This window comes from Bartonella sp. MR90HLJMH (assembly GCF_042194115.1).
Taxonomy (GTDB): domain Bacteria; phylum Pseudomonadota; class Alphaproteobacteria; order Rhizobiales; family Rhizobiaceae; genus Bartonella; species Bartonella grahamii.
This window is the reverse complement of the sequence record NZ_JBHIMM010000010.1, coordinates 1-57,671: the sequence shown is the minus strand read 5'-3', so window position 1 is coordinate 57,671 and position 57,671 is coordinate 1. Positions and strand designations below refer to the sequence as shown.

General features: G+C 38.0%; 32 protein-coding genes, 1 tRNA gene and 1 riboswitch. Of the genes, 18 read left to right on the top strand and 15 right to left on the bottom strand.

Annotation, left to right across the window (positions count from 1 at the left end):
* Positions 1 to 820: 820 nt before the first annotated feature.
* Positions 821 to 1,936, top strand: coding sequence for an alanine racemase (gene alr / locus ACFIJ9_RS07370; protein ID WP_375636461.1), 1,116 nt, complete (start codon positions 821 to 823; stop codon positions 1,934 to 1,936).
* Positions 1,937 to 3,564: 1,628 nt separating this feature from the next.
* On the opposite strand, the gene gcvP is transcribed toward alr, so the two are convergent.
* The 3 genes from gcvP to gcvT are packed head-to-tail and all read right to left on the bottom strand — an operon-like array spanning position 3,565 to position 7,853.
* Positions 3,565 to 6,360, bottom strand: coding sequence for an aminomethyl-transferring glycine dehydrogenase (gene gcvP / locus ACFIJ9_RS07365; protein ID WP_375636472.1), 2,796 nt, complete (start codon positions 6,358 to 6,360; stop codon positions 3,565 to 3,567).
* A gap of 5 nt (positions 6,361 to 6,365) precedes the next feature.
* Positions 6,366 to 6,734 (bottom strand): glycine cleavage system protein GcvH, encoded by a 369-nt coding sequence (gcvH, locus tag ACFIJ9_RS07360; RefSeq protein WP_273723568.1) that lies wholly within the window; start codon positions 6,732 to 6,734, stop codon positions 6,366 to 6,368.
* Positions 6,735 to 6,740: 6 nt separating this feature from the next.
* Positions 6,741 to 7,853 carry a glycine cleavage system aminomethyltransferase GcvT gene (gene gcvT / locus ACFIJ9_RS07355; RefSeq protein ID WP_375636460.1) on the bottom strand — a complete coding sequence of 371 codons (1,113 nt, stop codon included), beginning with the start codon at positions 7,851 to 7,853 and terminating at the stop codon, positions 6,741 to 6,743.
* A 137-nt stretch (positions 7,854 to 7,990) separates the two neighbouring features.
* Positions 7,991 to 8,088: riboswitch (glycine riboswitch) on the bottom strand.
* A gap of 446 nt (positions 8,089 to 8,534) precedes the next feature.
* On the opposite strand from gcvT, the gene ACFIJ9_RS07350 reads away from it, so the two are divergent.
* The 4 genes from ACFIJ9_RS07350 (at position 8,535) to ACFIJ9_RS07335 (ending at position 12,723) form a co-directional block, all read left to right on the top strand.
* On the top strand, positions 8,535 to 9,197 hold the full coding sequence (locus ACFIJ9_RS07350; protein WP_375636459.1) for an LON peptidase substrate-binding domain-containing protein: 663 nt from the start codon (positions 8,535 to 8,537) through the stop codon (positions 9,195 to 9,197).
* A gap of 13 nt (positions 9,198 to 9,210) precedes the next feature.
* On the top strand, positions 9,211 to 9,417 hold the full coding sequence (locus ACFIJ9_RS07345) for a Trm112 family protein (RefSeq protein ID WP_375636457.1): 207 nt from the start codon (positions 9,211 to 9,213) through the stop codon (positions 9,415 to 9,417).
* A gap of 637 nt (positions 9,418 to 10,054) precedes the next feature.
* Entirely contained in the window at positions 10,055 to 10,435 is a 381-nt protein-coding gene (locus tag ACFIJ9_RS07340) for a helix-turn-helix domain-containing protein (RefSeq protein ID WP_375629171.1), read from the top strand.
* A gap of 1,256 nt (positions 10,436 to 11,691) precedes the next feature.
* Complete coding sequence (locus ACFIJ9_RS07335) at positions 11,692 to 12,723, top strand: aspartate-semialdehyde dehydrogenase (protein WP_375636456.1); 1,032 nt, start codon at positions 11,692 to 11,694, stop codon at positions 12,721 to 12,723.
* 282 nt (positions 12,724 to 13,005) lie between these two features.
* Here the strand turns inward: ACFIJ9_RS07335 and ACFIJ9_RS07330 are convergent, their stop codons facing one another.
* Positions 13,006 to 13,653: an SH3 domain-containing protein gene (locus tag ACFIJ9_RS07330; RefSeq protein WP_375636454.1), complete on the bottom strand. Its 648-nt coding sequence runs from the start codon at positions 13,651 to 13,653 to the stop codon at positions 13,006 to 13,008.
* A 521-nt stretch (positions 13,654 to 14,174) separates the two neighbouring features.
* Here ACFIJ9_RS07330 and ACFIJ9_RS07325 point away from each other — a divergent pair.
* The 3 genes from ACFIJ9_RS07325 to ACFIJ9_RS07315 are packed head-to-tail and all read left to right on the top strand — an operon-like array spanning position 14,175 to position 16,707.
* A complete protein-coding gene (locus ACFIJ9_RS07325; RefSeq protein WP_015856778.1) occupies positions 14,175 to 14,993 on the top strand; it encodes a MetQ/NlpA family ABC transporter substrate-binding protein in 819 nt (272 codons plus the stop codon).
* Positions 14,994 to 15,020: 27 nt separating this feature from the next.
* Positions 15,021 to 16,055: a methionine ABC transporter ATP-binding protein gene (locus tag ACFIJ9_RS07320; RefSeq protein WP_015856779.1), complete on the top strand. Its 1,035-nt coding sequence runs from the start codon at positions 15,021 to 15,023 to the stop codon at positions 16,053 to 16,055.
* Positions 16,048 to 16,707 carry a methionine ABC transporter permease gene (locus tag ACFIJ9_RS07315; RefSeq protein WP_015856780.1) on the top strand — a complete coding sequence of 220 codons (660 nt, stop codon included), beginning with the start codon at positions 16,048 to 16,050 and terminating at the stop codon, positions 16,705 to 16,707. The genes ACFIJ9_RS07320 and ACFIJ9_RS07315 overlap by 8 nt, the downstream gene beginning before the upstream one ends.
* Positions 16,708 to 17,629: 922 nt before the next feature.
* Here the strand turns inward: ACFIJ9_RS07315 and ACFIJ9_RS07310 are convergent.
* Positions 17,630 to 18,109, bottom strand: a complete 480-nt coding sequence (locus tag ACFIJ9_RS07310) for a MaoC family dehydratase (RefSeq protein ID WP_375636453.1) — start codon at positions 18,107 to 18,109, stop codon at positions 17,630 to 17,632.
* Between the two features lie 163 nt (positions 18,110 to 18,272).
* Between ACFIJ9_RS07310 and ACFIJ9_RS07305 the strand changes: the two genes are divergently transcribed.
* Complete coding sequence (locus ACFIJ9_RS07305) at positions 18,273 to 19,607, top strand: NAD(P)H-dependent oxidoreductase (protein ID WP_375636451.1); 1,335 nt, start codon at positions 18,273 to 18,275, stop codon at positions 19,605 to 19,607.
* Positions 19,608 to 20,407: 800 nt separating this feature from the next.
* Here the strand turns inward: ACFIJ9_RS07305 and ACFIJ9_RS07300 are convergent.
* The gene (locus tag ACFIJ9_RS07300; protein ID WP_375636450.1) at positions 20,408 to 20,764 is read right to left on the bottom strand and encodes a hypothetical protein; all 357 of its coding nucleotides are present in this window, start codon (positions 20,762 to 20,764) and stop codon (positions 20,408 to 20,410) included.
* A gap of 1,337 nt (positions 20,765 to 22,101) precedes the next feature.
* Between ACFIJ9_RS07300 and ACFIJ9_RS07295 the strand changes: the two genes are divergently transcribed.
* The 4 genes from ACFIJ9_RS07295 (at position 22,102) to ACFIJ9_RS07280 (ending at position 25,650) form a co-directional block, all read left to right on the top strand.
* Positions 22,102 to 22,269, top strand: a complete 168-nt coding sequence (locus ACFIJ9_RS07295; RefSeq protein WP_375636449.1) for a hypothetical protein — start codon at positions 22,102 to 22,104, stop codon at positions 22,267 to 22,269.
* A 613-nt stretch (positions 22,270 to 22,882) separates the two neighbouring features.
* On the top strand, positions 22,883 to 23,626 hold the full coding sequence (locus tag ACFIJ9_RS07290; protein WP_375636448.1) for a creatininase family protein: 744 nt from the start codon (positions 22,883 to 22,885) through the stop codon (positions 23,624 to 23,626).
* Positions 23,627 to 23,639: 13 nt separating this feature from the next.
* Positions 23,640 to 24,668 (top strand): CobW family GTP-binding protein, encoded by a 1,029-nt coding sequence (locus ACFIJ9_RS07285; RefSeq protein ID WP_375636447.1) that lies wholly within the window; start codon positions 23,640 to 23,642, stop codon positions 24,666 to 24,668.
* A 10-nt stretch (positions 24,669 to 24,678) separates the two neighbouring features.
* Positions 24,679 to 25,650, top strand: coding sequence for a WD40 repeat domain-containing protein (locus ACFIJ9_RS07280; protein WP_375636446.1), 972 nt, complete (start codon positions 24,679 to 24,681; stop codon positions 25,648 to 25,650).
* 254 nt (positions 25,651 to 25,904) lie between these two features.
* Here the strand turns inward: ACFIJ9_RS07280 and ACFIJ9_RS07275 are convergent, their stop codons facing one another.
* From ACFIJ9_RS07275 to ACFIJ9_RS07235, 9 genes are all read right to left on the bottom strand, one after another.
* Positions 25,905 to 29,393: an autotransporter outer membrane beta-barrel domain-containing protein gene (locus ACFIJ9_RS07275; RefSeq protein ID WP_375636444.1), complete on the bottom strand. Its 3,489-nt coding sequence runs from the start codon at positions 29,391 to 29,393 to the stop codon at positions 25,905 to 25,907.
* 152 nt (positions 29,394 to 29,545) lie between these two features.
* Positions 29,546 to 32,950, bottom strand: coding sequence for an autotransporter outer membrane beta-barrel domain-containing protein (locus tag ACFIJ9_RS07270; RefSeq protein ID WP_375636443.1), 3,405 nt, complete (start codon positions 32,948 to 32,950; stop codon positions 29,546 to 29,548).
* A 332-nt stretch (positions 32,951 to 33,282) separates the two neighbouring features.
* Positions 33,283 to 33,420 (bottom strand): hypothetical protein, encoded by a 138-nt coding sequence (locus tag ACFIJ9_RS07265; protein ID WP_375636441.1) that lies wholly within the window; start codon positions 33,418 to 33,420, stop codon positions 33,283 to 33,285.
* Between the two features lie 598 nt (positions 33,421 to 34,018).
* Positions 34,019 to 34,309 carry a hypothetical protein gene (locus ACFIJ9_RS07260; RefSeq protein ID WP_375636439.1) on the bottom strand — a complete coding sequence of 97 codons (291 nt, stop codon included), beginning with the start codon at positions 34,307 to 34,309 and terminating at the stop codon, positions 34,019 to 34,021.
* A gap of 479 nt (positions 34,310 to 34,788) precedes the next feature.
* Entirely contained in the window at positions 34,789 to 35,331 is a 543-nt protein-coding gene (locus ACFIJ9_RS07255; RefSeq protein WP_375636437.1) for a hypothetical protein, read from the bottom strand.
* 772 nt (positions 35,332 to 36,103) lie between these two features.
* Positions 36,104 to 39,283 carry an autotransporter outer membrane beta-barrel domain-containing protein gene (locus tag ACFIJ9_RS07250; protein ID WP_375636435.1) on the bottom strand — a complete coding sequence of 1,060 codons (3,180 nt, stop codon included), beginning with the start codon at positions 39,281 to 39,283 and terminating at the stop codon, positions 36,104 to 36,106.
* 444 nt (positions 39,284 to 39,727) lie between these two features.
* Positions 39,728 to 42,505: an autotransporter outer membrane beta-barrel domain-containing protein gene (locus ACFIJ9_RS07245; protein WP_375636433.1), complete on the bottom strand. Its 2,778-nt coding sequence runs from the start codon at positions 42,503 to 42,505 to the stop codon at positions 39,728 to 39,730.
* Positions 42,506 to 43,674: 1,169 nt separating this feature from the next.
* Complete coding sequence (locus ACFIJ9_RS07240; protein WP_375636431.1) at positions 43,675 to 46,815, bottom strand: autotransporter outer membrane beta-barrel domain-containing protein; 3,141 nt, start codon at positions 46,813 to 46,815, stop codon at positions 43,675 to 43,677.
* A 674-nt stretch (positions 46,816 to 47,489) separates the two neighbouring features.
* Entirely contained in the window at positions 47,490 to 53,438 is a 5,949-nt protein-coding gene (locus ACFIJ9_RS07235) for an autotransporter outer membrane beta-barrel domain-containing protein (RefSeq protein ID WP_375636429.1), read from the bottom strand.
* Between the two features lie 197 nt (positions 53,439 to 53,635).
* Between ACFIJ9_RS07235 and ACFIJ9_RS07230 the strand changes: the two genes are divergently transcribed.
* The 5 genes from ACFIJ9_RS07230 to ACFIJ9_RS07210 all read left to right on the top strand — a co-directional run bounded on the left by ACFIJ9_RS07230 (position 53,636) and on the right by ACFIJ9_RS07210 (position 57,481).
* Positions 53,636 to 54,586, top strand: a complete 951-nt coding sequence (locus tag ACFIJ9_RS07230) for a siderophore ABC transporter substrate-binding protein (RefSeq protein ID WP_375636428.1) — start codon at positions 53,636 to 53,638, stop codon at positions 54,584 to 54,586.
* Positions 54,587 to 54,688: 102 nt separating this feature from the next.
* Positions 54,689 to 55,645 (top strand): ABC transporter permease, encoded by a 957-nt coding sequence (locus tag ACFIJ9_RS07225; RefSeq protein ID WP_375636427.1) that lies wholly within the window; start codon positions 54,689 to 54,691, stop codon positions 55,643 to 55,645.
* Entirely contained in the window at positions 55,638 to 56,588 is a 951-nt protein-coding gene (locus ACFIJ9_RS07220; RefSeq protein ID WP_375636425.1) for an iron chelate uptake ABC transporter family permease subunit, read from the top strand. The genes ACFIJ9_RS07225 and ACFIJ9_RS07220 overlap by 8 nt, the downstream gene beginning before the upstream one ends.
* Positions 56,585 to 57,343, top strand: coding sequence for an ABC transporter ATP-binding protein (locus ACFIJ9_RS07215; protein ID WP_375636423.1), 759 nt, complete (start codon positions 56,585 to 56,587; stop codon positions 57,341 to 57,343). The genes ACFIJ9_RS07220 and ACFIJ9_RS07215 overlap by 4 nt, the downstream gene beginning before the upstream one ends.
* A gap of 64 nt (positions 57,344 to 57,407) precedes the next feature.
* Positions 57,408 to 57,481 (top strand) — tRNA-Gln (locus ACFIJ9_RS07210).
* The last annotated feature ends 190 nt before the right edge of the window (positions 57,482 to 57,671 follow it).

Below are 57,671 nucleotides of genomic sequence, written 5' to 3'. Positions count from 1 at the left end.
CAAATAAGAGAGATAAAATTTTTGTTGATTGAACGATAACCGCACGAATCTTCAACAAGATTTCCGGCATTACATCTATTGTTTTCGTTACTGACCTTTTTACACTGCGCTTTCCATAAATATCCATAAATAAAAGAGTCTAACGCGCTCTATAAAGCGATAAAATTGATTTCACTAAAAACCAATCAAACAATAGAAAGTAAATATTGGATACCCAATCCATCTTGAAAATCGACAATATCCAAATCAACGGGCTTTCTAAATCAACAGTTTTTAATATATCAGAAAGTGTTTACACACTGTTTTCTATTTAACAAAAATAACTTTAAGTGCATGAGACGACATCCAAAATTGCACAGATAAGTGATCTTCCCCCCATGATAGAAAACTTGTAATGCATTGATTTAGAGTGGTTAATTTAATCATTTTACCTTCTCTGAATAAGCAGCCAATGCAATGTTTAATCAAAACAATCGCACCAGCAACAACAGCCTAATATTGCACTCTTCAAAATGATACAATACAATAAACTATGTTCTATTTTTATATGCCTCAACTAGGGAAAATAAGTAAAAAACAAAAGTCTATGTCTTACAAATTATTAGAAGATACCGTGTTTCTAACAACACAAATAAAACTAAAATATCTCTTATATCCAGAGTAGCATTTTACATAAAAAAACGACTTTAATGGTGCGTAATTCAGTATAAGCTCCTTATGATTTTAACCATAGAAAGTAGTGTCTTTCCCTATATCGTAAAGAACCTCAATGAAATAACCAAAAAACTCCGTATTTCACGAACACAGATAAGCTTTTAAAATGAAAAAATCCGTTAATGATGAAATCAATACATCACTCTATGTAGCTGTAGCAACCATCAATGTCAGTGCCATTGTTTCCAATTATATCACTTTAGCCAAACGTGTAGCTCCAACACAATGTTCAGCAGTTGTAAAGGCAAATGCCTATGGATTAGGAGCTCACAAAATTGCTCCTGCCCTTTATCAAGCTGGTTGTCGCACTTTTTTTGTCGCCCAAATCATAGAAGCCCTCCAATTAAAAAGCATCTTACCACCACATGTCACGATTGCCGTTCTGAATGGACTTCCACACTTAGCAGAAGAGTTTGTCGCACAATCTGGTATTGTTCCTGTTCTAAACTCTTGGAATGCCATTGAAAATTGGCAAAAAATTTGTCAAAAAAAAGATAAAAAATTTCCAGCAATTGTTCAAATCGATACCCATATGAACCGATTAGGACTGGATCAAAAAGAATTACAAAAACTCATCAAACACCCTACAATTTTCGAAAAAGCAGAAATAAAATATATTCTCAGTCATCTTTCTAACGGAGAAGATGATACCCACCCATCCAATTATGCCCAATTGGCTACTTTAAAAACCATCCTTGCGCAATTGCCTGCTTGCAAAGTTTCCTTTGCCAATTCTGGAGGTATCTTTCTAGGATCAGATTTTTATTTTGATCTTGTTCGCCCCGGCATTGCACTTTACGGAGTTGATCCGCGGGGGAAACACCCATCACCTCTGAAACCTGTTTTAAAACTTGAAGCCCAAGTCATTCAAAACCGCGTTGTTGATATAGGCACACCTGTTGGTTATGGAGAAAGCTTTATAACCAACAGACCAAGCACTCTTGCAACCATTTCTATAGGCTACGCAGACGGCTGGCTCCGTGCTCTTTCGAATAAAGGAACAGTTTATTTCAACGGGTATAAACTTCCCATGGTTGGGCGGGTTTCTATGGATTCCATTATTGTAGATACGACCGATCTTGATCAAAAACCTCAAACAGGTGACTGGGTAGAACTCATTGGACCCCATCAAACACTTGAAAGAGTATCTATAGATGCCGATACCCTTCCCAATGAAATTCTAACATCTCTTGGCTCCCGCTATAAATACATTTACACATAAAAACTCTTTAAAGAAATAAATTGATAAAAATCATCATTTTAGAAAATTGAGGGTTTTTTATGAAAGATTTTACAACAATCAATCACATAGAATGATCATAGACACCGCACATTCACAGAAATCTCAAAATAGACAAGTTGATGAACTGTTTTATGGAAGTAGCTTTCACCCAAAATACAAAAGCTTAGCCTTTTTCCCACAAATTGACAAAAAAGAATCTACTGCAAAGTTTTTAAAATTAAATGCCCAATTAAACTAAAGTATTAATTCTCTATATATCAAACAAAACATCCAGTCTCATAAGTTTCTCTTATTTTCAGTTTTGTTCATAGTGAAGCAATCAAAATCATTCGCTTGCATACCACAAACTGGACTATGTATAGATAAAAATGATTTAAAAAAGGAATAATACCTCTTATGAACCATCTCAAGTACCAAGAGCTATAACATTAAGCGGCTGGCAAAGTGTATGATAGTGCCAACTTCTTCCTTCATAGAGCGTAAAGATTGGGAGCTCTCTCAATAGATTTATCGTTGTACCATTCACGAGCGCCGTCGCGAAATGGGATTGGGAGCGAAATGTCTCTTTAAAACAAACACGTGAATTAACAACCAAAGTATATTCTTTTTGGAGTGTTCTGTTTTACATGAGGGTATCCCATTAAGAACACAATAAATAAAAGCATGGGACAATATGTAATCCCCATTATAAAAAAACATTGCTTTAGATGCTTCTGAAAGCCGTAAAGCTGAATTAAAAGGAGATGACAAACTGAGGATTGAGTTTCACCTTTACGGCTTTATATTTCTCTGAAATTAGATTGTCTTCCAGTTTCAAAGATTACGTCAACAGAAATACGCAATCCCCTCGCCATCATCTGGCATACAAAAGCTTGAACTACTCATAAAGCTCTTTTTTGTCTCAATCTCTGACTTAAAACATGTCGCTGCGTTAAGTTTGGATGTGGATTTACAGGCAACAGCTAAAACACACGGGCTCTTAGGAAAACAACGCCGTAAAGTCACAAACTGACCTACAATGGATTGGAAAGATGTGCCGGCTTTTTATAAGACACCCTGTAAAAAAACAACCATAATACATTTGGTTTTGCATTTACTCATTCTGACAGGTATTCTTACGTATTTTTGCGTCATATTTATAAAAAGCAGATTAAAGAGAAATATTTAGACAATGCTTGACTTAAGAATATGCAACAACAGAGTTTCGCGGGGCTTTATCATCAGATAACACTAAATTTGATTTTATTCTTTCTGCAACCGGTCGTAGTCACCTTAGTGAGAGTCGTATGTCACAACACATGCAACAGACTGGACCCTATCCCCCGTAGGTTTCACTCTCGTTTACGTGAATTAGCTGGCTAGACCGATGCGCCTAGTCACTAAAACCATGTCATACGGTAGAAGGCAAAGGAGAGCATGCCTATTGCCCACAAAACACAGTTTTTTGTCGACTTTTCCGATTTTTCTCATGTTATAAAAAACTATGCAAAATTCTAGAAAATAGACAAATAACTCCATAATAACATGATCAATAAGTAAAAAACCCACACAAAATGTGTGGGCTTTTTTGTTTATGTAAATAAACAAAGTAAATACATATTTGTTATTTAATAGGTATTTCCCAATGGCGGACACGAACAAATGAGCATTCTGTCTCCCGCAACATTATCAATACGCGATACAGGAGGCCAATATTTACTGGCTGGATCAAGAGAACTGTTGGGAAAAGCAGCTTCTTGTCGCGAATAGGGTCGTTCCCAAGCATCATCTAAAGCATCTGCCACTGTATGAGGGGCATTAACCAACGGATTATTGTCTTTTGGCCAAATCCCACGACCAACTTTCTTCGCTTCTTCAGCAATAGAGAGTAAAGCATCACAGAAACGATCAATTTCTGCTTTTGGTTCTGATTCCGTTGGCTCAATCATCAAAGTTCCCGGAACAGGGAACGACATCGTGGGCGCATGGAATCCATAATCAATGAGACGTTTTGCAATATCATCAACACTCACCCCATACTGCTCTTTCAACACACGTGTATCCACAATACATTCATGAGCAACACGTCCATGCTTGCCCCGATAAAGAATGGAATAAGCGGGTGAAAGACGTGCAGCAATATAATTGGCATTTAAAATGGCTATTTGTGTTGCATATTTTAAGCCATCAGCCCCCATCATTCGAATATACATCCATGTAATCGCAAGAATAGACGCACTTCCATAAGGAGCTGCCGAAACCGCATGTGTTGTCCCATCCTGTTCATGCCCTGGTAAGAATGGTTTGAGATGCGCTGCAACTCCAATTGGTCCCATACCAGGACCACCACCTCCGTGGGGAATGGCAAATGTTTTATGAAGATTCATATGACAAACATCAGCGCCAATATCTGCAGGACGAGCAAGCCCCACAAGCGCATTGAGATTAGCACCATCGAAATAAACTTGTCCGCCATTTTCATGAATAATAGAACAAATTTCCTTAATGCTTTCCTCATAAACACCATGTGTTGAAGGATAAGTAATCATGAGAGCAGCCAATTTATCCTTATGCAATTGCGCTTTCATTTTGAGATCGTCTACATCAACATCACCATCGCTTAAACATTTTACCACAACGACTTCCATACCTGCCATATGTGCCGAAGCTGGATTGGTACCATGCGCAGATGCAGGAATAAGACAAACTGTACGTTGATGTTCTCCCCGTGATTGGTAATATCGTCGGATAGCTAAAAGCCCCGCATATTCACCTTGAGCACCAGAATTTGGCTGAAAAGAAACTTGCGCAAATCCTGTAATTTCACACAACCATGCATTTAACTGATTAATCATCTCTAAATAACCCGCTGCATCCTCTTGTGAAACAAAGGGGTGTATATTGGCCATACTAGCCCAACTTACAGGCATCAATTCAGCCGCCGCATTAAGCTTCATTGTACAAGAGCCAAGAGGAATCATAGCACGATCCAGCGCCAAATCCTTATCCGCCAAACGACGCAAAAAGCGCATCATATCTGTCTCTGAATGAACCGCATGAAAAAAAGGCTGGGAAAGAAAAGCAGCATTCCGCTTTTTGCCAAAGAGTCGTGGAGAAACCTGATCGCCTAATTGTGCCCCAAAAAGCTGCGCTAAAGCACAAGCATCTTCTTCTGTCGATAATTCATCAAAATTGATTGCAATGGTGTCATCATCGAGAACACGAATAAGGCGTCCACTCATTTTGGCTTGATGTGCAATCTCTTTCGCTTTTCCCTTCACAACAATGCTTACACAATCAAAAAAAGATTCTCCTTCACAAAAAACACCTGCAGCCTCTAAACCAGCAACAAAACGACATGTTAAATGATGAATTCGCTGCGCAATTTCTTGTAAACCTTTCGGCCCATGCCAAACAGCATAAGCGGTTGCCATATTAGCCAACAAAGCCTGTGCTGTACAAATATTTGACGTCGCTTTATCGCGCCGAATATGTTGTTCACGTGTTTGCAAAGCTAAACGAAAACCAACACGCCCTCTCGTATCCACGGATTGACCAACAATACGCCCTGGAATAAGACGCGTTAACGCATCACTCACTGCAAGGTAACCAGCATGTGGACCACCAAAGCCCATTGGAACGCCATAACGCTGCATAGAGCCAACAACGATATCTGCCCCCCATTGAGCAGGTGGCTCCATAAGGGTAAGCGCTAAAGGATCAGCCACAACGATAACTAAAGCTCCTTTTTCCTTTGCCTCTTTTATGATCTCACTGTAATCATGAAAAGCACCTTTTGTATCTGGCCAAGACAAAACAATTGCCGCTGTATTAGAACAAATTTTCCTCTCTTGGCTGATACAAATACCTTGTGTTTCAGCACGCGTTTGCGCAACACTTAAAGTCTGAGGATGTAAAAGACTCTGAAGAGAAATCTTCGTCTTTTTCTCACGGGAAAAGCGAAAAGCGAGGGCATTGGCTTCAGCTAAAGCTGTTGCTTCATCAAGAAGGGAAGCAGCAGCAACAGGCAAACCTGTGAGTTCACTCACCAATGTCTGAAAATAAAATAAAAGTTCTAAACGACCTTGGCTAATTTCTGCTTGATAAGGCGTATAAGCAGTATACCAAGCAGGATTTTCAAACAGATTTCGTAAAATAACTGGGGGCACATGAGTTCCATGATATCCTTGCCCAATAAAACTTTTGTGCACACAATTACGCTCCATCATCTTGGAGAGTTCTTCCAAGGCTTGTCCTTCACTAGCAGCCTTTGGTAAATTAAGTGAACGTCCCAAATAGATAGAATGTGGAACAGCTTGAGAAATGAGTGTATCAACACAATCAAGCTCTAAAACATCAAGCATTTTTTGTGTTTCATCAGGACGCAGCCCAATATGTCGAGAAGAAAAAGAACGCTCGATCATGATACTCATCCAATCAAAGCCTTATAAGCATCTTTATCCAACAACCCTTCCAGTTGTGTCTCATCCTGCAATGTCATTTTCCATAACCAGCCTTCTGTTTCGGCTTTCTGATTTACCAATTCAGGATTATCAGCCAATGCTTCATTTATTTCGACCACTTCACCATCAAGAGGAGCATAAACATCTGAAGCGGCTTTCACCGATTCCACAACAGCAGCTGCCTCTCCTTTGGAAAGTTTTGTCCCACTTTGTGGTAAATCAACAAAAACCAAATCTCCTAATTGCTCTTGCGCATAATGCGTAACCCCAACAGTCACCACTTTTCCTTCAACGCTAAGCCATTCATGGTCTTGTGTAAAATAAGTTTTAGACATAAAAAATCATCCTTTAAAATAACGTTGTTCAACAAAGGGAAGTGAATGAACTGATAATACAATCTTTTTGCCTCGCAGTTCTGTAAAGACTTGTGTCCCTTCAACTTTACAATCAACAGAAACATAACCCATCGCGACAGGACCATCAAAAGAAGGACCAAAACCACCTGATGTTACAACTCCAATCTCATTACCTTGATCATCAAGAAGCACCGCACCAGCACGAATAGGTTGGCGCGTTTGCGGTTTTAATCCAACACGACAACGAGCAGGTCCTTTTTGCAGCGCTTCAAGAAAAGCCTTCGCGCCATAAAATTGTGCTTTTTCTCGAACACTTTTAGGAACAGCCCATGTTAGAGCCGCATCAATAGGTGTCGTATCAGGGGTAATGTCATTTCCATGCAAACACAGCCCTGCTTCCAACCGCAAGCTATCGCGTGCTGCAAGTCCAATCCACTCAACACGAGAATCACTCAGCAATTTTTCAGCCAACATATGCGCATGCCCTATAGGCAAAGCAATTTCAAAACCATCCTCTCCCGTATACCCAGAACGCGTTATAAACCAATCTTGTTGTGGTTCGAATCCTTGCATAAAGAACAATTCATTCCCTGGCAAATCGGCATCAGCAAGAACAGCGGCCGCTTCAGGACCTTGAAGAGCAAGCAATACCCTTTCAAGAGCAATCACTTGACATTCAAAATCAACCGCACGCTTTTCCAATTCTACAAAATCAGCCTGTGCATTCCCAGCATTGGCGACCAACATAAAACGGTCCTCTTCCAAACGGGTAATGATAAGATCATCAAGAATACCAGCCTGCTCATTAAGCAAGTAATTATACCGTGAGTGCCCAATCTTTAAAGCTGCTGCATCAATGGGAAAAGCATAGGACAAAAATTCCACGGCTTGTGCCCCTTCAACGGCAATCAATTTCATATGAGAAATATCAAAAAGTCCCGCATGTGCACGCGTATGAAGATGCTCTTTCAAAACGCCAAGAGGATACGTTAAAGGCATGTTCCACCCCGCAAAAGCACCAAATTTTGCTCCTGCTTTTTCATGCATATCATATAAAGGAAGTGTTTTTAAAAAAGATGTTTCTTGTGCTGTGCCCATAATAACTCCAAAGCTGCGCTAACGCCCACAGAATATGACCGTCTCTGCACCCCTCTGTCATCAACCTGAGAGACTCGCGAAAAGATTTTTCGCTTACACCTTCGGCGCGGGCTCTCCCGACTTTCCAGATCTGCCTTCTTCCTTTTACGGTCCTTAAAGCCTGAGAGATTATGGGCTATTTCCCCTTCGGCGGCAATGCGAAAATTCGCAATCTGCACTCTCCCGCAAAAGAATGAAAGAAACGATAACGCTCTTTCCAGCATGCCCTAACCTATAACCTATCTTTATCACACTGTCATTAGTAAAGTGATGAAAATGTTCTCATTTTAAAACTTGCGTAAGCTGCTTCAAAAGATTTATAATAGTATCCTTTTGAACCTTACAAAAATTGCAAGGAACACATTTTAGGAAATTTAAGACAAAATCAAAAGCTATAAACAAAAATACCTCTTGAAAATCATGCAAAACGTCACACACTAAAAAGATCGCAAAGCAATATTCTTTCTCGCGCAGTTCAACCTTAAAGATAGGGTTTCATATTCTTTTTTTAGAATAAGGACTTCAAGTATTTTATAAGTATGATTTTAATGTACAAGAAGTAGGTTTTCTGCTTTCTCAATAGTGTCATAAATTGCGACTATTTACAGACTAAAACTACCGAACAAAGGTGACAAAATACTCATGAAAGCTGGTAATATCTCTTACAATTGCGAAAATGATCTTCCAAAGCAAATTGCCCTTTTTCCTTTAGAAGGTGCACTCTTACTACCCGGCGGTTTTTTATCACTCAACATTTTTGAACCAGAATCACTTGAAATGATTGAAACCGTTATGGTAACTGATCGTCTATTGGGCATTATTCAACCACTTTCATCGAATACAGACCGCTTTTCTACACAACTTTATAAAACAGGCTGTATAGGACGCATTACAAACTACAGTGAAACAGGAAATGGACAACTGTTCATTATCTTACAAGGTGTTTGCCGCTTCACCTTAGAACAAGAATTGACAAACACAAAATCCTATCGAACAGCTCTCATCCAATCAAACATAAAAGATTTGCAAGAATTTGATGTTGAAGAAAGCATTAACCGAGAGAGCTTACTCGACGTTGTAGAAAAATATCTAACCATACATGAAATGGAATATAATTGGAGCAGTATCATAGAAGCCCCTACACCTATATTGGTTAATGCTTTTTCAGCTCTTATCCCCTTTACACCAGCAGAAAAACAAGCTCTCCTTGAAGCTCCAGATATCGAAAGCCGTGCCCAAACTCTTCTTGCATTAACAGAACGCTCACTCATGAAACAAACAGGTACAGATTACCGTTTAAACTAATAAACGTCAAAACATGAAAAAAATGACCACAGATCCCAAAATGCTCGAATTGCTCGTCTGTCCGATAACGAGAGGCACACTCTCTTACAACCGAAAAAAACAAGAGCTCATTTCTCTCAAAGCCAAACTTGCCTATCCTATTCGTGATGGTGTTCCCATTATGCTTGCCTCAGAAGCACGCCCTTTGCAAAACAATGAAAACGTAGCGTATAAAAAATAAGAAAATTTCGTTCATTTTTTCTGGAGAAAGCTGTTATCAATCACTGCTCTATGAAACGCTCTCTTTTGCTCATGCAATCTTTTTAATATTGGTATTTTAAACGCTAATCCATTACACGCCAGCACCAGCATTCTCTTTACCAACTCCCCTCTTTACCAACTTCCAATGTTATACTTACTCTAAAAAGTCTTTTGTTTCTGAATGCGAAAAGAAGCTTCCGTTTCTATACACAATAAATGGATAAAAGTCATATAGTTACAATTTTAAATATTCCCCATAATGATCACCAAGAAATTGTCCTAAATTTCATCAAAATAAAGGGATGCATTGCAACAGTTGCATGTAAACTTTGCAAAAAACAACCAAACCAACTGCTGTCACTCTGGTTGACGATTTAAAGAAATTATCCTATGAATGAACTTGTGTTTTTGATCGTATACGCAGCGATCAATAGGGCCTGGAAGCCCTAAAACCGAGTATAAAATAAACCCGCTTTTTGCGGATATCCCGGAATTTCCGGGGGCTCTTGTTATGTCCAAGTGCTCTCAGCACTAAAAGCAAGAGGCTGGCTCGGTTTCAGCACTTCCAGACCCCGGAATACTAATGCGAGGGCGCTCGCAACCGGAGGGGGAGCAAAGTGCGAGCCAAAAATTTACATTTTTATGACATTTCTTTAGGCAAAAAAATTCGCTTTAGAAGAAACCTCATGGGTTTTTCTCAAAAACAATTAGGGAGTCATTTGGGCGTAACATTTCAACAAATTCAAAAGTATGAGAAAGGTTTAAATCGCGTAAGTGCAAGACGTTTACAAGAAATTGCTCATATATTAGATGTTCCCGTTTCCTTCTTTTATGCTGATAACACAAAAAAAGAAGATCCCTTCTATCATTGTGATGACAGAGTAGAAAGCAAAGCAGAATATTTACTTTTGCAAAGTTTTAGAATGCTGACCCGCAAAAAACAAAGGGCTATTTTGCAGTTGATTTCTGGTGAAAAAAATGACCCCTTATTTTCATAAATTCACTGAAAGAACAATCAACATCCTTAATAACATTGAAAAGAATTTTGACTGTCTCCCCACACCTCATGAGAACGAAATTTCTTAAATCTAATCTGGTCTGTAAATAATCCGAATTCTAACGAGTTTAACTTAGCTATAGCGCGTTGATTTATAATGATAATCTAACGTTATGTATATTGAATGAGTGTCTCGAATATCGTAAAATTCTTTCATTTCAAACTTGTTCTATATTGAATCAATCAAAATCACTTATTTGCACATTACAAGCAAAGTTGGCATGTAAATAAACGTGAGAGTAAAAATGTACAAAAAGGCATACCTCTTAATTGAATCGTCTCACATACCAAGAACTGTAGCCACATTGAGTGCTGGAAAATGTATGATGGTGCTAACTTGCTCTTTTATTAAACATTAAACATGGGGGTGTTCAACGGCTTTCCACTCATATAATCCACTTAAAACAAAAAGCTCGCCAAACAAGCCTAAGAATATTCCCACACACTTAAATATATCAAGAAAGCTTAAAGATCACCATACTTCAAATGACGATATTTTATAGCATAACAGGATTAAAGTAAAAATAAGACACGAAAAAACTATATGTATAACTTTCATAAGAATTTATTTATATAATGGATACTTAAGTTTATCTTGTTGTGCCATAAATTCTATCATTTAAGGAATGAGAATATGAAGCATGCATACCTCCTTGAAACATTCAAATGTTTTTTAGGTGCCAAATGTCTTTTTAAATATTTTTAGGCTTGCTTGTTGAGCCTTAAGTTCAAGTGAAAAATGGGAAGTTGCTAAAAGTAACCGCTAGAATCTGGCTGTTTACAGACTGTAATAGGAAGCTTCGCTTTTAAAGGCATAGGGAGAAGATCAAATACTTCAACACTTAACAGATAAGGTATTAAAAGATTCCCCCAACGCAATACGTAATAGCATCCTTAAAAAATTCAAAAGTGTGAAGGTAAACAATTGACAGAAGATATGGAATTCACTTAATTAAAGTGCTCTCTAAAAGAGATAACAGTTTAGCGTACAATATTCAATTTTTCAATTCTGAAAGATTAAAAAGACGTATCATTTGAAATAAAACAACTTATTGTGCTGCTGATGGTGATTGATGTGTACAAAATTGAGTTGTTGAAAATCAAAAATATAATTTAATGATGTTCCTTGACCAACTCACTCTCTCCTGAGTATAGCACGGGGAATAAACGTGGAGAGACATGAGGAGTATATAGAAAATGAGTTTTAAAGTTGCAATTGTCGGCGCAACCGGAAATGTTGGTCGTGAAATGCTTACAATTTTAGAGGAACGTGGTTTTCCTGCGCATGAAATTGTCCCTCTAGCATCACGACGCTCATTAGGACAAGAAGTTTCTTATGGAGATAAAACTTTAAAAGTAAAAGCACTGGATACTTACGATTTTTCTGACACAGATTTTTGTCTGATGTCTGCGGGAGGAAGCATTTCCAAAGAATATGCTCCTAAAATCGCTGCCGCTGGCTGTGTCGTCATCGATAATTCCTCCACGTGGCGCTATGATTCCAATGTTCCGTTGATCGTCCCTGAAGTCAATGCCGAAGCTATAAATGCCTTTTCTAAGCGTAATATTATAGCAAATCCTAATTGTTCAACAATTCAACTGGTCTTAGCTTTAAAACCTCTCCATGATGCTGCAATCATTAAACGTGTTGTTGTCTCTACATATCAGTCGGTTTCTGGAGCTGGTAAAGAAGGAATGGACGAACTTTTCGAACAATCACGTGCTGTTTTTGTTGCTGACCCAATTACATCAAAAAAATTCACTAAACGCATTGCCTTTAATGTCATTCCTCATATCGATGTTTTCATGGAAGATGGTTATACAAAAGAAGAATGGAAAATGACTGCTGAGACGAAGAAAATTCTCGATCCGAAGATTAAATTAACAGCCACTGCTGTTCGTGTCCCTGTCTTTATCGGTCATGCCGAAGCTGTCCATGTTGAATTTGAAAAACCACTAAGCGTATCTGAAGCACGAGCGCTTCTCCGCGATGCTCCCGGTTGTCAGCTTATCGATAAACACGAAGATGGTGGCTATACCACACCTTATGAATGTACCGGAGAAGATGACACCTTTATTAGCCGTATTCGTGAAGATATCACCGTTGAAAATGGTTTAGCTTTCTGGGTTGTCGCCGATAATTTAAGAAAAGGAGCAGCATTGAACGCAGTTCAAATTGCTGAATTGCTCATTTCTCGTAATTTGATAAAGCCTAAGTCCGTAAATTAACGCCCTGTCCGAAAGGATGAAGAGCCCTAGCCGGTCTGTCAAAAGTCCGGCTTCTCTTCAGCAGGATCTTCCCCTGCTGGGGATTCATACCGCCAGTCTAAAGGACTGTAATTCGGGGTATTGACCAATTTTACTCTGAATATCCATGAATACCTCGCCACCTTAATTAATCATCGCAGTCTTAATGCCATTTTACGGTACAATAGGATCGGCAGCATAAGCATTTTTTGCTTCATGCTGCTGATCCTTTTTGTCATTCCGGTTGTGAAATTAACTTTACCCTTATCGAGCAGGATAAGTCACAACACGGTAACGTGTTTCATTACGTTCAAAATTTTTGTAATTGACATTATCAGGAAAGAAGGGGTTATAAGCATTTACGTGCTTTACAGAAACTCCTTGTGCTTTGGGCGAAGGATTTAAAATTGTCCGTTCATCTCTTTTTTTGACACCTGTAGAATCGATAATCATATCTGTTCTGTAGAGTTTTTGTATGTTTTTCCGTGTTTTTTGAATCGCCGGAAGAGCTTTAAAACCAGAAACAACCTGTTTTACTTTTTCTTTTTTTACTTTTGGCGATTTTCTCATAGCATTTGGCTTTACTGGCATCTTTGTAAAAGCAACGGTAGGAACATTGTTGACATTGACATAACGTGCAGATGCCCAACCAACCTTTCCGTGATAACCAAGAGAACACCAAGTTTTATTGGACAGACAGCCATAAATTTGCACTTTTGCTCCCATTGGAACCATTGTGATTACTTTATAAGCTGTCGCAGGACCTGTGCGTAAAGATACCTGACCTGATGCAACACGAGCAACTGTTCCTGCAATGGTTCCAGCTTCCGCGTGAGAAGCAGTCACAGCCACCCCCGACGCTCCCAAAGCCCATAAAATCATTGTTGTTGATAAAAATTTCTTTCTTAACATTATTTTTCTTCCTCTCTCAAAACATGTGAAGGGCAAAATTTCGCCTTTGCAAAAATTTGCCGCGGTTAAATCCAATGATCAGCAACCTTTATTTCCCGCCCAAAAGCCCCCTCAACATTGCAACAAAATCTCTCTTTATTCCCCTTATTCCCCCTCTACACGAACACGGCCTTTTGATCTTGATTGCGCAGTATGCTCCTCATAAATTTACAGCTAAAGCATCATCTGATTGTCTGGTTCTTCAACCAATCGTCCCTTAAAGAAGTTTTTCAAGTGTTATTGGTTCCCTCAACAAATGATTGCAATAAAAGAATTGATTTCCTGAATTTCAGAGAATTACTGAGAATGAATGATGATAAGCCCCCAAAATACTAAAAATAGAAGGAAAAATAATACTCTTTTAAAAATAAAAGTGATTGAATATTCTCTAAAGCTTGTATAACTTTAAATCTCCTTAGAAAAATACAGAGTATATTGAAACTTCCCTCAAAAAATCTCTTGGAAAAGAAAGTTAAAAGCACATGACATTAAAATTTTTTTCTCGTAGTCGGATTATAGGATTATTCCTCTCTCTCTTTGCACTTTTTTTATCTACGGTTTTTGTCATGGCTACAGACAAATCAAAAATCAAACTTGGTATTATGGAAGGGCGGGATGCGATTATTTGGAAAACTGCTGCTGAACAGGCTAAAAAGGCCGGTTTAGATATTGAACTCGTTTATTTTTCTGATTACGCTTTGCCTAATGACGCTGTTAACGCAGGAGAGATCGATGCGAATGCTTTTCAGCACGCTCCTTATCTTAATGAACAAATGAAACAACGTGGCTATAAACTTTCAATTGTCGGCTATACATTTATTGCTCCAATCGGTGTTTATTCGCACAAAATCAAAGACTTAAAAGATCTACGTGATGGTGCACATGTTGGTATTCCAAACGACCCATCTAATGGTGGAAGAGCCTTACTTCTTCTCAATTCTTTAGGTCTCATTAAGTTAAAAGACCCCCATAATATTCTTGCATCTCCACTTGATATTATCGAAAATCCTAAAAACCTGCAAATTCGTGAGCTCGATGCTGGTATGTTAGGGCGAGCTATTGACGATTTTGATCTTGCAATTATAAACACAAACTGGGCTATTGTTTCCGGATTAAACTTCGAAAAAGATGTCGTCGCATGGGAGAGCGCAAAAAATAATCCTTATGATAATATCATCGTTGTACGCACGAGCGAAAAAGATGAGCCATGGGTTAAAAAATTAGTTGCCGCTTACAACAACGATCTTATCCGTGCAAAAATCAAAGAGATTTTTGGCAAAACCGCCCAAACTTCTTGGTAATTGTGCCAAATATCCGAGTAATTGTGAATGGAAAAACCTACCCTTATCTCCTTAAAAAACATCAGCCGTTGTTTTAACAAAACGGCTGGTGTTCCGGTAATTAATAATCTCTCTTTAAATATCCATGCTGGTGAAATCCTTGGGATTATTGGGCGCAGTGGAGCAGGAAAATCAACACTTATCCGCTGTTTAAATGGGTTAGAGAAGATTGATGCAGGGTCCATTTTTTTTGAAGGTGTTGATATTTCAAATCTATCAGAGATAGAGTGGGCGCCTTACCGTCAACGAATTGGGATGATTTTTCAACATTTCAATCTTCTCTCATCGCAAAATATTCTTGATAACATTGCATTGCCGCTTAAATTAAGTGGTGTAAGTAAAAAACAACGCCACAAACGTGCCCTTGAACTGATTGAATTGGTTGGGTTATATGGAAAAGAATATTGCTATCCGGCACAATTGTCAGGGGGGCAAAAACAACGCGTTGGCATTGCTCGTGCGCTCGCTGCTAATCCTAAAATATTGTTATCAGATGAAGCCACCTCTGCTCTTGACCCTGAAACAACACAATCTATTCTAGAGCTCCTTGCTGATATTAATAAACACCTCAATCTCACGATTGTGCTCATCACCCATGAAATGGAAGTTGTGCGCACCATAGCGCATCGCGTTGTTGTTCTTAATCAGGGGAACATCGTAGAAGAAGGACGTGTGAAAGACATCTTTACATCACCGCAAGACGATACAACCATAGCCATGCTCAAGCTTGTCACCCCGCAACTTCCTGAAAAATTTGCGAAAAATCTCAAACCAATCGGGCGAGAAGCTGTCATTGAAATCAATATTGCCGGTGAAATTGCCCAGCAGCCTTTTCTTCATCTTCTAGAAAATGAGAGTGGTTTAAAAGCACGTATTTTGCATGGTGGCATTGATACAGTTCAAGATGAAACCATCGGGCGACTCTTCTTGGCTCTTCCTGGAGAAGATAAAGAAGCTTTAGAAAAAGCTGTTCAATGGTTAACGAAAAAAGGACGATATTGTGAGGTGTTAGGCTATGTTTAATGTTCTGTCTCATGAACTTCCCCAAGCTGTTATTGATACAATATTGATGACACTTAGTGCTTCTTTTATGGCATTTATTATAGGACTTCCCCTTGGTCTTCTTCTTCACACAACAGCACGCGGGGGGATTTTTTCCTCATCTCTCATCAATCGCCCTTTAAGCATGATCATTGACAGTATTCGTGCCATTCCCTTTATTATTCTTGCATTTTATCTTCTTCCCGTTACGCGTATCGTTGTAGGAAGAGGGATAGGAATGCCTGCTGTAATTTTTATACTGACCATTTCAGCTATTCCTTTTTATGCACGCATGGCGGAACTCTCTTTTAAAACCGTTGAAAACGGTCTCATTGAAGCGATCCGCTCTATGGGTGCAAGCCGTCTTCAAATTATCAGACATGTTCTTATTCCTGAAGCTCTCCCTAGCCTGATTACAGGTTTTACAGTCATGGTCATTTCTCTCATAGGAGCCACCTCACTTGCTGGATATCTTGGTGGAGGCGGTTTAGGGGATATGGCAATCCGCTATGGCTATCAACGCTATAATACCTTCATCATGACCATTGTCATCATTCTTTTGATCATGCTCAATATTATAACCCAATGGACTTCTGATAAAATCGTACAAAAACTTGATAAAACAAAACATTAAAAGACTTAGAATTTCACATACCAGTATCATCATCCTCTTTGCCACTTTCCAAGTGCAACAACCCTTGGTTATCGAAAACGTTCATAAGAGATTAGGAACTTTTTTCTTAAACCGTTTTTATCTCTCCCCATCCGTTTGTAACATGAAAGAAAATAGTTTTAACTGATTGAATATAAAAGGAAATGAAATGAGAGATCTTACAATATTTGAAACTCTCTCTTAACATAAAAATGATAAATTATCATGTCAAATTAAGACATTGGTCACGACCTTTCCCAACCTTAGACAACATATTGAATAAGAACTCTGAATACCGTAAGGTCCTCTCATTCCCAATTTGTTCCATATCGAATTAATCAAAATCTCTCGCTTGCATGTTACAAGCAGGAAGAGCCGTGTGAGTAAAAACTATACAAGCAAGGAAGGCGTGCCTCTTATGAATTGTCTCAAGCACCAAGACCTGTCTTAACATTGGGTGCTAGCATATAAGGTGCTAGCATATAATATGATAGTACCGGTTTTCTTCTTCACAAGCATAAAGATATGGGGTGCTCAATGGCTTTACCGTTATACTATTCACAGGCGCCATTGCGAAATGGGTGTGACGAGCGTTGAGAGATGTTTCTTTAAAATAAGCCCGTGAATTAGCAACGCAAGTATATTCCATTTGAAACATTCTGTTTATGTGAGGGCTATGATCCCATTAAAGAATGCTATAAACAAAAGCGTGAGGCAATGCACTATCTTCACCAAGAAACTCCTCTTCAAAAAGATCTAGGAAAGATAGCAATCTGCTATAGCTATCAACGCTATGATAGCTCCAGCATATCTATCACCCTATAGATTATTCTCAATATTATCATTGAAGAAACTTCTCATAGAATTGTACAAAAATTTTATAAAATAAAGTACTCAAACTAATCTAGATATTGGAAGATTTTTCCCCCATCACTGCCACAATAAGCCACTGAGCCGTAAGAGCTGGTTTTTTTAACTGTTCAATTTCTACCGTAACCCCATAATGGAAAACCACTCGACCAGAAGGGCGAATTTCTGCATCATCTAACACAAAACGCGCACGTACCCGTACCCCTGTTTTCACAGGACTCATGAAGCGTACTTTATCGAAACCATAATTAATCCCCATTGTGCTCCCCTCCAACTCTGGAAGTGCCTCATAAGCGAGCGTAGACAAAAGCGATAATGTTAAAAACCCATGAGCAATTGTGCCTCCAAAAGGTGTCTTTTTAGCCTTTTCCTCATCAACGTGTATCCATTGATGATCATCTGTAGCGCATGCAAACTGATTAATCATATCCTGTGTAACAAGACGCCACCCCGATAATCCCACTTCTTTCCCAATAAAACTGGTGACATCTTGTACTGCTATTTTTTGCTGCATAACGCTATTCCTATTTTATTTGATAAAAACAACCACCCCTCTTGCTTTTATAAAATCCATTGATTAGAGCATCAAGAATAAAAGATTAATTGTCTTAAAAACAAATGCACCTTATGAATGAGAAAAGCTCTTTAGCAGAATAGTTTTCAAATGGGAAAAAAGAATGGCAAGCAATGTGAACCTAACAGGTTTAGCGCATGATTTGAAACAACGTGCAGAAAAGCATCCCCCCATCCGTATTGGACTGATTGGTTGTGGTGAAATGGGCACAGATTTATTATCAAGTATTGCGCATATGGATGGTATAACAGTCGCTGCAGTAGCCACTAGGACGCCGTCACGTATTTTTGATGCCGCTACAATGGCCTATGGCGAGGATGGACATGTCTGTGAAGTTGAAAATACTTATGCTCTCACGCAAAGCATTGAAAAAAATTTGATTGCAGCAACAGATGATATTAACCTTGTTTTACGTCATGAACAAATTGATATTATCGTTGATGCAACAGGCTATCCCGAAGCAGGAGCAGAAATTGGTATCAAAGCGCTTGAGAATAACAAACATCTTGTCATGATGAATGTTGAAGCAGATGTTACAATTGGCGCTTATCTCAAACATGAAGCAGAAAAACGAGGGCTCATTTATACACTTGGTGCCGGAGATGAACCAACTTCTTGTATGGAACTCATAGAATTTGTTTCAGCCCTTGGACATAAGATTGTTGCAGCAGGTAAAGGAAAAAATAATCCTCTGCGCTTTGATGCTACACCTGATGCTTACGAAGAAGAAGCATTCCGGCGTAATATGAATGTGCGCATGTTGGTTGAATTTATTGATGGTTCCAAAACGATGGTTGAAATGGCAGCAATTGCCAATGCCACTGGACTTCTCCCCGATTGCCCAGGAATGCATGGACCACAAGCGGCGCTGCAAGATCTAAACAAAGTGCTTATCCCAAAACAAGATGGAGGCATTTTGCAGCGATATGGTATTGTAGATTATTCAACAGGCCAAGGTGTTTCCCCAGGTGTCTTTGTCATTGCAGAAATAGCGCACCCACGTTTACGCGAACGTATGGAAGATTTAAAAATTGGTCAGGGGCCTTATTTCACCTTTCACCGTCCCTATCATTTAACAGCAATGGAAGTTCCCCTCACCTGCGCACGCGCTATGCTTTATGGCAAAAAAGATATGGTTCCTCTTAGCCATCCCGTAGTAGAAGTCTGTGCTGTTGCTAAAAAAGATTTACATCCAGGTGATCAGCTAGACTTTATCGGTCTTTATACTTATCGCGCTTGGATAATGAACATCGCAGAAGCACGCGCTCACCACGCCATTCCTTGTGGTCTTTTAGAAAAAGCAACAGTAACAGCTGCAATTAAAAAAAACGAACTCATTACAATACATAATACTGCTATTCGTGAAGATCAATGGATTGCGCGTCTTCGTGCTAAACAAGACCTTTTACTTCATGTCCCTTCTTCCGCTAAGCTATAAACACTCCTTAATTACCTTACTTAACAGCATCTTTCCCTGACACGACAGAACAACCCAGAATACACTTGTATCGCAAATAAAAGTATTTATCTTTTAATAAAGGCATTTTCAACGATGCATATCACCACTTCCTTCTCACAATATGGCGCGTAAATGCTACAATATAAACCACCCCATGAGATGGCATAAGATTCATTGTGTATCACTATCTTTACTCTATAAAGATACAAACCGGCATCATCATTTTATTTGTCAATATTACGACAGCCCTTGAGCCTTTGAGATGATTCATGAGAAGAATTTTTACTCTTTTTTTGATAATCTTATCCATACACGAACGCAACTTGTTCTATGTAAAAAATACTTTTGATGGATTTAACATAAACAAATTTGAAATAATAATTTATCATTTTTCTTATTGCATAAGAGCCATGAATAAGGGATATTTTTTATTTTATCCTCTTATAAAAGATAAAAAATTTTAAAAAGGATAAAATATGCCTTTAATGAATAATCTTCATATGAGAGAAGGTAAACAATATTAAAAGGCTGATAAAGATAGTAAGTATACTAGCCTTATTACTAGGAAATAACCATAAACTGTAAAAAATGAGGTTACACTATTTTGTAAAAAAACATAAATGTAGGACATTGAACTTTAATAATGTTAATAAAAGCTACATTTGGTATTAATAATAGTGATTTTTCCATCCAATACAGTATAAATAAGTTCAAATATTTATTTTTTCAAAATCATGAAATGAAGAAAAAAATCATCGACTTTGTCGATGAGCTTTCTACTAAAGTGTAGTGAATATTCCCCAAAGAGATACAACAGCACCTAATACATCCCCAATACATAAAGAAGCAAGAAGTGATATAATACCTATTCCCCCCCAAAAAGCTGCACCTGAAAAGGCAGCAGTTTTTTCAGCTTTCCCCAAAGCAATAGCATTTTGTTCCTCAACGCCTTGAATAACAGCTCTATCCACAGCTTTAATAACTACATTTTTTTCTAGTGTAGAAATAGTAACTGCCACACTCTCTTGAAATTGATTTTTTACAAAACTTGCATTTCCCTCTATAGTTTGTACAAAAAAAAGAATAAATAGTGTAAAAGTAAATGAACATACACGATTTTTAAATATTTTAAACATAGCTTTCTTTGCTCCTCTTTTCTTCACTGAAAAAATGAAAGAATATTCACATATATAAAAACCAAAACTTATATTTAATTATTTATATAATTACACATAATAAAATATTATCTGTAATTATATTACAGATATAACACATTGTGTATTGAATGTAAAGACACAAAAACAACAAATGATAAAAATAATTTAAAATGTAATTAAATTTTAAAGAACTATAACATTTAAAACTGTCAATCTAATGATAATTCTTCTCTATTATTTCAATAAATATAAAAATGAAATATTACTTAATGAATTTTTATTATATCGCTCATCAATAAACTTGAAAATAAAATTGATAGCGAATAAAAACCTCGATCTAAAACAAATCTATCCTAATAAATAAACCTTAAAATAGTGTATTATTTTTCTATAAAACAGTTATAAAATGTAAAAATAAATCAAGATCTCTATTTTCAAATAGAAAAGACGTTAATAAAATGATTCTCAAATTTTACTGATATATAAAGAAAAATAGCGCATAGCATCTTCAAAAAGGTAATTCAGCACCTTTATCTCATACAGCATAAAGAACTTAAATATTGACTTTAAAACCCAATAAAACAAACGCATAAAATAAGTAAATCTATCAGATTTACAAAAACATTATAAGCAACACTAGAGCACCAACAAACTACCTAAAATTAAATAAAAAGAGAGTCATGAAAAATGAGATGATCCCCCAAAATACTGAAAAGCAATTTTCTTTCTTAATTCTCATAAAAGTTATTCCATATTTTTCGTCAATATTGTAGAGCGCAGCCCTATTTATCTTTTGAGTAATTATATTTACTCTGTATTAGTAAAAAATAATTCTCTTTGAAATAAATTTTTGGCAATATTCACATAACTGTCTGCAATTTGTGCAAAATAAATAATTAATCAAATGCTTGAAAGAAAAGTGGTAGAGAAACTGACTAAAAATTGCATTTTTGAGATACCAACTTAAGTAAGCGCATTGAAAAAATAACGCCATGAAAACTGATATTGAATGATAAATTTAGCAATCGATCATTTTAATAGCAGGATACTAATCTATAATAATAATTTCTTGTTTTGCATGTTGAATGAGAGGGCTGATTATTATAAGACTCTCTTAATTTTAACTCTGTTTATATTGAATCAATCAAAATTCTTCGCTTTCAAATCACAAAAGAAAACGATGTGTGTGTAAACACACTTGAAAAAAGGAAAATTTCACTTATGAGATATTTTAACTATCAAGCGCTGTTAACACAATATTGAAAACTGGCAAAGTGAATGGTGGTGTCGCTTTTTACTTTAAAAAAGTAAATATAGTGAAGTACAATATATTTTATATTATGAGGATTTACCGTTATACCCTTCACGAACAGCGTCGCAAAATAGGCTTGGATACCTTAGGAAAGGTTTCTTTAAAACAAGCATATCAATGTGCAACACAATGGCGTTCTGTTTATCATGTATCCAACGGTGTTTCTTCTTGAATCATCTTATAAACTCATCGAGCTCTCTGAGACTGCAAGTTTATCTTACGTGAATCCTTCCCTTTATATTCATTTTTTCTCATGAACACTAAAGTCTATTAAGACACTATCCAAAGTAAAATCAATCAATAAACATTTCTATTCTTTTGTAATATACAGATACTTGAATTAAGAATTTAGAACTTCTGATTGCAACCAAAGTCTGTACTATTGCAACAATAGAAATAGTTTGGTTATCCTCGCTCCATAGTAAAAAGAAGAATATGCAACTTACAGAAAAAATTGTGTTTTCAATAAACAATGAAAAATTATTTTTCATTACATGATGTTAAGTATTTAATCTGTATGAATATTTACTTATTAAAAATGAGAATCTGCATCAGAAAGTCTTACCAAAGATAGCTATCTTTAGAAAGTTCGCCTCATATTACAAAAAAATTGAGTTGGCTTTGCTCAATAAAATCTTCACTATTTTTAACAAAACTCTCATTTTTATAGCATCCATATGTGATGTAAAAAAACGCCTATTTGCGTTTCTCTTATAGATAGATTAAATAGTGACAGCACTTTTGATCACTTTATCTGTGTTAACTTCTCTTTTGGGCAATAATTTATGATATCTAACACGCCTTTTCTCGCTCTTTTACCTTTGGGCGCACACGAATATCACGGAGAGCACCTTCCCTTCGAAACCGACTGGATCATTGCTGAAGCTTTTGCAAAAGCCCTCACTTTACAAACAAAAGAGCAATTTCATATCGCACTTTTACCGGTTGAAAAGATTGGCTATTCTATAGAACATATGGATGTTACAGGCACACAAACCCTCACCTTTTTCGAGGCTATTGAGCGATGGATAAAGATTGGTGAAAACTGTTATCACAAAGGGATCAACCGTCTTCTTCTTCTCAATGCTCACGGAGGTAATTCACCCTTAATGAGTATTGTTATCACCGAATTACGGAGGCGTTTTTCAATGCTTGCGGTAGCAACAAGTTGGAGTCGTTTTGGCCTACCACAAGGTTTAATGGTACCGTCTCAACAGCATCTTGATATCCATGGAGGTTTTATAGAAACCTCTCTCATGCTCTATTTAGCACCCGAAAAAGTGCATATGGAGAAAGCAGAAAATTTTCATAATAAGCAAGCTGATATGATTGCCAACTATCAGTATTTACGCGCTTATGGTCCTCATGCCTTTGGATGGACAATGCGTGACCTTAACAAACAAGGAGCAGCAGGCAATGCAAGTGAAGCAACACCGCAAGCCGGTGAAGCAATTTTCTCTCATGTTCTTTGTGGGCTTCATGGTTTACTTGATGATATCAATCGATTTAAAATAAACACATTTCAATAAAAAGGCATGAACCATGGAAAAGACGCAAAACACTCCCACAAAACTTCCTGTTACGGTTCTCACAGGCTATCTTGGATCAGGAAAAACCACTCTTCTCAATCGCATTCTGAGTGAAAACCACGGAAAACGTTACGCAGTCATTGTCAATGAATTTGGTGAAATTGGCATTGATAATGATCTTATCGTTGAATCGGACGAAGAAATTTATGAAATGAATAATGGTTGTGTCTGTTGCACCGTGCGCGGCGATCTTATTCGCATTTTGGAAAGTCTAATGCAACGCTCTCATCGATTTGATGCTATCATTATAGAAACAACAGGGCTTGCTGACCCAATCCCCGTTGCACAAACTTTTTTTATGGATGATACGGTCCATGAAAAAACCGCTCTCGACAGTGTCATCACAGTCGTTGATGCAAAGCATTTTTCACACCAACTTAAAAAAAGCCGAGAAGTTGAAGAGCAAATTGCTTTCTCTGATATTGTTCTCTTAAATAAAATTGATCTTGTCAGCGAAGGAGAACGTGCACACGCGCAATCGCTCATTCTTGCAATTAATCCCAGAGCCATAATTTACGCAACAGAGCGCGCTAACATCCCTCTTGATAAACTCCTCGATCGAGGTTCCTTTGACCTCCAACGCACTTTAGATAATGATCCCCATTTTCTTGACCATCAGCACGCAGACCATGTCTGTGGTCCCGATTGTAATCATGATCATGCACATCACCACAAATCCACCATTCATGATATTACAATAACCTCTGTAAGTTTAAAAACAGGTGCCCTTCAACCAGAAAAATTTTTCCCATGGATTCAACAGATCACGCAACAACAGGGTCCCGATATTTTGCGTTTAAAAGGCATTATCGCATTTCAAGGAGACGATGATCGTTATGTCATTCAAGGCATACACATGATCCTTGAAGGACAGCACCAACGTCCATGGCGTGAAGATGAAAAACGTGAAAGCCGACTTGTTTTTATTGGCCGCACCCTTGATGCCGAAAAACTGAGAACGGGTTTTGAAAATTGTGCATAAGCGAGTAACAATGCCAAGCATTACCAATTACAATTTACAAAATTATTGTCTTTCCTCCGGTTTTATTGATAACAAACCAGCTTTTGTCTCGGTTGAAGGTTTTATTGTTTTTTTTAACCCAATCCCACAAACCATTGAAGTTCACCAAGGAATAATTTCTAGCCATTTTTCCCATGATAACACAGCTATCATTACAGGTGGAGAAGACGGAAAGGTCTGTCAAACAACAGCAGATGGTCATACAAAAGTACTGGGCAAACAGGAAGGCAAATGGATAAGCAATGTTGCATTTGGACCACGGAAAGTTTTTGCTTTTTCCTCCTCACGTATCACACTAGCAAATGTTGGCAAAGAACTGCAAGAGCTCACACATGAACGCAGTATAGAAGGTCTTGCTTTTGCTCCAAAGGGATTACGCCTTGCCGTTGCCCATTACAATGGTGTTACTCTTCATTGGTTATCAACACAAACATCTCCCACCACATTGGTCTGGAAAGGAGCACACTTTGGTGTCACCTTCTCACCAGACAACCGCTATGTCATTTCTACCATGCAAGAAAATGCCCTCCATGGCTGGCGTCTCACTGATAATCAGCATCTCCGCATGAGTGGCTACCCAAGCAAAGTCAAAAGCTGGTCTTGGAGCGCGAAGGGAAAATGGTTAGCAACATCCGGTGCATCAGCAGCCATTGTCTGGCCCTTTCATACAAAAGATGGCCCCATGGGAAAAACACCATTAGAACTGGGCACACGAGCAAATGCACTTGTCAGCACCGTTGCATGCCATCCAAGCGAAGACATTGTAGCAATAGGCTTCAATGACGGAATGATTTTGTGTGCACATTTTCACGATGGAAAAGAGGTTCTTCTAAAAGGCTATGGAAAAAGCGCCATTTCAGCGCTCAACTGGGATCAGACAGGACACAACCTTGCCTTTGGTAGCGAAAATGGTGAGTGTGGTATTATCAACATCTCTGTTTAAGAAAAAAACAACAACCATTACAGCTAAAATAGCCGCACAATCCTCCAGAAGCAATTGCGCATGAAACCCATCTTCCTCTCTAAAAAATAAACACACTTACGAGGCATTTTCAATCACAAACCAAAGAAATCATATATTGTGGACCTTTTTCATCAAGACAAAAGAACCATTTAGAAAAAATAAGAGAAGATTTTAATAAAGTAAAAGGCAGCATTTTCTACTGCCTTTTTTATAAAAAGACATATCATACTTTGTCAAAAAAGGTGGCGCAAACCAGCAGAGAAACTTGCTCCAGAAAACCCTGCTTTTGTCAGTCTATGCTGATAATTTATATCTCCATAAAGAGAAAGTTTTGAAGAAAGACGCGCATTAAACCCAAGACCTGCTTCCAAAGAAGAACCAAAAAAACCTAATTGGAAATCGTTTTTAAAAGAAACAAATCGCTTATCTTCAAAACTATGCAAATAAGAAAGCTTACTATAAAAAGAAACGACACGTCCCTCTTCAGAAACATTAAGTGTCTTGCTTAAACGCCCACCAACACGCCCCACCCATTGATGAAATTTTCCTAAATCAACCTCAATATTATCAACATCATGTGCCGGATTAAACTGAAGATGCTGATAAACAACCTGAATCTGCGGATCAAAAACAACACCTTTATACCCTGTTGCAAACGTTCTGCCACTTGTTAAAGAACCGCTAAACTGTTTACCCTTTAACGCAACAACCTTGCCCCGTGCTAGTGTCAAAACATCTCCCTTAAAAAGTCCATACGATAATACTCCATCGATATAAAAACCCGTATCATGCTGTAAACTTCCATAGGCTCCAACAGACCATTTATCAAATGCGCTTTTTTTGCTCTGTTCAACATTTAGAGGATGGAGAGAGAGTTTTCCATAAGTTCCCGTGACCCCAAAGAATGTGCAACTCTCTGAACTCTCAATTTCTTTCAGCAAAACACCTGCTTCCAGTGCACTATAATCAAGTTCTGCTCCATAGCCATATTCAAAAGCAGAAAGATTTGAAGCATAGTGGTAGCTTCCACCATAACCACGGATAAAAAATGCTGGATTTTCATCACTTTTCAAAGAACCTCCAGAAAAGCTTCGTATTGCCTTCAATTTTTTATTTTGAGAGGCAAAATCCATCAAGCCGGCATGGAATAAAGCATTTGGTAAAAGGAGATAAGTTGGCAACTGTGGGACAACCGCCCTAATTCCCATTTCGGGCTGAATATCAAGCTTAACAGGAACAGGCGGAGTGGGGACAGGATCTGTAGGTGTAGGATCACTTGGATCAGAGGGCGCTGACGGAGCAGGTGTTGGTGTAATAGGCACAGAGGAAGAAGATGAAGGATCTGCAGGTGTAGGATCACTTGGATCAGAGGGCGCTGACGGAATAGGTGTTGGTGTAATAGGCACAGAAGAAGAATGTGAAGGATCTGTAGGTATAGGATCACTTGGATCAGAGGGCGCTGACGGAACAGGTGTTGGTGTAATAGGCACAGAAGAAGATGATGAAGGATCTGCAGGTGTAGGATCACTTGGATCAGAGGGCGCTGACGGAACAGGTGTTGGTGTAATAGGCACAGAGGAAGATGATGAAGGATCTGCAGGTGTAGGATCACTTGGATCAGAGGGCTCAGACGAAACAGGTGTTGGTGTAATAGGCACAGAAGAAGATGATGAAGGATCTGCAGGTGTAGGATCACTTGGATCAGAGGGCGCAGACGGAGCAGGTGTTGGTGTAATAGGCACAGAAGAAGAAGGTGAAGGATCTGTAGGTATAGGATCACTTGGATCAGAGGGCTCAGACGGAGCAGGTGTTGGTGTAATAGGTGTAGGTAATGGAGTGAGAACAGGGTCTGTAGGTGTAGGATCTACCGGCGCAGAAGGTGAAGGTGGAATAGGTAAAATCGTAGAAGAATCTTGTTTAGGACTAATATAAATACCCTCGAGACGAAAATCCCAAAAGTCCCGATCTCCTGCAACTAATCTATTCATAGGATCTGCTTTTCCAAAAGAAGAACTTGGTCCATAAGCACGAAGACGATATTGATAAGGCAAACCATTTATTGCAGTATAATCGCCCATTAGTTTAAAAGAATCTTCACGCGCATATCCAGAAACTTGGATAAGTGAAATACTGTTGCTTCCTTCACCGCTTACTTTCTTTTCTGAAGTTTTGGAAAAATTTTCCATCACAAGCAATGTAGCGCCGGAAACATCTCCATCGATCAAAATACGATCGGTTTTTTGAGAATCAAACAAACCATCATCATTTAAAAACGTACTGAGCTTAATCTGAACATTACCCTCCGCATTGTATGCCTCCTTGTATCGTTCATTCCCGATACGCAATGTTTGATAACCGCTGGATACATCCCGATTGAAAATAAATGTACTATCAGAAAGACTCACAGATGAAAGTGATGAATCTGTAAAAACAGAACCCTGCAAACCTTTATATTTGCTTTTTGTGAGATACCAAGTAGAACCACGCGTTAATTCTAATCTAGCAGTAGAAGTATCTTCAACGTGCGCCCCCCCTGTAAGGGAAGAAGCGCTTGCTTTAATAGATATAGAAGAGTTCTTTTCAGCTTTTAATAACAAATCACCAGAGATCTTTGTTGCTTCTGATAAATCAAGAGAAACACTGGCTCCATAACCGCCCTGCCCAGTAACATAAATAGCTGTACCATCTGGAACTGTGAAAGTTGTCTGTTTTAAACGAACAGATGCCTTTCCCACAGTGATTCTTGGCTCTTTTGAAACACCTTTTTGTCCATAATATTCTGCCACTGTGTTTGGATCTAATAGATTAAAATATAGACCATAAACCCCCTTTCCCTGCACAGAAATATTTGAGCTCTCAATCTCAATATTTGTCTTCTTAAAAGCGTCTGATAGATCATAATTATGAATAGGCTGGCCTCTACTATTTACAAAAGCTGAAAAATTTTTAACCAAAAAGCCATGCATATCATTAAGCACAATAGAACTACTCCTCAAATAAACAGCACCACCTTGCAATATGTCAAAAGCCTCTGGTAATTTATCGACACTTTCATTATCAACTATAGCAGTGTATTTTTTTCCTTTTCCCTCAATCGTCATGGTATCGAGAAGATATCTCCCCCCAAACTTTGTTGAAAACGCGCCAATCTCATTAAAAGTAACAGTGCTACCTGACATCCTAACAAATGCATTAAGACCACTTACAATCCCTATACCATTCGCATTCAAATTGTCTGGTTTAATCTCAACATTGACACGAACTAAAGCAACATCCGTCTCTTTCCCCGATGCATAAATAGCGTGCGAAGTTCCCTCAATCTTCCCGTCATTCATCTGAATAACTCCATTTAGAACACGAAGACCGGGGATATCCTTAAAGTTTGAATCCCTTAGAATAAGCTTTCCGCTATCTTGTACGAATGCACCATATTGAGATATTTCATCTGGATTATCACCCGTAACAGTTATACGAGACGCATTAACAATTGTGCCTTGCTTTGCTACATATATAGCTGCAATAGGCGCAGCCTCCTGAGAATTTTTTAAGTAATAAACTTTATCTGCGAGAAAGTGTGTTTTTCTATCATCGCATTTATAAAATGGAGCCTCTGGATCACATAAACTTCCAGCAGCTTCAAGATGGGAAATTTGCAAAAAATAAAGAATAGCTGTTGTAAAATTATATAAAAATGCATGCTTGTAAAATACATTTATCACCATTCTTCCTTACCCCTATTTATTAACGAAGAACAATCAAATAATGTATATTACAAACTTCTTAAAATAAAATAAATATACGATAAATATTTAACTTAATTATTAATATAACTCTTATATACTTATATATAAATTATTCTATATTTCATGGATAACTAAAAATGATATTGTAATCTACCAGAAAAGCTCATTCCAGAAAACCCTGCTTTTGTCAGTCTATGCTGATAATTTATATCTCCATGAAGTACAAATTTCGAAGATAATTTGGCATTAAAACCAAGCCCCGCTTCTAAAGAAGAACCAAAAAAACCTAATTGGAAATCGTTTTTAAAAGAAACAAATTGCTTATCTTCAAAACTATTCAAATAAGAAAGCTTACTATAAAAAGAAACGACACGTCCCTCTTCAGAAATATTAAGTGTCTTGCTTAAACGCCCACCAACACGCCCCACCCATTGATGAAATTTTCCTAAATCAACCTCAATATTATCAACATCATGTGCCGGATTAAACTGAAGATGCTGATAAACAACCTGAATCTGCGGATCAAAAACAACACCTTTATACCCTGTTGCAAACGTTCTGCCACTTGTTAAAGAACCGCTAAACTGTTTACCCTTTAACGCAACAACCTTGCCCCGTGCTAGTGTCAAAACATCTCCCTTAAAAAGTCCATACGATAATACTCCATCGATATAAAAACCCGTATCATGCTGTAAACTCCCATAGGCTCCAACAGACCATTTATCAAATGCGCTTTTTTTGCTTTGTTCAACATCCTGTGGGTTTAGAGAAAGATTTCCATAGTTCCCCAAAGCCCCAAAGAATGTACGACTGTATAAACTCTCAATCTCGTTTAACAAAACACCTGCTTCGAGTGCACTATAATTCAGCTCAGCGTTATAGCCATATTCAAAAGCAGATAAATTGGAAGCATAATGATGACTACCACCATAAGCATGCAGAAAAAAGGCTGTCTTTTCATCATCCTTCCAAGAGGAATGAAAAGCATTCCGCATTGTCTCTACCTTCTTATTTTGCGTGATCATATCCACTAAACCAGCATGAAATAAGGTATTTGGCAAAAGAAGATAAGTTGGCAATTGAGGAACAACAGCTCTAATTTGGAGATTAGACTGAACATTAAGCGATACAGGAAGATTAGACGAAGGATCAACAGGATCAGAAGATGTAGAAGGCTTTGGTTCAATAGGAGCAGGAGAAACAGAATCTGCAGATGAAGGAGATGCCGAAACAGAAGGCGAGTCAGACATCAACAAGGTAGGAAGTGGATCGGGGGGCGAAGGGGGAGGATCAACAGGATCAGAAGATGTAGAAGAAGCAGGTGTGGCAGATGTCAATGACGTAGGAAGTGGAGTGGAGGGAGAAGGTGGAAGATCAACAGGATCAGAAGATGTAGAAGAAGAAGCTGTGGCAGATGTCAATGACGTAGGAAGTGGATTGGAGGGCGGAGGGGGAAGATCAACAGGATCAGAAGATGTAGAAGAAGAAGCTGTGGCAGATATCAATGACGTAGGAAGTGGATTGGGGGGCGGAGGGGGAGGATCAACAGGATCAGAAGATGTAGAAGAAGAAGCTGTGGCAGATGTCAATGACGTAGGAAGTGGATTGGGGGGCGGAGAATCTAAAGGACGAGATAATGAAAACGAAGCCGGTTTAATAAGTGGACCATTATAAGTACCTATTCTAGAAGAAATATAGATACCTTCAAGACGGAAATCCCAAAAATCCCCCTCACCTTCCACTAATCTTTGCTTAATATCCGCTTTTCCAAAGGGCGAATTCGGACCATAACCACGAATACGATATTGATAAGGAAAGCCTTTCACTGTAGTATAACTATCATAACCATTGGCGAGTTGAAAAGAACCTGCCTGCGCTGTTCCAGCAACTTGAATAAGTGAGATGCTTTGATCTCTTCCATCATAGACTTCTTTATTTGCAGCTTTCGGAAAATTTCGCACATGAATGAATGTCGTTCCCGAGACATCACCAGAAATCAATATACGATCGGTTTTTTGGGGATCAAACAAACCCTCATCACTCAAAAATGCACTCAACTTAATCTGAGCATTTCCCTCAGCACTGTAGACTTTTTTATCTTTTGATGCGAGAATTCTATCTCCTGCGTCTATATCCGCCCTTTTTCCAATGCGTAGCGTTTGATAACCATTCGATATATCTTCATCATTAAAGATCAGTGTACTATTGGAAAGACTTAGAGAAGAAAGTGATGAAACAGATTCCCGTAAACCGTTGTATTTACTTTTAGTAAGATACCATGTTGAATAGTGGGTTAACTCTAAATCAATAGTTGATTTATCGTCAACACGCGTACCTCCTGTAAGAGAAGAAGCACTTGCTTTCACCAATAGAGAAGAGTTATTTTTAGCTTTTAGCAACAAATCACCAGAAATCTTTGTTTCATCAGATAATTCAAGAATACCTTCAGCCCCATAGCCTCTATTCCCCTTCGCATAAATCGCAATACCATCTGGAACTGTCATATTTGTCTGTGATAAATAAACAAATGCCTTCCCCGTGAGAACTTTTTGGATTTCTAAAACTTTTTCATCATCTCGTTGCCTAATCATCTTAGCAAGCTCTTCTGGAGCTAAAACATTAAAATACAAACCATGTACTCCATCCCCTTTCACAGAAATATTATTTTTTTCTATCTTAATACTTGTATTCTTAAAGCCATCTGGCGAAACATACTTTTGAATTAATTTGCCATTATCGTCTACATAACCTGAAAAATTTTTAATCAAGAATCCATGCATATTGTTAAGATGAATAACATTTTTTTTCAAATGAACATCACCCCCTTGAAAAACCTCAAAAGCTTCAGGCAATACCCCCATAGCGCCATCACCATCTGTTCTAGCTTCCTCCCTCCTTCCTTGCCCCGTAATACACATAGTATCAAGAATATAGCACCCTCCAAACCGAGTTGAAAATGAGCCAATCTGATTAAAATTAACGGTACCTTCTGACATTCTAACCATTGCATCAAAACCACTCATAATACCGATCCCTTTTACCTTCAAATTATCTGGCTCAATATCGATATTCACACTCACTAAAGAAATATCCGTTTCTTTCCCCCATGCATAAATAGCATGTGAAGCCCCCTTAATTTCCCCTACTGTCATGCTAATAACTGCATTTTGAGCACGAAGAGCAGGTATGTCCTTAAAATCTGCAGCTGTTAGATTAAGTTTTCCACCATTTCTTACATACGCCCCATAGGCAGATATTTTATCTGAATTATCGCCATAAACTGTTATCTGAGAGGCATTAACAACAGTGCCAGCTTTTTCTACATATATAGCTGCAATAGGCGCAGCCTCCTGAGAATTTTTTAAGTAATAAACTTTATCTGCGAGAAAGTGTGTTTTTCTATCATCGCATTTATAAAATGCCTCTCCTGCATCACTTGAAGATCCTGCAGCACTAACATAAGTAACCTGCAAAAAATAAAGAATAGCTGTTGTAAAGTTACACAAAAACACATGTCTTTTAAATACATAAAACATAACTCTTCCCGACTCCTATTCCCCTATTTTTATTCATTTAAGAATAATATCTATATTTAAACTAACAGAATTCTTAAAATACAATAAATATAAAACTAAAGAGCTACTTTTAATACTTAATATAACAATATATACTTATATATAAGTTACTATATAGTTTATGTATAGCTAGAAATGATAGTGTAAACCGCCTGAAAAAATGGTTTCTGAAAAACCAGCTTTGCTAATTTGCTAAGACGATGTTGATAAGTTACATCTCCATGCAATGCAAAATGTGAGGACAACAGAGTATTCAACCCAACTCCAGTTTCTAGAGAAAAACCAAAAGCCCCTCATTGGAATTCATCTCCAAATTGTACACGTTGTTTTCCTCCAAAACTATTGGCAAGATGAAGCTTGCCATTGAAAGAAACAACAATGCCCTCTTCAGAGACAGAAAGCATCTTTCTTAAAGACCCACCAACACGCATCACCCACAGATCAAGTTTTCCATTTCAATATCAAAACCATCAATATCAGACGCCTTATAACCGCACCTTTTGATAAATAACCTAAACCTGCGGATCAAAAATAACCCCTAACTATAATTGTAATTGTAACAAATATGAGTGTTCAGAAGAATCTGAACACATTTAAATTAACGACATGAACTTGGGTCATGAAAAAAAGGCTTATGAAAAAATAGAGAAAGGCAGAAACGAACTATCCCCTTTATGTCCTGTCATAAATGACTTACCCGCAATCAATGAAGCACTCAAAGGTGTTCCTCTTCAATGTTGTTGTCTTGCCTCTTGCTTTCGTGAGAATATCCCCCTTAAATAAACCATAGGAAAAAAGGACATCTATATAAAAGCCTGTGTCATGCTGCATACTGCTATATGCTGTAATAGACCATTTATCAAATGTACTTTTTTGCTTTCTTCAATATCTTGAGGTTTTAGAGAATTTTTTCCATCATTCCCCATTATTCCAAAGCTCAAAGTGTGATGTATATCCTCAATCGCATTGAGCAAGACACTTGCCTCTATAGCGTTATAATTCAAATTTCCGCCATAGCCATATTGAAGCTCAGGTGGTCAAAAACATAATGATAACTTCCACCGTAACCTCGCGCAAAAAGTGCAGGATTTTTTTACCATTTTCCCCTAAAGCCCCAGCAGCGATACGCAATGTTTCCAGCTGTTTGTTGTAATTGTTCATATCCATCAAACCAACATGAAACAAAGCATGGGGCATCGACAGATATGTTGAAACTTGCGGGACCACCGCTTTAACACCCTCTTCAGAATAAAGAACAAAAGCATCATGATCAGCGAAAACATTATTATGATGAGTATAAGTGCTTAAAGAACGAGACACATCATTTTCCAACCGAATATGACGCAGATGAGAAAGTTTCTGAACATATTCAACTTCAAGTCGATAATTCCAAAATTTCCATTATACTCAATATTTTTCTCTTTAACGGATTCATTCCCACCTTTTACCTATCTATAAGAAGAATTTGGACCATTAGCACGAAAACACTATATCGATAAGGCGCTCCTCTTAAAGCAACATAATCTGTTGCCAGTTTAAAGGCATCCTCCGCAGCCTTTCCATAAACCTGAACAATTGAAACACTGAGGCTATCTTTTTATCGTCTTTTTGCTTACCTTTGCTATGGTTCTTTATTTTTTTTGAAGCCACTAAAACATCGACAATATGCACCTTAGTTTTTCCATAAACATCACCATAGATTAAGAAGTTTATCAGCTTTTATTCCCTTGCTTTTACCATTTGCAGCAAGATGTGCACTAACATATAAACGTGCGTCCCCCCTGCAACGTAAGCATAATCTAAACCACGATCATCATCCAATCTCCTAATACGAAGTGTCTAAAAAAATCATTTCTTGGTTTTCTGAAAAAAATAGAACTATCAATAAGCCTTACCAATGAAAGAAATGAATCTACAAAATATAGAACTTTTTTATGATTATTTTTAAGCGCATTTTTATTTGCTCTTACAGTCCATTGAGATCGATTGAATAACGCAACACTACCATAAGAACCTTTCTCAATATGTGCTCCTCCTGCAAGAAAAGACGCATAGGCATCAAGCGCGACAAATGAATTATTTTTGACATCTAATAACCGATCAGCAAAAATACGCGAATCCTCTAATATCGTAATATAAGGAGACCTCCTAGCATCGTTACTATAAATAGCCCTACCATAGGGAATATGAAGAGCAGTCTTTTTAAACCAAAATTCACCTAAACTTGTAAGAAGCTCTCCCTCTTGATATTCATATTGCGAAGGAGCTCTTCTAAAATGCAAACCGTGAACCCCTTGTCCTTTAATAAGGATCTCTGTGTTTTCAAAAAAAATCCCAGACATAAGACCATCCTGCAACTCATATGATCTTTCCTTAAAAACAGGCTTGGCACTTTCAACCGCTATACCATGAACATCAGAAACCTGAATCTTACCTTCATCAAAGGAAAAAAACTGCCCTGCTTCACGCCAACCACAGATTGAGGTAACGTGGTATTTCTATCACTTTTCTTTTCGCCATTCCCTATAATAAAACTCTTTTTAAAAGAAGTTTTATTGTCTTTTGATACAATCACTGCTGATGTAATCTTCTCAGATCTATTTAATTCTAAAATTCAACCAGTTCCTGAAACGCCTTTTTCCCCTTTACTTTTTTCCGGCTTAATAACTATGTTATGAGATTGTATTGTAAAAATAACATCTGTAGTTCTCCTATCCAATCCACTCATATATAACTTATCACGACTTCCAAAAGTACGAGCAGCATCAACTGTATCACACGAATACGATTAAAAAAAAGAATTATATGAAGGTTTATAATCTTCTGCACTCGCATCTATATTGTACGCGAAGAAAAAAATAGAGGTCGTAAGAGAACACACACACACATGGCATTTTAATACTTTAATCATAATTTAGTCTAAACTTTCTTTATTTTATCTTCATAAAAAACCGAAACGACACATCTAGTTCATCCACTGATTATTCTTATTATGTGTCACCCACATAATTTTCTTTATATTATATATGAAAATCAGAAATCAGAAAAAATAATACAATAAAACTATGTTTTGTGCTTATAATTTTCACAAAGGATGTATTAAAGAAAATACAATTAAAAATGATAGCTTAATCCACCAGAAAAATGCGTTCCAGAAAAGCCGGAATTCGTAAATTTATGCTGATAAATCAGATCACTATGAAAAATAATTTTTGGAGATAGTTGCGAAAAAACACCAAATCCAGCCTCTAACGAAGACCCAAAGGAACCAAGCTGGAAGGCATCTTTAAAATACACAAATTGTTTATCATCAAAACTACGAATGAAATGAAGCTTTCCATAGAATGAAAGGACATGTGCATCTTTAGTAAATGTAAGTGCCTTCGTTAAATACCCACCAATACGCATTCCCCAATGATCTGGGCTTTGCATATCAATATTAAAATTATCAATATCACGAGTCTTATGAAACTGGAGATTTTGATAAACAAACTGAACCTGCGGTTCAAAAATAAAATATCGGCTGCCTATCATAAACGTTTTACCAGCAGTTAAGGAAACACTTAGGGGCTTACCTCTCAATGCAGCCGTTTTACCTCGCTCAAGTGTGAGAACATTTCCATTAAACAAGCCATAAGAGAAGAGACCATCCATATAAAGACCCGTATCATGCTGCATGCTTCCATATGCTGTGATTGTCCATTTATCAAATATACTTTCTTGACTTTGTTTAATCTTTCGAGGCTGCAAAGAAAGCTTGCCATAATTTCCCATAATTCCAAAGGATGTCGTACTATATGCACTTTCGATTTTCTTGAGTAAAATACTTGCCTCTAGTGCATTATAATCAAGCTCACCGCCATAATCACCATATTTAAGTGCAGATAAATTTGAAGTATAACGATGATGTCCACCGTAACCGCGCAAAAACAAAGCGGAATTTTCGTCATTTTTCAACAACCGACCAGAAACAGTTCGCAGCGCTTGTAACTGCTTGTTTTGATTACTGATATCCATCAATCCAGCATAAAATAAGGTATTTGGCACAAGAATATAAGTCAGAACCTGTGGAACAATGACTCTCACATTTGGTTCAAAATGAGAAGAAGGCTCAAAAACAGATGGCGGAACAGGTGAACCAGATGAAACTGGGGCAACAACAGAAGTGGGGCGAGAAACAGGTGGCGGAACAGGTGAACCAGACGCAACTGGGGCAACAACAGAAGTGGGGCGAGAAACAGGCGGCGGAACAGATGAACCAGATGCAGGTGGTACAACTGGTTTAGATTCAGCAATAGCGGGAACAACAGGTGCAAGAGAGGAAGGAGGATTGGGGATCTCAAGCACAACAACATCAGGTACATTAGGTGTGGTAGTAAGATGGAAGTCCCTATCAGAAGAATCTACAGGAGAAGAAAGACTTGGCTCCTGAGGTTTTTGCTGAGAGTTAGAAGCAATAGAACCATCCTCACCTCCAGTCATATTAGGATGAATTTTAGGAAAAGAAGGAATATCATCAGAAGAAGGAGGGACAACCAAATCAAGAACAGGAAAAACTTTAGTGGAATCGAGAGAAGTAGAATCAACAAATTGACTTTCGAGGCGAAAATCCCAAAATGTTCCAGTATTTTTAAGCACTCTTTGATTGGAATCTGCCGCCCCTAAAGCAGAGCTTGGACCATAACTCTTAAGATGATACTGATAGGGAGAGGCTTCAAGTGTGACATACCCCCCATTTAACTGAAAAGAATCTTCAGCGGCTTTTCCATAAACCTGAATAATGGAAATCCCCTGATCATTACCACCATCTCCCGTTAATGCCCCTGGGCTTCTAGGAACACTATACACATGGACTGTCGTTTTTCCTTCAAGATCACCATCGATTAAAAGCCTATCCGTTTTTTGCTCTTGCAGAGCTCCTCCTTTATCCAAATATGTATTAAGATAAAGACGCGCATCGCCTTGTGCACGATAGACAGTCCCTGCCCCTTTTCCGATAAGAAGTGTCTGATAACCATCTGTCGTTTTGGATTTTAGTTCTTCAAAAACAAGAGAACTATCCGTAAGATTGACCGATGAAATGAAGGAATAGTCCCCTAACTTAGAACTAGAAGCATCAGAGTTGTGCAATTTGTCAACTTTTGGTCGCGATAAAATCCACTTTGAACCATTTTTTAACTCTATCTTAGCTGTAGAACTTTCATCAACATGTGCAACTCCTACAAGAGTAGAAGCATCAGCCTCAATCTTTACATTGGAATGCTCAACAGCTTTAAGGAGTGAATCTCCAGAAATTTTTGAATATTGTGAGAGTTTAACAGAAGTTTCGAATTGGCGGCTATAAATAGCCGTACTTTCTGGAGCCATAACGGTTGTCTTTGTCAAATGGACAGACCCTTTTCCAGGTATAATTGTTTTTTGATCATTTAAGACAGCTTCCCAAAAAAAGCGCATGCCATTAAATGCATTGCCTCTCACAAAAATATTGGAATATTTGATATGAGCATCATTATTATCATTCCCCTGCAATATAATGCCATGAGCATTGCTAACATTAACGTTTCCCTTCTGGAAATTAAGAGAGCCTTTCCCCTGAAGCATACTAAAAGCAGAAGCTTCACGATGATTATCTGTATTTGTCCCCTGTTTCCCCCTCCCAGTAATAGAAACACCATCTAAATTAATTTCTCCTTCTCCTCCTGTTTGAACACCAATACCATCAGCAAAGTTAATTCTCCCTCCTTTCATATAAATTTTTGCACCATTATAACTCAAAAGACCTATCGCATCAGAAGATGTCTTAATCTCTGTCTTGGTCAAAGCAACAAACGACCCTTTACCAGCAACACTGATCCCCATTCTGGTTGCTTTAATCACCCCATCCTGCATCTCAAAAGCTCCCTCATCATTAACATCGGCCCCTATCGACACATCGTTTAACATGGAATAAAATAGAGCAACGCCTCCCCCATTTGAGGACTTTATAGCTGTTGTCCAAGCATTTGCTCCTGAATAGCCATTTGCATTCGAAACACCGTTAATGATTATAGCCTCTCCCTCAATAATTGTATCTTCCCCTGATGCCTCTATGGCAGCATCAGAACTTGCACCCGTAAGTTGATAAGTTTTCTGGGAAATTTCATGCGGTTGACCATCATTACAGCGATAAAATGAGGCACTTTCGTTACATGAATATGGCTTCTTCTCAGCAGGAATCTCACCTGCATCAGCATTGTATACAAAGAAAAAAATAACCGTTGTAAAACGACATAAAGAGAGATGATTTTTAAGCATAATTTTCTACAAACTTTCTTCCCCTTCTCTAAAAACAAAAAAATACGCGTTCTGTTTAATAACTTTGGTTACGCGCGATAATTTAAAATACGTTTTGTATTTTATATATCCACTAAATGTTTTATGTAAAGCCAGAACCCCAAAATATCACAATTTAAAATTGTATTATTTATAAAAACGCGTAAAAATATAGATAAAAATAAAAAATCCACCCCAAAGCGGTGATTTAAAGAGAATTTAATAAAAATACACTAAAGGAAGAAAAACAGCATAAGAAGCAAGAACTGCAAACCAGAAATCCTTATCTCGTTTCTAAAAAGAAACAAACTTGCTCATGCAAAAAACATTTTTTAAAAAAGCTTATTTTAAAAGTTGCAAACAAATAATAAAAAACCACAAGCTATGCTTGTGGCTTTTTAAACAACTTACCCCAAGATGATCATTCTAAAAACGATAGCGCAACCCACCAGAAAAACTGACCCCAGAAAAACCACCTTTGCTCAACTTATGCTGATAAACCAAATCACCATGAAGCGCAACTTTTTGAGACAAGCGAGCATTAAGACCTAATCCAGCCTCTAGAGAAGAACCAAAAGCCCCTAACTGGAAAGAATCTTTAAAGCGCACAGCTCTTTCTTTGCCAAAATCATGAGCAAAATGAATCTTTCCATAGAAAGAAACATCACGATCTTTTTCAGACGCAGTCAGAGTCTTCATCAAACGCCCCCCCATACGCACCACCAATTGATCAAGTTTATCCATCTCAATATTAAAATTATCAATATCACGAGCCGTATTAAATTGAAGATGTTGATAAACAACCTGAACCTGTGGATCAAAAACAACACCTTCATATCCTGTGGCAATTTTCTGACCACCCATCAAGGAAACACTTAAAGGGTTACCCTTTAATGTTGCCGTCTTACCCCGTGCAGTTGTCAGAACATCTCCCTTAAACAGACCATAGGATAAAAGACCATCAACATAGAATCCTGCATCATGCTGCATACTGCCATATACTGTAGCAGTCCATTTATCAAATGTACTTTTTTGGCTTTGTGCAACATCTTGAGGCTGTAAAGAAAGCTTTCCATAAGACCCCATAACCCCAAAGGATATAGTACTGTCAACATTTTCAACAGTTTGTAGCAAAACACCTGTCTCTAGCGCATAGTACCCTAGATCCCCTCCATAACCATATTCAAGCGCAGATAAATCTGAAACATAACGATAACTCCCACCATAGCCACGCAAAAATGAAGCAGGATTTTCACGAATTTCCAACATTCCACTAAGATTAGTCCGTACTGTCTCCAGCTGCTTATTTTGATTGCTAATATCTATCAAACCTACATGGAACAAACTATTTGGCAAAAGGAGATAAGTTGGTAGCTGAGGAACAACAGATCTTACACCTCGTCCAGATGAGGGAACATTTTCAATTTTAGAAAGACTATCTGCAGAAGACGCTGACACAACACCCGCAGAAGACACCGGAATAACACCCGCAGAAGATTCTGGAATAATATCCTCAAAAGAAGCACGTGCAGGAGGTGTACGTTTAGAAACCATAGGAGTTTCTCTATAATCAGTAGTTTGAACATATTCATTTTCTAAACGAAAATTCCAAAATGCTCCTCCATTCAAAGCAAACCTCTGTTTAACATGCTCCTCCTCTCCAGTAGCTTTTGGTCCATAAGAACGAAGAACATATTTATAAGGCGCGCCATCCAATGCAACATACTTCCCATTCAGTTGAAAAGAGTCATACGATGCATCTCCATAAACTTGAATAATTGAAACACTATGCGCTTTTTCGTTTTTTCCTTTTAAACCTCCAGCAACCCCTTGTATATGGACTATGGTTTTTCCCCAAACATCACCATGAATGAGAAGCCGATCCGTTACCTGATTACCACTTGTATCACTAGGATTTAAACATGCATTCAAATGAACCCAAGAACCACTACCAGCCTGATAAACAAGACCTTTTCCTTTTCCAATATGAAGCGTTTGATATGTATGATCAGTACTGGACTTTGGTTTTTTAAAAATAATAGAACTATTAGAAAGATCTACCGATGAAATAAACGAAACATCTCTATAATGAGGATTTTGTAATTTTTTATGTCTTGGTTGTAATAAAACCCACTGTGAATTATTTTTCAATTCAAGGTCAACTTTAGAACTATTATCAACCTGAGTTTGACCGACAAGTGCAGAGTCATCAGCAACAACCTTTATAGAAGAGTTACTATCAGCCTTCAGCAACAAATCTCCAAAAAGCTTTGTTTCCTTTAAAGATATAGAAGATTTTCCAGATTTACTGCTATAAAGAGCTATGCTATCTGGAACAACAAAACGCGTTTTTCTCAAATCAACGCGCAATGATTCCCCCTCTGACGAACCACCTGATGTTGCCTTACCTTCAAAATGCATACCATAAAATGCATTACCTTTCACTGTAATATTGGAATCTCCAATATTAATCTGAGAACCTTTATTTCCCTGCAATAAAAGCCCATGAGCATCAGTAACATCAACAGAACCTTTCATAAACTCAACATAACCGTTTTCAGATATGTGAAAAGCTGCTTGACGACCTGTATCCAGCCCTTGATCATCCTTGCCTGTACTCCCCTTGCCGGTAATAGAAACACCCTCTAAAATAAAATACCCTTTTTCTCCTGCTTTAACCCCAACACTCCCTAGGCTAATTTGCGTATTCGTTAAATCAACTCTACTTTGAGATTTTCCTTCTGCAACAGCCCCCACTTTGATTGCATCAATTGATCCACCAGATATTGTGAGGGAGCCACCTTGAGCTTCCACCCCCACTAAAACGCCACTCAACGTAGAATCGCTCAGATAGACCTTCGCCTGTTCTGATGCCTTTACTCCATATTTCCAAAAAATCTTTTCCGAATTATTCTTTTCATCCAAAATACCCTTAACAGTTATATTCTTGCCTCCAATAATTGTACCTTTCTTAGACGCCTCCATGGCTCCATAAACATCATTAATATTTTTATTCGTTAGTGAATAAACTTTATTATTAATTTCGTGCTCTCCACCATCAGAACACTGATAAAATGCTGCATTCTGATCACATGAAGACTGCTTTTTTCCAGAGGAAACTTGAGATTCAGCATTGTGTGCAAAAAAAAGACATGCTGTTGTAAAAGTACATAAAGAGAAACGATTTTTAAATAGATTTACCATAATTACACCATAATTCTGCCCCATCATAGAGCAATGCATAACGTATCAAGAGATTTAACCAGGAAATTTAATACGTTTTGGTTTAAAAATAGGAAGTCTATTAATATTTTTTGTGTTTTATGTAAATATGGAATTAAAAAATTACTCAAAAATACAATCTAAATCTTTTGCTTTTACAAAAAAATTGCAAAAATATAACTGAAGAACGACAGAAAAATCACCTTTAAAATTGTTATTCAAAAATAGCCTTAATCGGTTGACATGCATCAAAAACGCCTACTTTAACTGCTGTCTCCCCCCCCAGAACGGACATAATAAACATCCTTACGATAGAGATGTTATATTGAAACAATATGTACTTTGTAAGCAGACAAAACATATGCCAAAATTGAAAAACAAGAGTTTACATATACCTTTTTAGACAATCTTCATGGCAAGACAGCCTAATAAAGAGTAGGAACGTGTAAAAATCAGTTCCTATTTTTACTATCTCCTTTTAATTCAACTTGACAATATTCAAAAACATTCAGAGCCATATTTTAAAAAGTGAAGATGACACATGACTTTATCTTTTTATTTATGCATTTAAAGAAAACACATTTTCCAAAAACAATATGTCATTATGTTTCTCATTCATCAGTTTTCTCAGATAACTCTCATTTTTTCCATCCCCATTTCACAACAACAGCGGATATAATATAAAGTTCATCAGATATAGCCCTCATTGCGCTTGAGTATCTTCTTTTCCTTTGCCAATTTCTAATATTGTAAATCCTCTCCTCCTAAGGTAATTTCCTAAATTATATTGACTCCTTTCTCAGACAATTATCCACTTGCCAATCTTACATAATATGCAAAGGAATGCTTTTTATGGGTTCATCATAAGAGCATTGAAAATATTTCCGCATTCTGAATTAAAAAATATCTTTATCAATCGGCATATAATAAATAATATAATAATCACTCTGAAATACGCGTTTTGAAACCATAACGTACAAACTCTTCAAACTTTTCAAAAAAATGAAAGAAGTCCAACCCAAAAGCATATTAAAGATATGCGAAGTTACACTCTCGTAAAAAAGCTATAACACAAAATGAATAGAGAATGAGAAAAAGCCACAAGTTATACTTGTGGCTTTTTCAAAGATTAATCAGAAACAGCAACAACTCTAGAAATGATAACGCAAACCACCAGAGAAACTAGTTCCAGAAAAACCAGCTTTCGTTAGCTTGTGCTGATAAACCAAATCACCGTAAAGCGCAAAGTTTTGAGACAATTGGGCATTAAAACCTAATCCGGTTTCTAACGAAGAACCAAAAGAGCCTAGCTGAAAAGCATCTTTAAAATGCACAAATTGTTTTCCTTCAAAACCGTGAGCAAGATGAAGCTTGCCATAGAAAGAGACAACTTGAGCCTTATCAGTTGCGACCAGCCTCTTTGTTAAACGCCCTCCAACACGCCCTATCCACTGATGAAGCTTTCCCAGCTCAATATCAAAGCCATCCACATCAGGCACTTTATTAAATTGAAGATATTGATAAACAACTTGAACTTGCGGATCAAAAACAAAACCGTCCTCCCCCACCATAAACGTTTTACCAGCAGTCAATGAAGCGCTTAAAGGATTTCCCTTTAATGTTGCCGTCTTGCCACGTGCAGTTGTTAGAACATCACCTTTAAACAAACCGTAAGACACAAGACCATCAACGTAAAAACCCGCATCATGCTGCATACCACCGTATGCTGTAACTGACCATTTATCAAATGTACTTTTTTGACTCTGCTCAACATTCAAAGGTTGCAAAGAAAATCTCTCGTAGGCCCCGATAATTCCAAAAGAAGTGGAACCATACATATTTTCGATTGCTTTCAGCAAAACACCTGCCTCTATGGCATTATAATCAAGCTCGCCGCCATAACCATATTCAAGCGCGGAAAGATTTGAAGTATAACGATGATTGCCGCCATAACCGCTCACAAAAAAGAAAGGATTTTCACGACTTTCTAATAAACCCCCAGAAGGAATTCGTAAAGCTTCTAATCGCTTATTTTGATTGCTCACATTCATCAAACCAATATGGCGTAAGGCATTAGGCAAAAGGAGATAAGTCGGAACCTGCGGAACAACAGCCTTAACTCCCGGCTTAGGATGAGGCTCCGGAGAAGGTGCTGGAGAAGGTTCTGGTCCTGGAATTGGGTCAGGAAAAGGCTTCGGAGCAGGATCTGGTTTAGGTTTAACATCAGAATCTATAGATCTACTTTCAAGGCGAAAATCCCAAAATTCTCCGTTCCCTTCAACTAATCTTTGATCCATGTTTGCTTTTCCTAAATGAGACCTTGGACCATAACTATAAAGCTTATACTGATAAGGTAATTTATCTAATGCTACATAACCACCTTCCAACTGAAAAGAATCTTGCTCTGCTTGTCCAGAAACCTGAATGACTGAAATACCTTCATCATTTCCTCCCCTTCCCGTGTATCCTCCTGGACTTCCTGAAACCCCATGCACTTGGAGCTTTGTTTTTCCCGAAACATCACCATGAATTAAAACACGATCAGTCTTTTGATGATCAAGAGCACCACCACTATTCAAGTATGTATTAAGGGAAATAGAGGCACCGTCCCGTGCTCTATAAACTTCACCCTTTCCCTTTCCAATACGAAGGGTTTGATAATCATCAGCAGAAGAAGATTCATGTCTTTTAAAATTAATAGAGCTCTCACCCATAAGACTAACGAGTGAAATAGAAGAATCATGGGCAGCCTCATGTTGATCTTTTTTCAACGGTTGTTGTAAAATCCATTTAGAACGGCCTCCCAAATAAAGTTCGGCATTAGAATTTTTATCAACATGTGTGCGACCTTCAAGAGTAGAAGCATCAGCCAAAACTGTTATAGAAGCACCTTCCTCAGCTTTTAATAAAAAATTCCCTGAACGAAGAGTGCTGTGCACCAACCCCACCGCACCAGAAATAATGTTTCTACCATAAAGAGCCGCATCGTCTAAAACAGAAAACTCTGTTTTATCCAAATTAACAACTTCTAATCGTGGTAAAGCTTTTTCTTCCTCTGATGAAATTTCTTCTTTTTTATCCCCACCTTCACTCCATGGCTTCTCTCCCCGCAAATAGATACCATAAGATCCCTTACCCTTTACAGTAACAGAAGAGGATTTCATATTAACTTCAGTCACAGGAATCTTTGAATCAGAATCTTCATTTGATAAATCTTTAACTTCCTGCAGAGGAATAGAATTGACTGTATTTTCTAATAATATGCCATGGACATCCATAGCACGAATAGTCGTACCCTCTAAATTAACCACCCCCCCTAAATCCGTATGCACAACCGCACGATCCTTACCTTTGTCACCTTTCCCAGTAATTTTAACATTCTCGAGATTTACTTTTCCACCTAACGTCGAAGAAACCCCATGGCTGTTCATAAAATCAACTGATCCACCTGACATCCAAATTTCTGAATGATCATAACTTAAAAGACTCGCATTCCCATTAGCGGTCTTAATTTCTGTATCTTCTAAAAGAACAAACGAGTTCTCTGCTGCATCAACACCCTCATGACTTTCCTTAATCTTTCCATTTTTTACCTCAATCACGCCATCACTCGCACGAAGGGCTATAACTGTATTTTTGATAATCGGATCTTCCAAAGCAATCTTACCGTTCTCTAATACATGCACCCCCATTAGAAAAGTTTTATCAGCAACTTGACTACTAACCGCTACATCCTTCGCACTAACCCTTGTGCCTATTCCTTTCACCGTTATAGCGGTGGGATTATCAGGATAATTGGAAACGTTCTCATTCGTAATTTTATAAGATTTATTATCAATTTTAGGCTCCTCTTTAGGATCCCCGCAATTATCGCATATATAATACAACCCATTATAGTAATAAAACCTAGGACTCACACCTCTTCCATCAGAGTCTGCATCTTTAACAGAGTTATCTACATTATCCTTACGCCCAATCTCTCCATCCACTCCACTCAGCTTACGATAATCGCTCCCCCCACGAATACCCTCATCGTTATTGCGAACAGGAATCATATTAGGAGGATAATAATTATCCCCACTCTCTCCCCTAAAAGGAGGCTTATACGCATTACTTCCACCAAGATGAGAACCAGAAATAACACGAATACCGTTAATCGGAGTAACAGTTATAACATAAGGTTTACCGACCTCCTCTGTAGCCGCATAAACTTCTCTTCCATTTTGGAACAAAGAGAGGATAGCTGTTGTACAAGCACACAAACATAGATGATTTCTAAAAACTTTAATCATAGTTCCCTCGAAACTTTTCTTCCCCTCTCATTAAAAATAAAAGCACCTGCAAAACATCCCATTGCACACCTCAAAACACGAAAAGTGTAACAAAAAGAACATGCCTCATGCTCATCTGAACTGTGCAATGAATTACCCCAATAGATTTGGCAGAAGCTCTACGCCAAAACTACCTATAAGAGAATAATAAACAATCACACTTTATAAGTGTATAATGCATTCTGTATTTCGTGTAAAGAAAAAATAAAATCAGTGCGTGCAATTAATTAAAAAAACAACTAAACCTTGTGAACTTTAAAAATTAATCCACAAGGAGATAAATAAAACAATGAGTTAAATCAGTGGAAAACAAACTCTCAAAAACGAGTTTTAGAAAACATCAAATATTATATTAGATAATATCAATCAGTACCAAAAAGGATAACCTAACGCATACTGGACTACTGAACGCTTAAAAAGCCGATAAAAGCGAAGCACTCTATCGTATCAGTAGCAGCATAAACTTTAAAAAATTCGCTTTAGCGTAGAAAAGTGCTCTCATGCATAAAACAAAACTATGTCTTTTTTGCTCAATCAAGAAGACGAAAAGCTTTTAAGAGCAACACAAGTTGCTACAAAGAAAAAAGGCAGCACAATGTGCTGCCTTTTTTAAAAAGTACATACTGTACCTTATATTAAAACTGATAACGCACTCCTCCGGAAAAACTTGTTCCCGAAAAACCAGCCTTATTAAGCTTATGTTGATAGAGAACGTCAGCATGTAGAGAGAACTGTGGCAACAATTTGGCATTAAAGCCTAATCCAGCCTCTAATGAAGAACCAAAAGCTCCTAACTTGAAAGCATCCTTGAAATGCACAGACTGTTTTCCTTCAAAACCATGAGCAAGATAAAGCTTACCATAGAAAGCAACAGCATTCACGCCTTCAGAGCCTGTAGGAGTCTTGGTTAAGCGTCCACCAACACGTGCCACCCACTGATCAAGGTTACCCATTTCAATATTAAAATTGTCAATATCACGGGCCTTATTAAACTGGAGATGTTGATACACAACTTGAACCTGCGGATCAAAGACAAAGCCCTTATATCCTGTCTCAATTGTCTGACCACCAGTTAAAGAAACACTCAAAGGATTACCTTTTAATGTTGCTGTCTTACCCCGTGCAAGAGTGAGAACATCACCTTTGAACAGACCATAGGATAAAAGACCATCGACATAGAAGCCAACATTATGCTGCATGCTACCATATACCGTAGCAGTCCATTTATCAAATGCACTCTTCTTACTTTGCTCAACATTCAAAGGCTGCAGAGAAAGTTTTCCATAAGTTCCCATAACACCAAAGGATATAGTGCTATCAGAGCTTTCAATAGTTTGCAGCAGAACACCTACCTCTACACCATGATAGTCAAGATCACCTCCGTAACCATATTCAAGCGTGGACAGATCCGAAGCATAACGGTAATTTCCACCATAGCCGCGCAAGTATAAAGCAGGATTTTCACGAATCTCTACCATTCCATTAGAAGTCATCCGCAATGTGTCCAACTGCTTGTTTTGATTACTGATATCCATCAAACCAGCGTGGAATACACTATTAGGCAAGACAAGATAAGTTGGAACCTGTGGAACAACAGACCTTACAAATTGTTCAGAAAGGGCAGCAGATCTCATAGACTTAACATACTGATTTTCTAGACGGAAGTTCCAAAACTCTCCACCATCCTTAACAAACTTCTGCTGAACATGCTCCTGTTTCGAAGTCGCTTTTGGAGCATAAGCACGAAGAGTGTATTTGTAAGGTGAGTTGCTCAGTGCAACATAATTGCCATCGAGTTCGAAAGAATCTTTCTTCGCTTGACCATAGACCTGAATAACTGAAACACTGTGAGCAATCTTTCCATTCGCTCTAGAATCTCCTACATTGCCCGCATCACCTCGTACATGTATTTTTGTTTTTCCAGAAACATCACCATGAATGACAAGTCGATCCGTTACTTGTTGATCACTCGGATCATGAGGATTTAAACGTGCATTGAGATGAATTACAGCATCACCCTGTGCCTCATAAACTGTGCCGTTCCCATTTCCAATATGGAGAGTCTGATATCTCCCTTCAGATTCGGAAGATCTAAAATCAATAGCACTATTTATAAGTCTCACAGAAGGAACGCATGAACCTACACATCCTAAATCTGGAGTACCCAAATTCTTCTGCGCACTTCTTTTAAGAACCCACCGTGAACTATTAGCCAAATCTAATTTTGCATAAGAACTTTTATCAACGCGAACATCGCCTGTAACAATAGAGCTATCAACCGAAACTGATATATTAGAATCATTTTCAGCCTTCAATAATAAGTCACCAGTAAGAGTTGTTTTATTTTCTAATAAAACATGACCACTAGAATTATTACCATAAATCGCTGTACCCTTTGCAACTTCAAAATCAGTTTTCTTCAACGAAACTGTCCCTGCTATGCCTATAGGTGTTTTCTTCTGTTCGGATACAGCGCTCCGCTTAACAACAATTGCTTTCTCAGTTGTTAAATCCTTACTTCGATTTTGTTGACTCGCTTCTTTCTGTATTACCCCATCAAAATATATGCCATAGGTTCCATCTCCTTCCACTCTAACAATAGAAGACTCAATATTCGCGTGATTCACGGTAGGACGAACCTCAGAAGATCTCTTCTTCCTAGAAGAACCCGTTTCAACCACATCATCACCCTTTATAACCCACAAAGCATGAGCATCAGTAACAACATTTCCATTCTTAAAATCAACAGAAGCATTATCACTCAACAGAAAAGCTGCGCGTGCAAAATTATCTACAGAATCTAATTTTTCTGCTGATTTTTTCACAGTAATGTCCACTTTATCTAACCTAACGCTTCCCCCAGCTTCTGACCTCACAGCCACTCCCTTTGCCAAAGTAATAGCTCCAGTATTCATTGTTATCTCACCAGCCTTACTCGCCAGACCAGCCGCAACCAAATCTCCCGTTACGTTAATTCTCGTATCCTTTAAATTAACAGATGATCCAGAACCAGCCAAAGCGCCCACATAAAGCGCATCAACTGTCCCACCAGTCATCTTAATCTTTCCGCCACTTTGCGCTTCAAGCCCAATCACAGAAGATTGGATTTTTGATTTCTTATCCAAAACAACTTCTCCATTGTCTTCTGCAAGCACAGCACTCACGCGCTTTGATGTAGCAAAATCAACATTATTTTCACTGTCAGAAAAATCTGCACCACTAATGATAGCTCCCTCTAACTTAATAACCGTATCCTGATTTTTTACATGCATAGGATGCTGAGTTTTATCACTTGCCTTCAACGTAAAGTTTTTTATCGTCCGCGATTTACCATCACTACACAAATAAGTAGTCAGTGATCTCTCTTCACCATTATTCATATCATCACATGTAGAAGAAATCGTTTCCTTAGAAGGAACATTTCCATTATCAGAACTACCAAGCATAAGAATACTCCCAGCAGATACATCAGAAAGCGCAACAGGTTTTGCGGAAGTCTCAGAAGTAGAAGGCTTCATGGAAGCTGCTGATTTTATAGGTGTCAGCATATTCGACACAGTATGATACTCAGATGTTCCAGAAACCCCATCTGCCGATATCACAGAAATCCTGCCTAGATCAGATCTCCCAAGTGAATCAGCTCCTGAAGGTATTAAAGTTACCGAATCTATAGATGAAGGAGATGAATTGGATAAAACAGGATATACGCTATGCCCAGATGCCTCAGATCTTACAAGATCAGTAGATGCGTCCCCCCCAAGTACAGTAGAAGTAACAGAAGACATAGTAGTAGGAGAAAGAAGAGGCGTTACAGCTTCAGATGCTTCACTCTCTACATCATAATATCCTTCATATCCACCGTCTGTATGATCTTCATCACCTGTCTCAGTTCTATGAGCTCCAGAATTCACACCAACCGTATCAGAAGTATTATGACCTACTATATCATTTTCTGCTTCATTCCGACTAACCGTTCGACTCGAATCAACAGCCTCCTCAGTTGTCGAGGAAGGCTCAACAGTCTCAGTAAGTCCATCTCCATCTGTTGTCACCATTAATCTATCTTCTGCTTCCGGTGATGGAGAAGACCTATCTGTACCTAGAGAATTCACATCAACTATATTATAATCACCATAACCTGTATCAGAATCATCGTAACCTACTATAGTATATTCCACTTCATTTGCATTCTGGCGAGAATATTCACTCACATCACCAGCAAGAAGATAAATACTCGTACGTCCATCACTTGTTACCAGTTCTTGACCATAACTTCCCCCAGGAACATCAGGAGTTCCAGATGGAAGACTTGTCCCTACAGAAGAATTACCTACCTCACTTCCCTCAGTTTCACGAGATTGCACGGAAGGAGTATTTGCATCCTCCCTCTTACTACTGCTGCCTAAGACAGGAAGAGAACTAGGCTCATAGGGCAAATTTTTATCTTCTAAACGAAAATCCCAAACATCTTTACCGCTCACAACCAAAGCCTCATCGAAATACTTCATCTCCGAAGAAGGCTTTGGACCGTAAGCACGAAGGACATACTGATAAGGTAAACCGCCTATCGTAACATACGCATCATTCAGCGTAAAAGAATCTTCCCTCGCCTCCCCATAAACCTGAATAATTGAAATACTCTGAGGTTTATAACCTTGGGCATCCTGACCTCGTTGAACATCACCATTTTGTCTCATTGGAAGCACATGCACCTTAGTTTGACCAGAAACATCACCATGAATTAAAAGCCTATCAGATAATCGAGATGCCTCTGATGCATCAGCTGGCACAGATGCACCGAAATAAATATGAGAATCCCAAAAAGCGGTGTAAACTGTGCCTTCCCCATTTCCTATACGAAGCAGTTGATGACTATAATCTTGTTGATTAGCATCATTTTGTAAAGGCAAAAACGAAATAGTAGAATTGTCAAGTTTCACAAATGAAATACATGAATCCTCACAACTGTTAGTCTGCTTTGCAAATCTACTTTTCGTTAAATGCCACTTCGATCCATTGAACAAAAAAAGCTTACCCTGAGAACCTTTTTCAACTTCAGCTTCGCCTCTAACTATAGAATCATTAACAAAAACCGACACTTCAGAAGTAGATCTAGCATATAATAATGAATTACCAGAAACATTCGATTCGCTATCTATAAGGACAGAGCCTCTCATATGATTACCTAAAATGACTGTACCATCTGGAACATTAAGAGTAGTGTTATGCAAAAGAACTACAGATTCCTTATTTTGTAATTGGTTACTTTTTAGGCTCTGTTCTGAATCATCAGTTTGATTATCAAAATATACGCCAACAGACCTTTCGCCACTCAAGTTAATAGTTGAAGATTTTATAGAAATCCCAACCCTAAAGTCCGCTTCAGCGGCTCCTTCTTCAGCGGCTCCTTCTTCAGCGGCTCTTTCTTCAGCGGTTCCTGCCCTTGTCTTTTTCCCTAAAATTTTGGGTATAAGATAGTTAACATAGTCTGAAGAAGCAAGAAACTCGGTACTGGGTTCATTTATCTCAATAGGCTTCACGCTTGTAGCATCATTTCTTCTATTATTCTTAGAATCTTTACCTTCATTGTCAAAGGCCCACACACCAATAGTATTTGAATGATTAATGTTTCCATTTTTAAAGGAAATAAAACCTGAATCTGTAGATAAAAGGCTAGTCAATTCCTGTGCTGCAGCGTTAGGTTTGCTTTCATTGAATGTAACACTAACATTATCTAGTTGAATGATTCCTCCGTTTTCTGCCACAACTACACTTACACCTATCGGTACAATAAGCTTCCCCAATTTCATATCTATTACTGATCCCTTGGCGACACGCAAACCAGTTGCATCATTATCTTGAAGATCATCTTCTTCATCTTTACTACCTAAACTCCACTGTTGTCCCGACACAATAATCTCTGTATTACGCAACATAATAAGTGATTCATTCACAGCCTCAGCACCCATAATTGCACTACGGATTAGCCCTCTTTCCATAACGATCTTTCCACCATATGAAGCGTAAAGCCCAGTGTCAAAATCACGACTCGATGAGTGTTCCAATTTAACCACTCCATCTTGTGATGCAAATACAGCGCTCCCATACTGCGGCATTGCATTCTGGTCAGCATTTGAAGCAGATCGATTCAGAAGAGATGAAGAGTACAATTTAACAATTGTCGGTTTAGTAGTTTTTGCTGATCCTCCAACAACAGCAAACCTTCCCACTGCTAAAGCATTAGCACCATTCTTTGTCACCATAACCGTACTATACTTCATTGAGTGTTCTGTTCCATCATTACAAACAACAGATGATAAAGGATCATTAAAACCTTTATAACTCGCTACATTACATACAGTGGCGCTACCCCCACCTTGGACAACGCCAGCACCAAGTCCACCAGCACCGCCAACGCCAGCGTTAGGGACACCAGCGCCAGCACCAACACCAGGGACGCCGCCAACGCCAGCACCACCAGGAACACCACCACTCGCTATCGAAGCATCAACACCTTGTAAAAGGAAAAGAGCACTCGCTGTCAGTGCGTACAGACTTGTACGCTTTTTAAATACATTGATCATATGTCAAACTTTCTAAATAATGTTGCAAAAACACTGGAATTAAGTGAAAATGAGGTAAGTGAACAATTTTTAACATATGTTGGTCAATTTTACAACATAGTGTTATTTATCTACGCTTCATTTTGTGCATAAAATACCAAAGTTAAGTTTTTAAGTGCGCAAACCCTTATAATATTAGATAAAAGGATAAAATTACGATGATAAAATATATGAAACGGATGACTTCTGTTTTACTGGTTGCAACCAGCTTTGCAACAGCTTTATGGACACAGACGAGTATTGCAAATACGAGTACTCAAACAAATGTAACAATTAATCATGTTTCAGGCACGACTCCTGTTCCCGCTTCTCCGCAAAAGGTTATTGTGTTTGATATTGCCTCTCTTGATAATATGAATCGCCTTGGTATCAAAGCGGTTATCGGTATTCCTGAAGGAAAAAAACCATCCTATCTGCAACAATTTGATGATGCAAAATATGAAAAAATTGGTACCCTTTTTGAACCCGATTATGAAAAAATTGCCACTCTTCAACCTGATTTGATTATCATTTCCTCCAGAACTCAAGCAAAATATAACGATTTATCCAAAATCGCTCCAACAATTGATCTAACTGTAGGAAATGAAAACTCTCTTGCAGATATTGAACGGAATGTGTCTATCCTTGGCAAAATTTTTGGCAAAGAAAAAGAAGCTGCAGCAGAAATTGCAAAACTAAATGAAACTTTAGCTGAAGTTCGTAAAAATACTAAAGGAAAAGGCCAAGGTCTTGTACTCATGACCTCTGGTGGAAAAATCAGTGCCTTAGGACCAAAATCACGTTTTGATATTTTGCATTCCGCTTTTGGAATTGCCCCAGCAACCGATAAACTCACTGTACAAAAACATGGACAGCTCATTTCTCCTGAATTTATTCTTGAGACAAATCCTGATTGGTTGTTGGTGATTGATCGGGATGCCGCAATTGGACGTGAAGGGCAATCTGCAGCACAATTGCTTAACAATGAGCTTGTTCACCGCACAACAGCAAGCAAACAAAATCAAATTATTTATTTGGACTCTTGGAGCTGGTATCGTGCAAGTGGTGGTTTAACGGGACTCATTGAAACCGCTAAGCAGATCAATGAAGCCTTTACAAAGAGCAAATAAGCGTACAAAAGAGCTTGCTTGCTATATAAATAAAATTTAAAAGCAGAGATTGTTTATTAAGCAGTCTTTGCTTTTTTAGGTTTTGTTAGAAAATGATTTAACGTGAAGAATTACTGGATAACCATAACACTTCTCATTCTCCTGTCTATCCTCAGCATTTTTGTTGGTTATTCTGATGTCACGCCTTCTGACCTTTTCGCAGCAGATCCCCATGCGTGGCTTATTTTTTGGCAAACACGTCTTCCTCGTACCATTGCAATCCTTTTAGTAGGTGCATCACTTGCACTTTCAGGTATGATTATGCAACTATTGACACGCAATCGCTTTGTCGAGCCATCAACCGCTGGAACTGTTGAATCTGCTTCCCTTGGCATTCTTTTCATTATGATTTTTCTGCCCGATATTTCTGTTTTAGGAAAAATGGTCGTTGCGACACTTTTTGCCATGACAGGCACTTTACTTTTTATGTTTTTATTGCGCCGCATTCCTCTAAAATCTGCTCTCATTGTACCCCTTACAGGGATTATGCTAAGCTATATTATTGGCTCTTTAACCAATGCCATTGCAGATTATGAAATGTTACTTCCCTCTCTTCAAGCTTACTTATTTGGCAGTTTTTCAATGGTTCTTGAAGGAAAATATGAGCTCTTATGGCTATCCCTTCCCCTTTGTATTCTCGCCTATTTCACTGCTGATCGCTTTACAGTTGCAAGTTTGGGAGAAGATTTAACCAATAACCTTGGATTGAATTATCGTGCTGTCATGTTTTTTGGTCTTTTTATTGTCGCCTCAATCACTGCTGTTGTTGTCTGTACCATTGGCCGTATTCCTTTTGTTGGACTCATTGTTCCCAACCTTGTGTCAAATTTCATGGGCGATAATATGCGCCGTACTGCTCCTTGGGTAGCCATCAGCGGTGCAGGATTGGTCTTGATTTGTGATCTTGTAGGACGAATAATTCATCCCTCTCTTGAAATTCCCATCAGCACTATGATGGGTGTAATCGGTAGTTTTATTTTTATGATACTGCTTTTACGCTGGAGAAAGCGTCTTGGATAGAAGAAAAAAAACAATATGTGTACTAACAACACTTATCATCATAGCATGTACTGTCATTAGTCTTTACATGACGTGGAATATCAATGTTTATACATGGACATTTCGTCTTACAAAACTTTCCTCTCTGCTTCTTATTGCCTATGCAATAAGCGTTTCTACGGTTTTATTTCAAACAATCGTTAATAACCGTCTTCTTACCCCTTCAATTATGGGATTTGATCAGCTTTATATTTTAATAAAGACTGTTCTGATATATTTTGTAGGCTCTCTTTCTTTGCCCTTTTTAAATGAAGAAGGACAACTCATTCTCGAAGCCCTCATTCTTATTCTTTTTTCAATAAGCCTTTTTCGCTGGCTCTTTTCAGGAAGCCTAAAAGGGCTTCATTTGACGCTTTTAATCGGTGTTGTTTTAGGCGGATTTTTTTTCAGTTTACGGATGTTTATGCAATTGCAACTAAATCCAGACCAAATGATGAATTTAACCGATATTATGTTTGCAAATTTTAATAAATTCAATACACCATTAATAAGCTTTGCCACAATCATTGTCTTCATTGTGAGTCTGATTGGATGGCATTCCCGTCATCTTCTTGATATTTTAGCTTTGGGACGTGAAAATGCCCTCAATCTTGGCGTTAATTACCACAAAAGTGCGACAGCTGTCCTTATTTTTGTTTCCATTCTCGTATCCATTTCTACCGCATTAGTAGGCCCCGTCACCTTTTTTGGACTGTTAGTTGCCAACCTTGCCTATGAACTTTCTCCTCAAGCAAAACACTGTGTTGTTGTGCCGATTGCAATATTATTAGCGATTATTTGTTTGGTGGGAGGACAATTTATTTTAGAACAAATTTTTCACATGGCAGGACGTTTAAGTTTTATCATTGAATTTTGTGGGGGTATTGTTTTCTTAATGTTACTGATGAAGGGAAAACTAAAATGATTGAGATCAATCATCTTTCCAAGGCTTACGGAGCACGATTGATTATCGATAATTTATGCCTTCATCTTCCCAAAGGGGGGATTATTTCTCTCATTGGGCCAAATGGTTCGGGAAAATCAACTCTTTTAATGCTGATAAGACGTCTTTTGTCATACCATAATGGTACAATTCATATCGACGGCTTTGATATTGATAAAATGCCCCACGATATTTTGGCTCAAAAACTCTCAATTCTGCGTCAAGATAATCCTTTATCCTTCCGTTTAACCGTGTACGATTTAGTAAGTTTCGGACGCTATCCTTATTCAAAAGGCTGGTATACACATGAAGATAAACAATTTATCGACAGTTCGCTACGCTATCTCGGCTTACAAGATTTAAAAGACCGTTTTTTAGATGAGCTTTCTGGCGGTCAGCGTCAACGCGCTTTTATAGCCATGGTTATCTGCCAAGATACTGATTATCTTCTCTTAGATGAACCATTAAACAATCTGGATATGAAACATGCCGTTTCTATGATGAAGCAGTTACGCCGCACAGCTGATGAACTGAAAAAAACCATTCTTATTGTTATGCACGATATTAATTTTGCCTCATCTTATTCAGATATGATTGTTGCACTGAAAAATGGAAAAGCAGCCTATTGTGGAACTCCCAAAGAAATTATGCAACCAGAAATTCTTAAAGACATTTATGATGTTGATATTCAAATCAAAACAATCAATGACATTCCTATCGCTCTTTATTATCGATAATCTAAAAGACTTTTTGCGCTTGCCTACACTGTAGAATCTGCTAGAGATGATAAAATTGGCTTATTGGGGAATAGTTTAATGGTAGAACAGCGGACTCTGACTCCGTCAATCTTGGTTCGAATCCAAGTTCCCCAGCCAGTGTAGCTGTAGCTTGCCAGTGTAGCTTGCCAGCAGGTTTTGTATATTTTGCCACTAGGTTTTGTACCAATTTATTTTTTCTCAAAGAGTTTTTAAGTGGTTCTCAAAGGGTCTTCAAAGACCTTTCAAAGATCGTTTAAAGCCTCTTTTCTTTTCTGCTCAAAATCGCAATTTGAGATGATCAATCAAA

Bases quoted from the DNA above. Each gene is read 5' to 3' on its own strand.
- alr (WP_375636461.1), top strand. From the start codon at position 821: ATGAAAAAATCCGTTAATGATGAAATCAATACATCACTCTATGTAGCT.
- gcvP (WP_375636472.1), bottom strand. From the start codon at position 6,360: ATGATCGAGCGTTCTTTTTCTTCTCGACATATTGGGCTGCGTCCTGAT.
- gcvH (WP_273723568.1), bottom strand. From the start codon at position 6,734: ATGTCTAAAACTTATTTTACACAAGACCATGAATGGCTTAGCGTTGAA.
- gcvT (WP_375636460.1), bottom strand. From the start codon at position 7,853: ATGGGCACAGCACAAGAAACATCTTTTTTAAAAACACTTCCTTTATAT.
- ACFIJ9_RS07350 (WP_375636459.1), top strand. From the start codon at position 8,535: ATGAAAGCTGGTAATATCTCTTACAATTGCGAAAATGATCTTCCAAAG.
- ACFIJ9_RS07345 (WP_375636457.1), top strand. From the start codon at position 9,211: ATGAAAAAAATGACCACAGATCCCAAAATGCTCGAATTGCTCGTCTGT.
- ACFIJ9_RS07335 (WP_375636456.1), top strand. From the start codon at position 11,692: ATGAGTTTTAAAGTTGCAATTGTCGGCGCAACCGGAAATGTTGGTCGT.
- ACFIJ9_RS07330 (WP_375636454.1), bottom strand. From the start codon at position 13,653: ATGTTAAGAAAGAAATTTTTATCAACAACAATGATTTTATGGGCTTTG.
- ACFIJ9_RS07325 (WP_015856778.1), top strand. From the start codon at position 14,175: ATGACATTAAAATTTTTTTCTCGTAGTCGGATTATAGGATTATTCCTC.
- ACFIJ9_RS07320 (WP_015856779.1), top strand. From the start codon at position 15,021: ATGGAAAAACCTACCCTTATCTCCTTAAAAAACATCAGCCGTTGTTTT.
- ACFIJ9_RS07315 (WP_015856780.1), top strand. From the start codon at position 16,048: ATGTTTAATGTTCTGTCTCATGAACTTCCCCAAGCTGTTATTGATACA.
- ACFIJ9_RS07310 (WP_375636453.1), bottom strand. From the start codon at position 18,109: ATGCAGCAAAAAATAGCAGTACAAGATGTCACCAGTTTTATTGGGAAA.
- ACFIJ9_RS07305 (WP_375636451.1), top strand. From the start codon at position 18,273: ATGGCAAGCAATGTGAACCTAACAGGTTTAGCGCATGATTTGAAACAA.
- ACFIJ9_RS07300 (WP_375636450.1), bottom strand. From the start codon at position 20,764: ATGTTTAAAATATTTAAAAATCGTGTATGTTCATTTACTTTTACACTA.
- ACFIJ9_RS07290 (WP_375636448.1), top strand. From the start codon at position 22,883: ATGATATCTAACACGCCTTTTCTCGCTCTTTTACCTTTGGGCGCACAC.
- ACFIJ9_RS07285 (WP_375636447.1), top strand. From the start codon at position 23,640: ATGGAAAAGACGCAAAACACTCCCACAAAACTTCCTGTTACGGTTCTC.
- ACFIJ9_RS07280 (WP_375636446.1), top strand. From the start codon at position 24,679: ATGCCAAGCATTACCAATTACAATTTACAAAATTATTGTCTTTCCTCC.
- ACFIJ9_RS07275 (WP_375636444.1), bottom strand. From the start codon at position 29,393: ATGGTGATAAATGTATTTTACAAGCATGCATTTTTATATAATTTTACA.
- ACFIJ9_RS07270 (WP_375636443.1), bottom strand. From the start codon at position 32,950: ATGTTTTATGTATTTAAAAGACATGTGTTTTTGTGTAACTTTACAACA.
- ACFIJ9_RS07265 (WP_375636441.1), bottom strand. From the start codon at position 33,420: ATGCGTGTTGGTGGGTCTTTAAGAAAGATGCTTTCTGTCTCTGAAGAG.
- ACFIJ9_RS07255 (WP_375636437.1), bottom strand. From the start codon at position 35,331: ATGTCTGGGATTTTTTTTGAAAACACAGAGATCCTTATTAAAGGACAA.
- ACFIJ9_RS07250 (WP_375636435.1), bottom strand. From the start codon at position 39,283: ATGCTTAAAAATCATCTCTCTTTATGTCGTTTTACAACGGTTATTTTT.
- ACFIJ9_RS07245 (WP_375636433.1), bottom strand. From the start codon at position 42,505: ATGGTAAATCTATTTAAAAATCGTTTCTCTTTATGTACTTTTACAACA.
- ACFIJ9_RS07240 (WP_375636431.1), bottom strand. From the start codon at position 46,815: ATGATTAAAGTTTTTAGAAATCATCTATGTTTGTGTGCTTGTACAACA.
- ACFIJ9_RS07235 (WP_375636429.1), bottom strand. From the start codon at position 53,438: ATGATCAATGTATTTAAAAAGCGTACAAGTCTGTACGCACTGACAGCG.
- ACFIJ9_RS07230 (WP_375636428.1), top strand. From the start codon at position 53,636: ATGATAAAATATATGAAACGGATGACTTCTGTTTTACTGGTTGCAACC.
- ACFIJ9_RS07215 (WP_375636423.1), top strand. From the start codon at position 56,585: ATGATTGAGATCAATCATCTTTCCAAGGCTTACGGAGCACGATTGATT.